Source organism: Actinoplanes sp. ATCC 53533 (assembly GCF_003947245.1).
Genome location: NZ_QHHV01000031.1, coordinates 55,187 through 112,857, shown reverse-complemented (window position 1 = coordinate 112,857; position 57,671 = coordinate 55,187). Strand labels below are relative to the sequence as shown.

Here is a 57,671-nt window from a genome sequence, read left to right as displayed (position 1 = left end):
ACGCTGCGGGTGCTGCCCCGCTTCCCGTCCCGGCGGCTGTTGCCGGAGAAGCTCGCCAAGCTGCGCATCTTCGACGGGGCCGTGGTCACCCGCGGCCGCGGCCAGGGCACCGAGTTCGACGTGCTGCGCGAGTACGTGATCGGCGACGACGTGCGCTCGATCGACTGGCGGGCCAGCGCCCGGACCCACGACGTCGTGGTCCGCACCTGGCGCCCCGAGCGCGACCGCCGGGTGATCTGCGTGCTGGACACCGGCCGCACGTCGGCGGCCCGGATCGGCGACGAGCCCCGGCTGGACGCCGCGATCGACGCGGCGCTGCTGCTGGCGGTGCTGGCCACCAAGGCCGACGACCGGGTCGACCTGCTGGCGCTGGACACCGCCGTACGGGCCAAGGTGACCGGCGGCGGGCACCGGACCAAGCTGCCCCGGCTGATCAGCGCGCTGGCGGCGCTGGAACCGGCCCTGGTGGAGACGGACTTCGGGCTGGCGGCCGGCGACCTGCTGCGCCGCGACCACAAGCGGTCCCTGGTGGTGATCTTCACGGCCCTGGACGCGGCGCCGATCGTCGAGGGCCTGCTGCCGATGCTGTCCCGGCTGACCACCCGGCACCGGGTGGTGCTGGCCAGCGTCCGCGACCCGGAGACGGCGCAGCTGGCCCAGCTCCCGCCGCAGGGCGCGACCGCCGCCGATGTCCACGTGGCCGCGGCCGCCGAGCTGGCGCTGGCCGAGCGGGGCCGGGTGCGCGCGCTGCTGACCCAGCAGGGTGTGCTCGTGGTCGACGAGCTGCGCGACGGCTTCGCCTCCAGGGTCGCCGACGTCTACCTGATGCTCAAGGCTGCGGGCCGGCTGTAGGAACCGCGGGCTTTCGGCAAACTCGCAACCCGTCCGCTATGCGGTGGGCACCGGGGTGACCGAGTGTTCCGGGGCCAGGTCGCCGGTCTCGCCGCGGCGGTGGGCCGCGCCGCCCACCCCCAGTGCGTACGCCATGAAGGCCAGCCAGACCACCGCCCCGATCCCGACCCGCAGCACGGTCGGCAGGCCGGACGGCGTCACGTACGCCTCCAGCAGCCCGGCGACGCCCAGCGTCGCGGCCAGGCCCAGCGCGACCAGCATGCCGCCGCGGGCCCGGGCGGCCAGCGCTTGGCCGCGGGTGCGGTGCGGGCCGGGCGCGATCCAGGCCCAGCCGATCCGCAGGCCGACGCCCGCGCCGACGAAGATGCAGGTGAGTTCCAGCAGGCCGTGCGGCAGGATCAGGCCGAAGAACGTGTCCGCGTGATCGGTGTAGATCATCACGCCGCCGGCCATGCCTAGGGCGAGGAGGTTCTGGCCGAGGATGTAGAGGACCGGCAGGATCAGCACGCCGGAGGCCAGGCACTGGGCCGCGATCAGGGCGTTGTGGGTCCACACGTTCGCCGCGAAATTCTGGGCCTGATACTCGCTGTAGTAGTTCTCGAAGTCTTCCTCGGCGTACTGCCGCATCGCGCGGCCGTCGGCGAATAGGCCGATGATGTCCGGGTTCGCGCTGAAATACCACATCAGCGCCCCGAGCAGGAGCACGCTGACGACCATCACGGTCAGCCACCAGTGCCGGGTGCGATAGAGCTGCGCCGGGAACGACGAGGTGAAGAACCGCAGCACCGGCCGCCATGAGACGCTGCGCCCGCCGGTGATCGCGGCGCGGCCGGCGATGACGAGCTGGGACAGCGAGGCCAGCAGGATCGGGTCCGGCGAGTGACTGCGGACCACCGACAGGTGGGTGGCCGCGCGCTGGTAGAGCAGGACCAGCTCGTCGGCCTCGTCCGGGGACAGCCGCCGGCGGCGGGCCAGCACTTCGAGGCGGTTCCACTCCCCGCGGCGCTCGGCTACGTACGCGTCCAGGTCCACCGGCGCACTGTAGCCAACGCCGATCGGGTTAACTAGCCGTATGACTGTGGCGGTGGCGACGACCGGCGGCAGTGACGAGCCGATCGTCAACGGTGAGGCCGTCGAGGTGGAGGTGCGCCCGGCCCGGGTCGGCTCGCGCGGCCTCGCGCTGATCATCGACATCGCCGTGCAGGCCCTCTTCGTGCTGCTGCTGATGATCTTCATCGGGATCGGCACGTCGATACTGCCGGCCGGGGTCGCCGACGAGGCGTTCGTGCAGGCGGCCTTCACCGTCGCGATCATCGTGGTCTTCATCGTCTATCCCACGGTCGCCGAGACGCTCACCAACGGGCGCAGCCCCGGCAAGCGCGCGATGGGCCTGCGGGTGGTGCGGGTGGACGGCGGCCCGATCCGGCTGCGGCACGCGCTGACCCGCACCCTGGTCGGCACCGCCGTGGAGTGGCCCGGCCTGCTCTTCCCGCCGCTGACCTGGGCGGTCGCGCTGACCACGATGATCTTCTCGGCCCAGGGCCGGCGCCTCGGCGACCAGGCGGCGGGCACCTTCGTCATCCACGAACGCTCCCCGGCGGCGTGGGGCTGGGTGCCGTCGATGCCGCCGCAGCTCGCCGCCTGGGCGGCCGAGCTGGACCTGAGCGGCCTCGACGACCAGCTCGCCCTGGCCGCCCGGCATTACCTGGCCCGGGCCCGCGAGATCCGGCAGCCGCAGAACGGGCGCTTCGCGCACTCCCTCGCCCAGGAGGTCGCGCAGGCGATCGCCCGGCAGCCGCCGCCGGGCACCCCGGACTGGATGTTCCTGAGCGCGGTGCTCGCCGAACGCCGCCGCCGGGCCGGCCAGCGGGTGCACACCACCCGCGCGCTGACCCAGCGGATCTGGCCCGGTTTCGGCCAGCGCCCCTGGGCGCAGCCGGCCGGCACCGACCCGACGTGGGACCCGGCGGGCGCCAACCGGCCGCTGCTCGGCGTCGTCAAGGAGGAGGGCCGCCCGCTTTAGGCAGGGGTGGCTGGGCAGAACTGCGCGTCGAGGATGTCGGTGAAGGCGCCGAGGCCGCTCCAGTCGCCGTTGATCTGGCTGGCGACCAGGTGGCTGCCGTCGCGGGTGTCACCGACCACCGTGGAGCGTGCGCCTATTCCGGCGCGAACTCGGCGAACAGATCGCGACGCCATGCCGCGAACCGGCTCCGGACGTCGTCGAGCGCTCGAGTGGTGATGCCGTACTGGCCGTGACCGCCCAGCGTACTTCCGCATCCGCGGCAGAACGGGCAACCAAAGGATGGCTAGAGCGGCTGCGGTGTGTCGATGCCGAGCAGCTCCAGCCCCTGCCGCAGGGTCCGGCCGGTGAGGTCGCACAGGCCGAGCCGGCTCTCCCGGACGCCGGCCGGCGCCCGCAGCACCGGGCAGTACTGGAAGAACACGCTGAAGGCCTGCCCGAGCCCGTGCAGGTAGCCGGCCAGCCGGTGCGGTTCCAGCGACTCGTCCAGCCCGGTCAGCACCCCGGCGAAGCCGAGCAGTTCCAGCGCCAGGGCGCGTTCGGCGGGCGCGGTGATCCGGACCGGCCCCGGCGCCGTCGCCGACTTTTCGAGGATGGCCTGGGTCCGGGCGTACGCGTACTGCAGGTACGGCCCGGTGTTGCCGGTCAGCGCGAGCATCCGGTCCCAGTCGAACACGTAGTCCGAGGTCCGGTCGCCGGCCAGGTCGGCGTACTTGACCGCGCCGATCCCCACGGCCCGCGCCACCTCGGCGGACGGGGCCAGTGCCGCGGCCCGGGCGACCGCCTCGTCCAGCACCGCCGCCAGCTTCACCGAACCGCCGGACCGAGTGCGGAACATCCTGCCGTCGGTGCCCAGGATCGAGCCGAAGGCGACGTGCTCCGCCCGTACGCCGTCCGGCAGCCAGCCCGCGGCGGCGGCCACCGCGTAGACCATCGCGAAGTGGGTCCGCTGCGGCGCGCCGACGACGTACAGCAGCCGGGTCGCGCCCAGCTCCCCGGTCCGGTAGCGCAGCGCGGCGAGGTCCGTGGCCGCGTACCCGAAACCGCCGTCGCTCTTGCGCACGATCAGCGGCAGCGGATCGCCACCCCGGCCGGTGAAGCCGGGCGGGAACGCGCACAGCGCGCCCTCGCTCTCCCGCAGCAGGCCCTTGTCGATCAGCTCAGCCACGACGGCGGCCAGCTTGTCGTTGTAGAAGCTCTCGCCGAGGAAGTCGCCGGGGCCGAGCGTCACGCCGAGCCGGTCGTAGGTGGCCAGCAGGTGCCGCTGCGACGCCGCGACGAAGTGCCGCCACTGCCGCAGGGTCTGTTCGTCGCCGCTCTGCAGCGCCACCACCCGCAGCCGGGACCGGCTCCGGAACTCCTCGTCGTCGTCGAACCGGGCCCGGGCCGCCTGGTAGAACGCGGTCAGGTCGGTGATCGACGCGGCGTCCGCCGGCCCCAGGTGCTCGATGAGCATGCCGAACGCCGTGCCCCAGTCGCCGAGGTGGTTGGCCCGCACGACGTCGTGGCCCAGCCAGGCCAGCAGCCGGGCCGCGGCGTCGCCGATCACGGTCGAGCGCAAGTGCCCGACTGTCAGCTCCTTGGCGATGTTCGGCGACGAATAGTCGATCACGACCCGTTCGGGGTGCGGCGTGCGCGGCACCCCGAGCCGGGGGTCGGCGGTCAGCTCGTTCGCGCCGGCGGCGAGCACCTCGTCGGTCAGCCGCAGGTTGAGGAAGCCGGGTCCGGAGACCTCGGCGGTGGCGATCCCGGCCAGGTCGGCAACGGCGAGCACACTGGCCGCGATGTCACGCGGGGACCGGCCGAGCGGGCCGGCGAGCGGCAGGGCCGCGCCGGACTGGAAGTCGGCTTGCCGCGAGCGCCGCACCGCAGGATCGACGGTCTCTTGCGCGACCTGGGCGAAGGCGGGCGCGAGCCGGGCGGACAGAAGAGCTTCGAGATTCACGGGGCAACCCATCGATCGGTACGCGGAGACGGGTCGATCGATGCCCGGTGGCACAGCGCCGGCGGGGTCGACCCGCCGGCTGGAGGCACGTGCTAACGCAACCGGAGGGAACTCATCCGGCGTCGCTCGCAGTTGTCGCTGTGCACGGCGGCGATAATACCGGTCGATCCGCGCGCCGGGAGGAGAATATTCCACATGACCTGGGATCCGTCCGCGCCCGGCGTGCTCGCCCTGCCGTCCGGCCGGCTGGTGCGCGGCCGAGGGCTTCGCCGGCCGCAGCCACCCGGCCCTGCCCCGGAGCTCGGGGTGTATCTGCTCGGCGGCGAGCCGCCCCCGGTGGCGTGGGAGAGCCGGTGGCTGCGCTGGCCCGACTTCCGGCTGCCGGCCGACCGGGCGCAGGCCGCCGAGTTGCTCCGCGAGGCGTGGCGGCGCGCCGAGGGCGAGCGGGTCGAGATCGCCTGCGGCGGCGGTCGGGGCCGCACCGGCACCGCGCTGGCCTGCCTGGCGGTGCTCGACGGGGTGCCGCCGGAGGAGGCGGTCGGGTACGTCCGCGCGGGCTACCACCGGGGCGCGGTCGAGACGCCGTGGCAGCGCCGCTACGTGCGGATGTTCCTATGAGGCCGGCAGGGTGGCGCCCTCGAGCAGATCGGTGACGTAGCGGTCGATCCGGTCGGCCAGGCCACCGTCGGTGACCATGAACTGCAGGCCGGCCTCGCCCTCCTCGTCGTCGCTCCCGAGGCTGAGCACCCGGGCCGGGATCGCCTCGCCGAGCGTGCCGAGGTTCTCGATCCGCACCGCGTCGCCGATGCTCAGCCGGGTGCCCGGTGCCAGCTGCACCCGGATGCCGCCCTGGCTGACGTTGATCAGCTCGGTGCTCAGCCGCTCCTTGCCGCGCTGCAGCCACACAGTGCCGGACATCGTCACCCGGTCGTTCTCGCGGCGTTCGAGCTGCGCGGCGAGGCCCGACATCTCCTCGACCCGGCCGATCGTCCGGCCCATCTGGTCGGCCAGCCGGCCCACCACCGTGCCCTGATCGGCCGCGACCGCGCGCAGCGACGTCGCGGCCTCGCCCACGCTGGCGATGCCGCCGACCATCGCGGCGATGGTCTCCGCCATCTGCCCGGTGTCGCGTTCCAGCTCGGCGATCGTCAGGGCGATCTGCTCGGTCGAGACCGACGTGCTGTTCGCCAGCTCCTTGACCTCGTCGGCGACGACGGTGAAGCCCAGCCCCAGCTCGCCCGCCCGGGCGGCCTCGATGGTGGCGTTGAGCGCCAGCAGCCGGGTCTGCCCGGCGATGCCCTTGACCAGGGTGGCCGTCTCGGCGACCCGGCGCAGGCTCTGCTCCAGCGAGGCGATCACGTCCTCGGCGCGGCGGGCGTCGGCCACCACCGCCTCGGTCGCCGCGTCGGTGGCCGAGATCCCGCTGTTGATGGTGTCGGCCGCCTGCCGCACGTCGCCGACCTGGTCGGTGACCCGGCGCAGCTCCTCGGCGATGACGGTGGTCGACTCGTCGATGATGGTCTGGGCCCGGTCCCGCAGCCGGAACTCGGCCTGACGCTGGTGCTGGAAGCTGATCCGCAGTTGCTCCTCGCGGACGGCCTGGGCCCGGGTCAGCTCACCCTCCTGGGTCAGCATGCGGGTGCGGGCGGTGGTCAGCGCCTGGCCGATGTCGCCCAGCTCGTCGCGGCCGGCCGGCAGCAGGTGCGGGTCCAGGTCACCGTCGGCGATGGCCGTGACGCCCCGGACCGCCATGGCGACGTCGTGGCGGGTGCGCCACAGCACCCCGACGGCGAACCAGGCCGCCAGCAGGAAGCCGCCGATGGCGACGGCGAGGACGACGAGCCGTTCCCGGGCGAAACCGTCCACCCGGATCTCGAGCAGGTCATCGAGCACGTCGACGAGCGGGCCGACCGCACCGGCCAGGGCGGTGGCCAGCGGGGCGACGTCGTACGCCTGGGGCTGGTCGAGGTTCTCGGTGAGCTGCCCGGCGAGCGCCGTCGCGGCCTCGGCCGCCGCGGTGAGGGCGGTCAGCCGGCCGGCCAGCCCGTCCATCGCCGTGCTGTCGTCCGCGGTGCTCACGTCGTACTTCAGGTTGTCGGCCGCCGTGGTGAGCTCGCCGGCCCGCACCGCCTGGGTGGCGACGGCGGCGTTCCCGCTGGTCAGATCGGCGGCAGCGATCTTGGCGGCGGACAGCAGGACCTTCGGCAGCTGCACGATCTGGGCGTCCATGACATAGAACGAGTCCAGATCCGGGTCGAGGATCAGGTTCGAGTTGTTGCCCGCGTCGGTGATCAGCCCGGCCAGCGCGGTGGCCAGCGCGAGCCGTTGGGCCGGGGTGGTCCCGGGCTCCGGCACGGACCGCAGCGGCTCCTCGAGCCGCAGCTCGGGATGGGCCTGGACGGCGGACCGGACGGCCGCCAGGTCCGGCTGTTTCCCGGCCACCGTGTCCGCGAGCGCGAGGAGGGCCGGCCGGACCACCTCGAGGCCTTCGCGCTCGGCGGCGCTGAAGGCGATCCGGGCCCGGACCTCGCGGACGTAGCCGGCGGTCGCGAAGATGCCGGGAATCATCAGCACCAGGACCAGGGCGCCCAGGCGCATGCTGGTGCGCATCCGGTCAGCCACGGGCACGACCGGGCGCAGCAATGCCGGTACGGCGGCGTCCCTCGGCATCGCCGCTAGCACCGTTCCGGGTTCGCCGTGCCGGCCTCGGCACCCACCGTCGTCCGCATCCACCGATTGCACCACGCACAAGCCTCGCGCTCAGGCGAAACAGCGCAGCAGGCCCGGGCCGGGTGTGGTGCTACGCCCGGGTGGCCAGCACCTCGACGTACGCCGAGGGGATCTTCGCGGTGCCGTCCGTGGCCACGTTGTACCGCGAGACCAGCTCGACCAGGTCGGCGTGGAGCAGCTTGCCGTGGTCGGTGTCGAGCGCCTCGAAGGCCTTCAGCGTCGGCCCGTAGTGCGCCCGGAAGTAGTCGGCGAAATCGTCCAGGGCCGGGAACCGGAAGACGAACTCGCGCCGGTTGATCCGCAGGTCCCGGATCCGGTCGCCGAACAGCTCCCGCAGCCGCGGCTCGCTGCCCCACTCGGCGGGCGCGCGCACGCCGGGCGGCGGCGGGACCCGGCGGCCGATAGTGCGGAACAGCTCGCCGATGAAGCCGTCCGGCACCCAGTTGGCCAGGGCGATCGTGCCGCCCGGCCGGCACACCCGGGTCAGCTCGGCGGCGGACCGCTCCTGGTCGGGCGCGAACATGACACCGAAGACGGAGAGCACGGCGTCCCACTCGCCGTCGCCGCACGGCAGAGCCTCGGCATCCCCCTCGACGAAGTCGACCCGCAGGTGCTCGGCGGCCGCCCGGGCCCGGCCGCGGTCCAGCAGTTCCGGTACGTAGTCGACGCCGGTGACCGCGCACAGGCACCGCGCCGCCGCGATCGCCGCGTTGCCCGTACCGGTGGCCACGTCGAGGACCCGCGACCCGGCGGTCAGGTCCGCCGCCTGGACAAGATGCTCGGAGGTGGCATGGATGAGGGCCGCGACCGCGCCGTAGTCGCCGCTGGCCCAGGTCTTCTGCTGGCGTGCCTTGATGCCCTCAAGCGCAAGTGAACTCGTCATGCCACCGACGTTAGGAGCGCGGGCCGGCGGGCGCGTGGGGAATTCTCCCTATGTTCAGCGCGGCGTCAGCAGGCCCAGGCGGTGGGCGGCCGCGGCGGCCTGCCCTCGCGACGGTACGCCGAGCTTGCCGAGCACCGCCGACACGTGATGGTCGACCGTCTTGCCCGACAGGGTCAGCCGCGCGGCGATGTCGGCGTTGCTCAGCCCTTCCGCCAGCAGCGTCAGCACCTCCCGCTGCCGGGCGGTGAGCCCGGTCGGGTCGGCCACCGTCGACGGGCGCGGCCCGCGCGGCACCTTCGCACCCCGGTCCCGCAGCTCGGCGCGCAGCCGCCGGGCCGTGCCCACCGCGCCCAGGCCGTCCACGATGCGCAACGCTTCCCCGACTGCTTCCTCGTCGCCGCAGCTGAGCGCCTCGGCGCGGGCGTAGTCGCAGCCCCGGTCGGCCCACTCGGCCGCGGCGCCCCGCCAGTCTCCCTCGATCAGCAGCCGGTGCGGCTTGCCGATCCACTCGGGCAGCGCCGCCGGCTCGCCGGCCCGCCACTGCCAGTAGGCGAGCTGCCCGGCGAACCAGGGATGCCCGGCGCGCAGCGCCAGCGCGTACCCGCGGCGCGCCTCGGCGGCCGCGCGGACCGGATCACCCGCGATCCAGTAGTGCTCGGCCAGCCCGACCGCGACCTGCCCGACGAACTGCAGCTCGTTCGCCTCGTAGGCGGGCTCCGCGGCTTCGTGGAGGATCTCCGCCGCGCCCGCCTCGCCGCAGCGGGACCGCAACCGGCCGAGGGCCACCTGAGCGGTGCCGCGGCACGGACCCGGCCGGGCCGGGCCGGACAGGGCCGCCTCCGCGTCGGCCCGGGCCCCGGCCCAGTCACCGCGGGCCAGCAGCATCGCGGCGCGGTATCCCAGCAGGTGCTGGAGATAGCCGTCCAGGTCGCGGGCCTCGGCGAAGTCGAGCACCCGTTCCAGCACCTCCGCGGCGACCTCGAAGTCGCACCACTCGACCGCCTGGCACGCCTTGTTGGCCAGCGACCGGGTGGCATGGTCGGAGAAACCGGCCGCGGCGGCCATCGCGTGGACGCGTTCCAGCTCCACGCCGCCTCGCTCGAAGTCGTGCTCCATCCGCGTCGAGCCCACGTTGACCCGGGCGTGCAGCTCGGTGTCGAGGTCGCCGAAGTGCCGAGCCAGGTCGATGGCCCGTTCGCCCCACTCGATCGCGGTGCCCTCGCCGGCGAGCATGTGCAGCTGGGAGAGGTTGCTGTAGGCCATCGCGAGCTGCGGGCCGGGCGGGATCGATTCGAGCACCTCGACGGCCCGCTCACCGGCCACCCGGGCCTGCGCGGTGTGACCCCGCCACCAGTTGAGCCGGGAGAGCCAGCGCAGATTCTCGCCGACCCGGACCGTGTCGCCCGCCAGCTCGCGCAGGGACAGCGCCTGCCGCCGCGCCTGCAGCGCCTCCACGATCAGCCCGGCCAGGTAGCCGACGGTGGCGTACGCCTCCAGCAGGGCGGCCCGCTCGGCCGCGGACGCACCGGCGGCGTGCCGCAGCGCCAGCTCATAATGGGCGACGGCCTGCTTGTTGGCACCGACCCCGGCGGCGCGCACCGCGGCGACCGGGGCCCAGCGCAGCACCGCGGGGGCGTCCCCGGCATGGTGGGCGTGGTGCACGAGCCGGGCCGGATCCACCCCGGGCCGGCCGGCGAGCAGGGCGAGCACGTCGGCGTGCAGCGCCGCCCGACGCACCGGCGACAACGCCTCCTCCACCGCCCGCCGCAACAGCTCGTGCCGGAACGCGACCCCGTCGGCGGTGGCGCCGAGCACGCCACCGGCGAGGCACTCCTCGACCCCGGCGCCGCGCGAGGCGAGCAGCGCGGGCTCGGCCTGCGACGGCACGACGGACACGAAACCGGCGGCCTCCCGCGCCTCGGGCGACAGCGCGGCGAGGCGGGACAGCACGAGATCGCGGACGGTAGCGGGCACCCCGGAGTCGGCGGCGGCGAGCACCTCGGTGACCAGCAGCGGGTTACCGCCGGTCACCGCGTACACGGAAGAAGAGGACCGGCCCGCGCGGCGGGCGAGCTCACCGACCGCCGCAGCCGACAGCGACGGGAGCGGCAACCGCCGGACCAGGGCCCGCGGCAGTCCGGCCAGGACACTCCGGAGCTGGTGATCGGGGCCGACCTCGTCATCACGGTACGTGAGGACGAGCAGCACCCGGCACAGCGCGAGCCGCCGCCCCAGAAACGCGACGAGGTCAAGGGTCGCCTCGTCGGCCCAGTGCAGATCCTCCATGACCACCACCGGGCGGCGCCGCTGCCGTGGCCCGTCCAGCGCATCGAGCAGGGCGTCGAAGATCGCGCCTCGCTCCCCTGCGGCCATCCGCTCCCGCAACGCGCCGCCAACCTGCCGGGCGATGTCGTGCAACGGCCCGAGCGCACGCGGGGTGAGCAGCGGGTCGCAGGCACCCCAGAGCACCCACGCCCGGCTCCCGGCGGCGGCAGCGAAGGCGGTGGCCAGGCTGGACTTGCCAGCGCCGGCCTCACCGGAGACGACCGCGATCCGCCCGCCGCCGGCCGTGTCGGCCAGCAGCGCATCAAGATCGGCGAGGGCGTCGCCGCGCTCCAGGAGCTCCATCGCGGCTGAGCCTACTGACGCGCACCCCTGCGGCACTGCCGACAACCGGACAGTTTCCGCAGCTCAATCAATCGACCTCGGCCCATCCGGCGACCGGCTGCGGCAGAGAGTCAGGCGATCTGCCGCAGGTCGTTGCCGTAGTCGAAGATGATCCGCATCCGCGCACCGAGCGCCCGCGCATACCGGCTGAGCGTCGCCACCTCGTTCGCGTCGAGATCGCCGTTCTCGATCTGGCTGACCCGGCCGGGCGTCACGCCCATGAGATCGGCGACCTCGCGCTGAGTGAGACCCAACCGCTTGCGCTCCTCCGCCAGGTGGAAAGCAGAGATCCAGGCTTCCGTCCGCGCACGCTCGGCGACGAGGGCAGCATCGTCGCCGTCATGCAACTCGGCACGAACGTCATCCCAGTCGTGAAACTCCGTCATCACGCCTCCCTCCGCTTGCTCTCCATGGCCAGCCACGCCGCGGAGAACTTTAGCTCGGGCTAAACATTGACGTCCGGCCATCCGCTGCCGCGCGTGGGCAGCATGCTGAGACCGTACGGTCAGCCGAGTCTCCGCTGGCGCGCCGCCTCGTAGAGCGCGACGCTCGCCGCCGAGGCCGCGTTCAGTGAACTGGCCGCCCCGGTGATCGGAATCCGGACCATCTGGTCACAGGCTTCCCGCCAGGCGGCGCTCAGGCCGTGCGTCTCGTTGCCGACCGCCAGCACGGTCGGCCCGCTCAGGTCGTGCTCGGCGATCTCCACCGGGCCGCGTTCGTCGGTGCCGACGACCTGGACGGCCACCCCGTCCGCGCGCAGGTCACCGGCCCAGTCGAGCACCTCGCGGTGGCTCGCCGCCCGCACCACCGGCAGGGCGAAGAGCGAGCCGGTGCTGGCCCGGACCGCCTTGGGGTCGTACGGGTCGGCGGCGTGCCCGGTGACGATCACCCCGGATGCGCCGAAGGCGTCCGCCGAGCGCACCAGCGTGCCGATGTTGCCCGGCGTGGTCGGCCGGTCGAAGACCACCGCCAGCAGGCCGGCGCCGGCCCCGATGCGGGTCAGGTCGTCCGGGGGCATGCCCACCACGGCCAGCAACTCGGGCGTGTCCTCGTCCTTGCCGCCCAGCTCACGCATCAGCTCGGCGGCGACCACGGCCCGCGGCGCGCCGGCGTTGTCGATGACCTCGCGCCCCCACTTGGACAGGCCGGGCCCGTCCGAGGCCAGCAGCACCCGGATCTCCCAGCCGCGTTCCACCGCCAGGGAGATCGGGCGTACGCCCTGGACCAGGAACTCACCGGCGTGCTGCCGCTTGCTCCGGTTGGTCAGCAGGGCCTGCCACTGCTGGAAGGTCGCGTTGCGCGTGCTGATCCGCATCGTCCTGGCCACGGCGAACAGTCTGCTGCAGGCATCCGCTCACATGTCGGGCGGGTAGCTGCTGTAGTCCGGGAAGTTGCCGTACAGGCGCTCGCCGGGCTCGCCCACCGTGACCGCGTGCACCAGCAGGTCGCCGCCGACGAAGGCGCCCTTCCAGGAGGCGCCGCGGCCGCCGAAGCACTCGTCGCGATCGCCGCGGGAGCGCGGCCGGTTGATGCCGACCTTGAAGGCCTGTACGTCCTGGGCCAGCTTGGCCGCCAGTTCCTCGTCGTCCACGGCGAGGCTGGCGACCAGCGCGCCGTTGCTGGCGTTCATCGCCGACAGCAACTCGTCCTCGGTGTCCACCACGATGATCGTGTCGACCGGGCCGAACGGTTCGGCGTGCATGAGCCGCGACCGTCCCGGCGGTGCCAGCAGCGCGGTGGGCGCCACGTACGCGCTGGTGTCCTGGCCTTCCAGGAACCGGCCCGCCGTGCGCGCGCCGCGGTGCAGCGGCACCGCGCCGCCGCGGATCGCCTCGTCGACCTTGCGGCGCAGCTCATCGGCCTTGGCCGCGCTGATCAGCGGCCCGAAGTCGAGCTCGGGCAGCGGGTCACCGGCGGCCTCGACCGCGAGCGGGTGCCCGAACCGGATGCCCTTGACCACCGGCAGGTAGACGTCCAGGAACGCGTCGACCAGGTCCCGCTGCACCACGAAACGCGGGTACGCCGTGCAGCGCTGCTTGCCGTACTCGAAGCCCTTGCGCAGGTGCCCGGCGAGCCGGTCCCACTGGGAGAATTCCCAGATCCCCCAGGCGTTGAGGCCCTCCTGCTCGATGAAGTGCCGCTTGTCGGAGTCGAGCAGCGCGGCAGCGACCTTGCCGCCGTTGGAGCGGCCGCCGACGAACGCGACCGCGCCGATCTCCGGCGCCCGGACCAGCACCTCGGAGAGTTCCTCGCCGCTGCCGGAAAGCAGCGTCACCGGCAGCCCGGCCCGGGCCATCAGGGCGTGCGCCAGCGTCAGGCAGACGGCGCCGCCCTGCGACGGGGTCTTGGCGATGACCGCGTTGCCGGCCAGCAACTGCACCAGTTCCGCGTGCACGAGCACGCTCATCGGGTAGTTCCAGGAGGCGATGTTGCTGACCGGACCGGGCAGCGATTCGCGGCCGGCGACCTGCCGGTCGATCTGCTCGGCGTACCAGCGGACGCCGTCCAGTGCCCGGTCGACGTCGGCGCAGGCCAGCCGCCACGGCTTGCCGATCTCCCAGGCCAGGGTCAGGGCCAGCAGGTCACGGTGCAGGGTCAGGGCCTCGACGGCGGCCGCGACGCGGGCCTTGCGCTCGGCGAGCGGCGTCGCCGACCAGCGCGCATGGGCCGCCGTCGCGGCCCGCACGGCCTCGGCCGCCGTGCCGGCATCGACCTTGGCCAGGTGGGTGAGCAGGGTGCCGTCCACGGGGGTACGCAGCTCGGCCGGCGTGCCGACGTCATGCCACCGGCCGGCGTACAGGTTGCGCAGCCGATCGGCCGTGAGGGCCTCGGGCGCGGCGGCCGCGACCCGGGCGAGGACATCATTCCAGGCTGTTCCAGGGGCGAGGGTCAGGCTCATGCCCCACTGTGCGAAGCGCGCGGCCCTGATCACCATCCGGATGGGCCGTCGGGTGCGGGCCTTCTTACCGGGCACGAAATTTTCTTGGATTTTCTGCCGCCGGCTACCAGCTTCGGGTGGAAAGAACGAGCCGATATCCGTCCGGGTCGGCCACTGTCACGCCCCACCGGTCCCAGTAGTCCCCCTGGGTCACCCGGGTGCCGCCGTGCGCCGCCAGCCGCCGTACCAGATCGTCGTCGACCGGTCCGGCCAGATAGAGCACCAGCAGGTCCTGCTCGGTCGGCGCCGGCGACACCGACAGGTGCGGGCCGCCGACCAGCTCCAGATGCCAGGAGGCCCGGGGCCAGCCGAGCATGACGATGTCGTGCGCGCCCGAGCCCTCGTAGAGCACCTCGAGGCCGAGGCCGTCGACGTAGAAGCGGCGCACGGCGGCGAGGTCACGGCACGGGCGGGCGAGGCGGACGGAAACCAGCGGATCGATCATGGTGGTCACTCTGCGACCTCGACCCGGCTTCAGGTCAAGGGCGCATCCGCTCTCGGCGTACCACCCGCCGGGATGACCGGCGGGCAGCACGCCCCCGGGCTGGCTCAGGCCCCGGGGATCTCGTCGTTCTTCAGCAGGTCACCCTCGTCGATCGCGGTGCTGTCGGGCAGCGCGTGCTCCCGCAGGTGACGGTTGTGCCGCGGCTCCTGCTTGGTCTTCGCGTCGTTGAGCTTGCGGCGCAGGTCGTCGCGCACGTCGTTGAGCGCGGCGTGCAGGTCGTCCTCGGCGGAGGTGGTGACGACCTTCTGCCGGCCGGCGATCCAGCACTCCAGGGTGACCTTCTGGCCGCGGGCCTCGCGGTCCTTGACCGACACCTCGAGCGCGGTCGTGTCGGCGTGGAACGCGGCCAGCCGGGCGTCGAGCGTGCCGAACTGCTCGGCGATCCAGTTCCGGTCGCCCTGGGAGAAGCCGGTGCCGACGCGCAGGCACTCGTCGACGGTGGCGGGATTCGCGACAGCGCTCATCGCCGCACCTCCTGCCGTGGGGCGGACACGGACCGGGTGGTGCACAGACGTACGGTCACCATCTTCGCTGACCCTTCGGCTCGGGAATGTTCCTGATCTTCCTCTACCCCGGGAGAAGGGCCCCGGAAACGGACGGGGCGCTCGAATCACTCGGACGGTCAGCGCCGCGGCGGGGCCCGGCGGATGGAACGGACCTTCTCCGGTACGGGCTCCTCGCCGGTCGCCACGCGCATGCCGTTGAGGTAGCCGTCGGTTTCGCGCTGCTCGCCGTACTCCTCGGTCAGCTCCGCGATGCGTCCCTCGAGCAGCTGCAGCTCCCGCTCGCGGTCGGCGGCGAGCTGCGCCCGCAGCTCGGCGATGAGCTGGTCGAACTGCGGGCCGTCGGGGCCCGGCCCGGCCCGCAGCTGCTCGATCCGGCGCAGGATCTGGTCGCGTGAGAACGCCACCACGACCGCGAGCCAGGCCAGCACGAACAGCCCGGTGATCACCGGGAAGACGGCGAGCGCCGTGAGGTTGGGCGGAGGCGGCGGCATGACGCCGGGGCCGGGCGGCGGGTGCGCCGGCGGCAACCCGACGACCATCGTGACGATGAGCGCGCCGGTCGCGGCCACCGCGGCGACGAGGGAGCCGAGCAGCAGTTTGCTCAGCTGGAGGTGCAGTCCGCCCACGATGGATCCATGATCGGCGCGGGCACGCTCAGTCATGGTCCGAGATTACGGACATCCGCAGCCCGGCGCGACACCCCCGAGTGGTCAGGCTGACCTGCGGCGGCGCAGGACCCTGCGGTACGGATCGAGCATGCGATCGAGCACCACCTCGAGCGCCGCCCGGTCGGCCTCCGGGATCGGGGAATCCGGGGCGAGGATCCGGCCCAGCTCGTGCACGAGCGGATGGGTGACCGGCGGAGCCGGCTGCGCACCGCCGACCCGGTCGGGGTAGGCGGCCACCACGATCTCGTTGATGCCGCGGCCCAGCACGGGAGCGATCCGCTCGATGGACCTGATGGTGGGCCGCTGCTCGCCGCTGAGCCAGCGCAGGACGACGGAGGGGTCGGTGCCGGCGGCCCGGGCGAAGTGGGTGGGTGTCGGGAACCGCGCCGCCTGGATCGCTTCCTTGAGATAGCCGCCGAAGCCGGGCTCCGGCGAGGAAGGCTTCATCCGCAAAGGATAGGCACAATCCCGCCGATCCGCGCCGGCCGCCGCGAGCCACCCCGGCGAGCCGGACAATTGGTTGAAGAGGTGTGCGCTGCTACCGTCATTGGCTAGATAACCAACGGCTCGGGCGTGGAGCGGAAGGTCGTGGCGGCATGACGCAGACGATGGTCCTGATGGGCGTGCTGATGATCTGCGCCGTCTCGGGTGTGCTGCTGAAATGCCGGTCACGCTGGACGCCCGGCCCGGACGAGCCGACCGGCAGCTACACCGCGCCGACGCCGCCGGCGCCCAGCCCACCGCCGGCCACAGTGGCGCCGAGCCTGCCGCGGGCCACGGTCGCGATGCCCGGCAAGCCGTCCCAGCCGCTGCCCGCGCTCTCCGTCGCGCCGCCGAGCCCCACGCCGCCCCCGGCCCCGGTGTCCCCGGTCCGGCGCGGCCGCAACAATGGATTCGCCCGGTTTGCCCCGCGACCGGCCGGCGCCCGCACCGGATCGGCCCTGACCACCCCGAACGGGTGACAACCCGCTGACCGGCAGTGGTCACGACGCCGTGCCGGCCACCCGCCCGGCGCCACGGATGAGCAGGTATCCGATGATCCAGAACTCGCCCACGGACGCGGGCACGGCAAGAACATCGGCGAGCACCCCGGCCCCGGGAACGAGGTAGGCGACGAACGGGCTCAGCACATAGCCGACGCCGCCGCCGATGAGAACCCAGCCCAGCGGCCGGGGCATCCGTCCCGACCGGAGCACACACCAGCCCATCGGGATGAGCCAGAGCCCGAAGAACAGCCCGCCCGCCGTCCACAGGTGACCGCTGACCAGGTACAGAACCTGAACGCTCGCGGCGCCGTCGCCGACCGGGTGCAGCGCGACCTCGGCCGCGGTCGCGAGCAGGGCCGCGCTGCCCAGGATCGCGACCGCGTTGACGAGCCCGAAGGCGGCGATGCTGCCGGCGGCCACCGCGTCGACCTCCCGGAAGAGCCGGTAGAACCAGACCGCGGTGAGCGCCTGGGTCAGCACGATGAGCAGCTCGAAGGCGACCCCGGCGCGGGCGAGCCCCTCGCGCTCGACCAGCCGGGCCAGGGTCGCGGCGGCGTCGCCGGCGACGAAGAGCTGCGAACGGATGAGCAGGAAGCCGAACAGGCCGGTGACGGCGAGGCCGAGATAGAGCAGGCCGGTCGTCCGGGCCAGGTCCTGGCGGGGAATCTTACGTTGTAAGGTAACCATACGATGTAAGGTACAGGCCGAGGTCAAGGAGGACAATGGGAGCCAAGACGTCTCGCGAGCCGCTGAGCCGCGAGCGAACGCTGGCGGCAGCGGTAGCGCTGGCGGACACAGCCGGACTCAAGGCGCTGACGATGCGCCGCCTCGCCGCCGACCTCGGCGTCGAGGCGATGTCGCTCTACTACCACCTGCCCGGCAAGGAAGGCCTGCTCGACGGCCTCGTCGAAACCGTCATCAACGAGATCAACGCCGAGGTCGCGCTCGCCGAGACGAACAACGACTGGCGTACGGGCCTGCGGCGCCGATTCCTGGCCGCCCGCGAAATCATGCTGCGCCACCCGTGGGCCCCCGGGCTGCTCAGCTCCCGCAAGACCATCCCGTTCGGCGTGTACGCCTACTACGACGCGATAGTGGCCACCCTGATCAACGGCGGATTCTCGCACCGGATCGCGCACCGGGCGCTGCACGCGTTCGGCAGCCTGGCCCTGGGATTCGCGCAGGAGATCTTCAGCCCGGCCTCGGCGGGGGGCGACACCGACGTGGACGCCGCGGAGGAAGAGCTGTCCGCGATGGCCGAAGCCCTCCCCCACCTGACGGCGATGATGGCGGCCGAGACCCACGACGCAGCCGACCCCACGCTCGGCTGGTGCGACAGCCAGGTCGAGTTCGAATTCACGATCGACCTCCTCCTGGACGGGATCGCCCGCGCCCAAGACTGAGGCTCGGCGCGGACGGTGACGACGTCGGGATCCTGGGCGATGATGCTGTCGAGGCGGGCCAGTGGCCGTTCAGGATGAGAGTCAGAGGGCCTTCGCGCAGGCGACCTTCTGGCTGAGCGGCTGGCCGAACTGCGCACGACCGACCTTGATGGACACGTCGTTGCCCGGGGGACAGATCGCGGTCGCCACCATGGTCACCTTGTGCGTCGGCTTGAGTTTGCCCTTGCCGTCGCAGCGGGTCTCCTTGACGGCGGCGAGGTTTTCCGTGGTGTGCACGCAGTCCCCGGCCACGATGTCCGGGCCTCCTCCCCCGCCCGGATCCCCCGGGTGGGGTGGCTTGAGGTTGCGGGCGCACACGAAACTCCAGCTCACGTCTCTACCCACAGGCCGGAAGTCGGTGGCGCGCAGGGCGTAGTCCGTCCCGGCCGGGCAGTCCGGTTCGGCCATGGCGCCCGCGATGCCGCCGGGGAGGCTCTCGACCGCGGTCGCCTCGGCGATCGCCACCGGATCGTCGCAGGCGACCTCGCTCCAGCTACCGCCGGTGGCGGCCGACTCAGGCTGCGCCAGGCAGTCCGCGACGTTCAGCCCGTCGTCCGCGGGACTCGGCGTGCGCGTTTCCCGGGGAGTCCCGGAGCACGCCGCCACCGCGAACAGGATGGTGACCGAAACGACGGTCTTTGCCAAGCCGCGCACGCCACTCCTCTCCCACCGCCGGCCGCCGCCACTCCTCGGTCAATCCCGAACCGGCGTCACGCCGACCGTATCGAAGGCGGAGCAGGCGTGGTGGTGGTCGTTCGCACCCCATCCCGCGGACAATTCGAGGAAGCCCGGCCGCGCCCAGGCCTGAAAGCTGCCTCGGGCATGGGACCAGCCATCACTCCAACGGGGCATCGCGTCGTCGCGTACCCCTGGATTAATCTGCCGCGGTGCCCGTGTCTCGCAAGCGGAAGAAGAAGTCGCAGTCCGGTCGGCGGCCCTCGGGCCCGACCCCGAGCAAGGCCTCCCTGGCCGGCGCCTTCGATGACTTGTTCGAACGCCGCCGCAGGCTCAATGAGCACCGCACCGCGCTGGCCGGAGACGCGGCCGGGGCGATGATCGATGCCTTGACCGCCGCCGCTCCCGGGTGGTCCGACGACGACATCGAGGACGACCTGTGCGTCCGCTACGGCGCCGCGATGATCCAGTACGAGGGTGCCGCCGTGGCGGACAGGGTCAACCCGGAGGACATGGTCGGCGCGCTGCTGTCGGCGATCGACGAGAGGCTGCACGCGGCGGCCGGTGCCGACGTCGCGGTTCTTCAGCGGCTGCTGACGATTGTCGCCGGCGTGCTGCCGTTCCCGCTGAGCGAGTCCGCGCGCGACCTGGTCGCCGAGCACGTCGGGGCCCTGGAGGCGAAGCTCGTCGCAGGAGGGCGCGCCGTGACCGGCCCGGTGTTGTGGGCGCGCGATGCTTACGGCGTCCGTTGGGCGGTGGTCGCGCCGTTCGCGTCGGCCGGCGGCCCGGACCGGTGGTATCTGTGGGACGTGGACACCTGCGGCTACGAAGTGGCCACCGTGGACAGCGGCTTCCACCCGTCGGCCGAGTCCGCGCTGGCGGCCTGGCGCGAATCGGTGGGGCAGGCCGCAGCCGGCGTGGCAGCGCTGACACCGCTGGATGACAAGGCGACGCTGGGCGATCTCCTGCGGGGCCAGGTCGAAAGCGCCCGGATCGGCGGGGAGAGCCAGGAGCAGTACGCCGAGTTCCTGCGCGGTCGGCGGCTTGGCGGGACCGTCAAGGACGCCGTTCGCGGGCTGCCCGAGCCGGTTTCCGAACGGCTGACGGCTGACGAGGCCGGGGCTCGGTTCGCCCGGCGACTGCGGGAGCTCGGCTACCCCGACGGACCGGCCGGCGACGGCTCCGGCGGGAGCCCGGCCGGGGCCGACGAACTCGCCGTGGAGATGGCCGAGTCCTGGTCCCCGCAGCATCACCCCACGCTGTATCCGTTCTGCTCGCCGCACAAGGTGGCCCAGATCGTGCTGCACCTGCGGGGCTACTACCAGAACGATTTCGCCGTCGAGATCATCGCGGTGCTGCCGGAGTGGATCCGCTTCCTCGCCGAGCACAACGGCATGGCGGCAGAGCTGACCGAGCGTTGCCTCGCCTACGCCTCCGGTGACCTGCAGTTCCCCGGGATACTCGACGACCGGGGCCAACCGAACCCGATGGCGCGAGTGGTCGAATGAGCGTGGCTGACGAGCTCGCCGATCGGGTGCGCACGCTGCGGGCCAATGGATACCCGCCAAGCTGATCGCCTGGCGGCGACCGGGCGGGGCGGCATCTCGCCGCCCCGCCGCAGTCAACCGGAACTCAGCAGTCGCCCAGGTCCTGCCAGGGACCGTACGCGCCGCCGGGCGCCTGGTTGCGCGTCCACCACTTCGCCTGCCAGAGGTGGCCCTGGTGCTGTACGACCTCGCCGCCGGTGTAGATCCACGACGCCGTCCAGGAGGCGTAGCTGCCGGTCCGGCAACCGACCGGGACGCCCAGCTCCGCCCAGGCGCTCCACGGCGAGGCGCCCGGGATCTGCCCCTGGGTCCACCACTGTGCCTGGAAGACCCGGCCGTCGTGCAGCACCCGGTCACCGGCGACATAGGTCGCGGTCGGCGACCACGCTGCCGGCAGCACCGCGACCGCGTGCGAGGCCGATATCCGCGGCGCCGCGACGGAGGTCGCCGTGATGACTGCCTGGCCGTACGCCACGCCGGTCACCACGCCGCCGGTGGAGACCGTGGCCACCGCCGGGTTCGATGACTGCCAGGTCACCGACTGGTCGGCCGGCTCCGGGTCGACGGTCGCCACCAGGGTCGTCCGTTGCCCGATCGTCACCTGTGCCGAGCCGGCGATGGCGACGGCCTTGGGGATCCAGAAGGGTGTGACCGCGGCGGAGGGCGCCGAGGCCGGCGAACCGGTCAGTTCGTTGTGCGCCACGACGGTGAAGGTGTAGGCCGTGCCGTTCTGCAGTCCGGTGACCTCGCACTCGGTCGCACCCGTGGTTTCGCAGGTGGCGCCGCCCGGCTTGGCCGTCACGGCGTAGCCCGTGATCGGTGTCCCGCCGTCCGACGCCGGTGCCGACCACTTGACGTGGGCGGTGGTGTCGGCGGCGACGGCCGTGACGTTCGCCGGTGCGCCGGGGGCGGTGGTCGCGTCGCCGGTCCGGGCGACGGCGAGCCAGCTGATGACCGGGTCCTGGGTCGTGGCCTTGGCGACCGTGTAGCGGACCGTCGCCGGCGCGTGCAGGGTGAAGGTGACCTTGCCGGTGGCCCGTGGCGTGGCGCCGCTGATCGTCACGTCCGAGCCGGTGACAGTCTCCTGCTCGCCATGGACGTCGGTGAACGTCACCGACTCGGTCATCGGCCGGGTCTGGCCCCACCATTCGTTGAAGCCGGCGGTCAGCTCGTAGACGCCGGGGGCGAGCGGCAGGTTGTACTCGGTCGGCTTGCCGGCGCCCGCCCACAGGCCGGTGGAGTACTTGTCGTTCAGGTCGACCTCCGTCTTGACGGTGGTCCCGTCGGCCAGGTAGCCCCAGACATCGCTCGCGGTGGACACCTGGTCGGCCGTGGCGTTGCGCAGGCCCGCGCCGGCCGCCGACGCCTTGACGGTCTCGTAGGCGGGTGACGTCTGGCCGCCGGCCACGCCGGAGTCGATGAAATAGGCCAGCGGTGCGGTGGGCACGACCTCGTAGCGGACCGCGACGGCCGTCTTGACGCCGTCGATGGTCGCCGTTCCGGTCAGGCTCAGCGTCTCGTAGGCCACGGTCGCCTTCGCCGCGCTCGCCCGGTCCCAGGTCACGGGCACCGCCGCGCCGGCGATGGTGACGGTCGCCGGCAGGGCCGACCCGGCGGGCAGCGAGCCCGCCACACCCAGGTCGACCGTCTTCGCGACGGCCAGCCAGCTGATGACCGGATCTTGCGATCCGGTCTTCGCCACCGTGAAGGTCACGACCGTCGGCGTGGTGACGGTGAACGATACCGTGCCGGTGGCCCGGGTGCTGGCCGCGGTGAGGCTGATCGCGGTGCCGGTCACGGTGGTGCCGCCGATCGTGACCGTCTCCGACATGGGCCGGGTCTGCCCGTACCACTCGGTGAAGCCGGAGGTCAGCACGTACTGACCCGGGTCGAGCGGCAGCCGGTAGCGGACCGTCTTGTTGCTGCCCGCCCAGTACCCGGTCGAGTACTTCTCGCCGGCGTCCGTGCTCCCCTTGATGTTGATGCCGTCGTTGACGTAGCCCCACACGTCGGCCGCGGTCGAGATCTGGTCGGCGGTGCCGTTGCGCAGCCCCGAACCGGCGTCGGCGGCCTTGACCGCTTGGAACTGCGGCGAGCTCTGGCCGGCGGCCAGGCCCCCGTCGATGTAGTAGACCAGCGACGCGGGAACGACCTCGTAGCGGGCGGTGAACGCCTGCTTCTTGCCGTCCACGTAGGCGTCGTTCGTCCAGCCCTCCACCGACACCGTCGCGTAGGCGGTGCGCGCCGCGCTCCGGCTGGCGGCCGTCCAGGTGACCTGGTGCGGCTGGCCGTCGATCGTGACCGCCGCCGGCAGGTCGTCCGTGGTCCGGAGGGCGCCCGCGAGGCCCAGGTCCCGCTTCGTGTCGGTGATGTCCGCGCGCTGCAGGTTGGCGAACGCCGACTCGAGCCGGGCCGCGAGCTGGGCGACCCCGATGGTGTCCAGGCCCGGTCGGCCGGGCAGGGCCGCCGTCGCCTGGGCCCTGGTCGCGGCGAAGACCGCCCAGGACTGCGGCGAGTATTCGCTCTGCACCGGCGTACCGACCGCGGTCAGCGCGGTGCGGATCGGGGTCGTGTCGACGGCGCCGTCCACGTCGCCGGAGGTCGCGGTGAACGCGTCGAGCACGAGCGTGCCCGACCGCAGCACGAAGGTGGCCGTGTGCGCGCCGTCGGGAAGCCCGCGCAGCGTGTAGGTGGCCTGACGCTTGCCGGAGCTGAGGGTCGCCGCGCTCGTGGCGAGCGGCACCCCGTCGACGGAGACGTCCAGCGTGCCGGTGCCGGTGTTGGCGCCGATCACGTCGAGGCCGGTGCCGGTGAAACCCACCGTGACCGACGAACCCGCGGTCGAGCTGGTCGAGGTCGACCGGTGCCAGTCCAGCGCGTCGCCCGCCGCGGCCTTGCGACTCCACGTCCCGGCGTACGCGATCGAGCTGTCCATGTTGTCGACCAGCGAGACCGCGTACGGGGTGAAGCCGTTGACCTTCTCGACCCTCAGGTTGTCGAAGCCGGTCTGGTAGAAGTCGCTGGAGAGGTTGACCCGGCCGGCCAGTTCGGGCGCCGGGTCCACATAGCTGTGCACCGCCGTGCCGTTCACGAACGCGGTGATGGTCGCGCCCTTGGCCTCGACGGCGAGGCTGTAGGCGTTGGCCGCGGTCCGCGTGCCGCTCGCGACGGTCGTGCCGTGCTTGGCGAACGTCCACGCGCCGGCCCGGTTGATCCGGAGGTTGTAGGCGGGGTCGTTGACGCCCATCCCGGTCTGCTGGCGCACGCCCAGGCCGGCGGACCCGCCCGCGGCGTCGGGGAACGAGACGTCGACGCCGGCCTTGTAGTTCTGCCACCGGAAGTCCCCGACGAGCGTGTTCGGGTTGTTCCTGTTCCACGCCCCGGTGTCCTTCATGGACTGGTCCAGATGCTGGACCAGCTTGCCGTCGCTCACCTCCCAGGCCCCGGTCTGGTCGACCAGGTAGCGCGGCTCGTTGCCCCGCGAGGCCAGGTAGGGCTGGCGCTGCCGGCTCGCGCCGTTGCCGACGCCGACCTCGACGGGACCCTCCTGGGCGTAGTCGAAGTCGTCGGCGTACAGGATCGCGTCGTCGGTCTTGTGGTTCTTGCCGGTCGCGTCGGTGTCCAGGACCGTGCGGGGCAGGGACTGCGGCAGCCGCTGCGCCATCGCGGGATCGGCGCTCTTGTCGAGCGTGGTGAAGGTGACGACCGACCGCGGCTTGACCTGGAAGGTGTAGTAGCCGTCGGCGGCGGGCTGCAGCTCCGTGGCCAGGTGCAGGAAGTTGGCGTCGGCGGCCTGCCCGGCGTCGGCCGCCCGGGTCTCCCAGAGCTCCGCCGCCGGGTCCGCGCCGAGGTTCATGTTCCGCGCCTTGACGCGGTACGTCTTGGTCTGGTCGCTGTCGTTGACCGCGATCGTGGAGAAGTCGCGCTTGTCCGGGTCGGCGAGGGTCAGGTAGCTCGCGGCGCCGTTGGTGCCGTCGATGTTCTCGGTGCCGCTGACCCCGCTGTAGCTGGCCTCGGGCACGGTGCGCCAGATGCCCGCGGTGTTCGCCTCGTTCTCCCAGCCGGTCTTGGCGAACTTGGTGAAGTGCCCCATCACGTACATGGCCGCGTCGTAGTGGATGGCACCCGACCACGGGTCACGCGCGCTGAGGAGCTCCTTGTGGCTGTACTGCGCGCCCTCGTAGAACGCGCCGATCGCGGGCTGGAAGATGTAGTGCGTCCGCTTGGACCGGTAGTAGCCCTTGACGCTGCGGTTGGCGAGGTCCAGCGCGCTCTGCAGGCCGCCGATGCCGGTGCTCGCTCCGCCGGGGCCCTCGGTGTTGTTGACCCGGTAGTCGGTGAAGCCGAACGAGCCCACGCCCTCGCTGTACCAGACCTCCTTGTCCCGGCTGGTCGCCAGCTTGGTGTACGGCTCGTAGGTGTTGCTGGTGGTGGCCCCGTCGTAGCGGTCGTCCGTGTTGTAGTGGTATCCGACCGCGTCGACCATCCCGAACAGGTCAGCGTCATTGAGCAGAGCGGGCCCGATGTTCTTGGTCTGGTTCTCGTCCGACGCGACAATCTTGATCTTCTGGTACGCCGCCTCGACCGCCGCCTGCTGGTCCGCGGGAATGCCGTACCGCGGGTTCGCGAAGTCCGTGTCGGCCAGGATCGCGTTCTTGTAGTACTTGATGAATGAGATGTCCGGGTTCGTCGTCTCGTTGGTATCCGGATTGACGTAATCGACCATGTACCCGTACTTCTGGTACGCGTCGAGGATGGTCTCCTTGTACCACTGATACATCTCGTCGCGACCGGTGCCCGCATTCCACGCCGTCTGCACCCAGTACGGCATGGTCCAGCGCAGGATCGAGACCTTCAGCCCCGGATTGACCGTCTTGGCGTCCGCCGCCAGCTGGAATCCCGGCGACCGGGAGGCGTCGGCGAGCTCGGTGGCCGTGCGCATCGTCGCGGCGTCCGAACCCGTGGAGTTGTTGGTGTCCGAGCCCATCTCCATCTTCACGTGGTTGATGAGCGGGTTCGGCCCGCCGAACAGCACGTCGATGAGCTGCCAGTACTGCGCGGGATGCTCGGCCTTGTAGTCCATCAGCAGGTTGCTCGTGCTGTTCGCGCTGATCAGCCCGAATCCCTTGTAGGGCAGGCCGTTCACGTTGTCCTTGTGGACGTTGAGCCCGTCCACCACCACCTCGACCGGGTCCTCGGCGGCGGCAGCGGCCGGCGGCGCCACCAGGCCCCAGCCCAGCACAGCCGTCAGCGCGGCGCAGCCCGCCATCCACCGTCTTGCTCGCAGTCCGTTCATCCGCGTCGCGACTCCTCGGGTCATCAGGTGCGATCTCCGCACCGCGCCGCAGCCTCGAGACGGCGGACCTGGGGCAGAATCTCGTCGGCCAACTCAGATGTCGGCCAGATGACCGACTCGTTACGGAGTAAACCGCTCACAAGAAGACACGTCAATGGTCGATCAGACAGAAACGATCAGAGCTATTCACGTACGGTCGCTTATGGCGCAAATGAACGGAAGCAGCGATCGTTTATGATCGAATGAGATCGCCGTCGGGCCCGTCCGGTCAGTCCAGCACGCGCAGGTCGTGGACGAGTTCGGAGACGGCCACCGCCGGCAGATCACCGAAGGTGCGGTCGCCGCCGCGGGCGAGGGTGACAGCACCGACGGTCTGCGGCGGGGCGGACTCGACGGTGTCGGAGGCGTGCCAGCCGGGGTCGGTCTCCAGCACGGCCCAGACGCCCCCGCCGAGCGGCTTCGCCATCTGGACGACGGCGTCGTACCAGCGGGTCCAGCCGTGCCGCTCCAGCCCACGCAGGACCGGGTAGCTGGTCTTGCGGCCCGCGAACCGATCGAGCGCGCGACCCGGCGCGATCCGGTAGACCGGCCTGTTGAGCTGCGCGAACGGCTGGATCAGCTGGTAGTCGGCGAAGACCTCACCCCACGCGGCGAGCAGGCCCTCGGGGAAGTTCAGCGGATGCGGCACGCTGACGCTCGCGCCCGCCGGCAGCGTCGCGAGCTCGTCGTCCACCGTGGCGAGGGTGCCGTCCTCGGCGACCCGCACGGTGCCGACCAGCGCCCCATCGGTGTGGACGCCCCAGACGAGACGCTGGGCCAGGTGGGTCATCCACGGGTGGGCGGCGAACCGGTCCAGGAAGATCCCGGCCGGGATCCGCCGCTCGGCGCACATCGCCCGCTCCAGCCGCGCCACGTGCAGCGACGCCGAGGCCCGGGCCTCCTTGCGCAGCGCGGCGAGCCGGTCCTTGGCGGCCTTCTGCCGCTGCTTGTCCGCGCCGCGGGCCGGCCTCGGCAGGTCGGCGTGCACCCGGCCGGCCGCGTCCCGGACGACCGGCGCCAGCCGGTGGTCGAAGGCGATCCGGAACGTGCCCGCGTCGGTGTCCACAGTGTCCCCGCCCTCGTCGTCGAGGCCCAGCGACGGCACGAGCCGGTCGGCGAGTTCGTCGGAGGTGAGGCCGCGCAGGTCGGCGATCGCCTCGATGTGCCGCCGGGCCACGCTCTTGAAGACGGGGAACCGGGACCGCTCGGCGAGCAGGCTCAGCTCGATCAGGGCGGCGTCGGTGCCGCGGTGCCGCAGCGCGTCGAGGGCGGCCTGGGCGCGGGCGCTGGCGTTGGCGCCCGCCCACTGTTTCGCGTGCGCGGCCAGCCGCCGGGCGCCGGCGTCGTCGCCGATCAGGCCGACGGCCTGCATGCACCAGCCCTCGGCGGCCGGGGCGCCGGCGGCCGTCCAGCGGTCGAACAGCGCATCCGCGAACGCGGCCCGGGAGCCGGCGGTCCACCGGTCGCGGGCGGCCAGCACCGCCGGGTGCACCTCGTCGGCGTCGCAACTCGCCAGGCGTACCAGAAAATGGTCTTGCTCCTCGGCCGTCGCGACGCCGCCGGCGGCGGTCGTCAGCGGCGGCAGCGGCTCGCCGGTGAGATAGGCGGGGATCTTGGGCCGCTTCGCCTTCGGCGCGTCGAGCGGGTCCTGGTCCAGCAGCGCGACCAGGTCGGCGGCCCGCGCGCCCGCCTGCGCCACGAGCAGCGCCCGGTGCCCCTGCGCGTCGAGGTAGCGCAGCACCCGCCCGGCCGCCGCGTCGCTCGGCTCCGCCACCCACAGCGCGACGACCCCGGCCGCCGCGTGCTCCGGATGCCGCAGCAGCCAGGAGCGGGCCGGCCTACGCAGCTTCTTGCCCGCGAAGGCCCGCACCGTCGGCGCGGCGAGCGCCACGTGCCCGACCGGATGCGCCGCCTCCAGCGCCGCCTCGACGCTCGCCCGGTCCTCGAACGCGGCCAGCAGCGGCGCGACGTGGCTCACCCCGTGCCGGACCAGCAGCAGCTGGATCAGGGACCGCACCCAGTAGTGGTGGGGCGCGAAGCCCAGCGCCATCAGCCGCTCATGTGTCCACCGTGGAGCGAGGGCGAGCGCGGGCAGCGTCGTCGGTATCGCCCAGTGCTCCCGGTGCTCCAGCCAGGCGGTCACCTGAGCGGTGTCGCAGCGCCCGATCGCCACGTCCTCCCACTGCTCGGCGTCCTCGTAGACACCCGCCCGCTCGGCCGCCTCCCGTTCCTCGTCCCGGAAACGGAGCAGCGGCGCGACCGGCACGGCCACCTCCAGCCACGCCGGCTGAGCCGCCTGCGGCGGCTGATAATCACAAGGCGACCCATCGGGTACGCCCGGAGCCTCCTCCTCGACGGCGGTGAACCCGGTCGCCCACGCGTGCCCGGCGTCCCGCTCCGCCCGCAGTGCCGCCCTCGCCGCGTCGTCGTCGAGGTGGGCGAGCAGGCTGCACCAGAGGCCGTTGTAATACGGGTGGTCCTCGTAGGGGTAGGCCGGCCGCATCCGGGCCAGCACCGGCCCGGCCGCCGCACCGGCGATGTCGAGCATGCCGGCCAGGTAGAGCCGCCCGCCGGAGGCACCGAAGAACTCGTGCCGCACCCGCTTGTTGGTGCTCAGGAAGCGTTCCAGCGTGTCGAGATCACCCGTCGCGAGCCCGGAGGCGTGCACGTCGACGTTGCCGAACTCGCCGACCCACCGCATCGCCTCCGCATGCGCGTCCTCTTCCTCGGCGCCGGACTGCGGGCCGAGAGGCAGCAGGTAGCTGACCGCCCAGCAGAGGTCGGCCAGGAGGCTGCCGCTCAGGCCTGCTGCCATCCGGTCCCGCACTTCCAGCAGCACGTCCCGGGTCTGCGCATAGGTCGCGTCGTCGGCGGCGACAAGCAGCTGCCGCAGCCGCCCGAAGACCCCGACACCGACGTAGGGCAGCTCGACGTGGAAGCCGCCGAGGACCCGCCGGCACGCCTCGGGCAGCCCGTGCGAGGCGACGAGGAAGTCGGCAAGCCACTCGTCGACACCCCGGTCGAGGTATTGAAAACGCTCGCGGACCGCCCGGACCAGCGCGTGGTCCTCGGCCTCGGCGCCGATCCGCGCCTCGGGAACGAGCAGGCGCTCGCCGAGGGCCCGGTCGCCGGAGTCCTGCGAGGTCACCAGCCGCCAGACCCGCGACGACTCGTTCGAGGCGACCCGGATCGCCCGGTCCTGCGCCCAGACCGCGTGCCGCAGTCCCGCCCAGGCCTCATCGAACCCGGCCAGCGGCCGGATGTCGGTGGCGATGCCGCCCCGGCGCGGATGCAGCACCGACCGCAGCCAGCCGGTGATGATCACACCGTCCCGGCGGTCATCGGAAGCCACGGTCTCCGGCGTCCATTGCCGGGGCGCGGGCGAGGCGATGGGTGCGGTCCACGACGTCGTCACCGCGCCACCCTAGTCACCGATCACGCTTTGCACCGGTCGAGGGTTGCCCGGCCTCATTAAAGGGATGACCATCGATGCATGAGTGGCGCGTCGGCGCCCTCGCACCAGCACCAACTCGCAGATCGGGAGAGCAGATGACTAGCGCATCTCAGCCCGTAGGGGCTGCCGAATATCCCCTTGGCGTCGGTCGCCCACCCTTGCACGTGGATGACCTACCGACGCCGGAAGAGGTCTTCAAGGTCTCGAAGACGGGGCCCAAGGAGACCATCACGAAGATCATGGGGCCGGCCATGATCGCCCTCGGCCTCTCGATCGGAAGCGGCGAGTGGCTCCTGGGGCCACAGGCCATCGGCAGCCTCGGCTGGACCGGCGTCGGCTTCATCATCACGATTTCGATCATCCTGCAGGCGTTGTACAACATGGAGATCGGCCGGTACGTGCTGGCCACCGGCGAGGTGCCGTCGCTCGGCTTCGGGCGGGTGCCGCCCGGGGCGTACGTCGGCACGATCCTCGCGGTCGGGCTCTTCTACCTGGCGTTCATCACCGGAGGGTGGGCCGCCTCGGCCGGCGCGAGCTTCTTCACCCTGGTCACCGGCGACATTCCCACCGGCGGCGACCTGACCACGACCCGGTGGATCGGCGTCGGCCTGATGGGCGCGGTCTTCGCGATCACGCTGTTCGGGAAGAAGATCTCGCGGACGCTGGAGCTGCTGTTCTGGGTCCTCGTCCTGTTCATCCTCGTGACGCTGTTCCTCGTCGTGCTGATCATCACCCCGCCGTCCGCGTGGCTCGACGGCGTCGTGGGCATGATCCAGCCCGCGCTGCCGCCGAAGGGCACCGAGGCGACGACGATCGGCGCCGTGGCCGGCTTCGCCGCGATGGCCTCCGGCCTCAACTTCGTCTTCATGAACTACTACCGGGACAAGGGCTACGGGATGGGTAGCAAGACCGGATACATCCCGGGGCTGCTCGCGCGCGCCGAAGGACGGCCGGAGATCGCTCCGGTCGGCACCACCTTCCCGGAGACGCCGGAGAACGCGGCCCAGTGGCGGCGCTGGTGGCACTTCCTCAAGCTGGAGATGTGGGCCGTCTTCGTGCCGGGCGCCATCATCGGCATGCTGATGCCCGGCATTCTGGTCAGCCACCTCGCCGAGGAGAGCGGCGTCAAGCCCACGGTGGCGAGCATGCCGACCTTCGTCGCCGACCAGTTGCGGGCGACCGGCGAGAGCAGTCTGTTCTTCGGCTGGGCGCTGTTCATCGGCTTCGTGATCCTGTTCAAGACGCAGATCGTCGTCTTCGAGATGCTCACCCGGAACATGGTCGACGCGCTGTACGGGTCGAGCGCCGGATTCCGCCGGCTCATCGCGGGCGATCCACGGCGCTTCTACTACCCGTTCATGATCGTCCTCGGGATCGTCATCTCCATCATCATCTTCCGCGCGCTGCCCGTCACGCTGGTCCAATGGGCGGCCAACATGTCGAACCTGGCAGCGATGATCTTCCCGTTCGCGCTCATGTACCTGATCAGCAAGCTGCCGCGGCCGGCCCGCGCATCGTGGTGGTCGTACGTCGTGCTGGTCCTGGTCGCGTTGTTCTTCGGCTTCTTCTTCGTCAACTTCGCCATGGACCAGCTCACCGGATCGCCGCTGGTCACTTTCTGACCTCCGCGCCACGGGGACACGGTGCCGCCCAGGCCGACCGCGGTCGGCCTGGGCGGGCACAGGATCACGTAATCTCAGCTCGCCCCAAGACCGGAGAGGCTCAGCGATGACTGTGTACGGCCAGGCCCCGCGAGGCACCCATGCCGCGGTGAAAGTGCTGGTGGGGGTGGCCGTCGTCGTCGTGCTCGTGGCCGTCGTCGTGGTGTGGCGCAGCGCCACGGGCGACGCGGATCCGGCAGCCGGGCCGGCGGCGAATCCGGCCCCGCCGGCCGCGGCGCCGTCGATCACCCCGGCCACGGCGGCCTCCTCCGCGCCCGCCGAGCTCGCCACCGGGTCCTGGCTGGTGTCGCTCAGCGGCGGATCCGGCGACTACCTGACGACCGACGGCGATTTCGCGGCGCTGTCCCCCGGTCAGCGGACCGCCTTCACCGTGGTCAAAGGGCTGGCCGACGCGTCCTGCTTCTCCGTCCGGGCGCCCGGCGGCAAGTACCTGCGCCATTACGACTACCGGCTGCGCTTCGACAAATCGGAGGACGCCGAGCTGTATCGCAAGGACGCGACCTTCTGCCCGCTCGACGACGCCCCGGCCGGGGTCGTGCGCCTGCGCTCGGCCAACTACCCCGATTACGTCGTCCACCGCCGCGGCGGCGAGCTCTACATCGACAAACGGAACGGCTCGGACGCGTTCGAGGCGGACAGCTCCTTCACCCTTGAGAAGGCCTGACCCCGTCCCGGCATCTATCGTCGTGCGGATGAGGGAGTTCGCCGCACGTCCGGTGATCATCGACTGCGATCCGGGGCACGACGACGCGCTGGCTCTGCTGCTGGCCGCGGGCGACCCGCGGCTGCGGCTGCTCGGCGTCACCACCGTCGCCGGCAACCAGACGCTCGAGAAGACGACGAGGAACGCGCTGAGGATTCTCGCCCTGGCCGGCGTCGCCGACGTTCCGGTCGCGGCCGGCTGCGACCGGCCGCTGGTCGGCGACCTCACCGTCGCCGAGGACATCCACGGCTCGTCCGGGCTCGATGGCCCCGACCTCGACATGCCGGTCGCCGAGGTCGCGGACGTGCACGGGGTCGAGCTGATGCGGCGGCTGATCGGGGGCGCGGCCGAGCCGGTCACCCTGGTCGCCACCGGGCCGCTGACCAACGTGGCGCTGCTCCTGCGCCGCCATCCCGAGGTCATGCCGCGCGTGCGCCGCATCGTCTTCATGGGCGGCTCGACCGACCGGGGCAACACGACGCCCTACGGTGAGTTCAACATCGTCACCGACCCGGAAGCGGCCGACATCGTGCTGCGGTCGGGGCTGCCGACCACGATGATCGGGCTGAACGTCACGCACCAGGCCCTGGCGACCACGGAGATCATCGCCGAGTTCCACCGGCTGGGCACCCGGATCGGCACCGTCTGCGCGGACCTGATGACGTTCTTCGCGAGCACATATCACCGGGTGTTCGGCTTCGAGCATCCACCGGTGCACGATCCGATCGCCGTGGCCGCGGTCATCGACCCGTCGATGGTCCGGACCGTCGCGGCCCCGGTCGCCGTCGAGCTGACCGGCACGTACACCCGCGGCGCGACCGTGGTGGACCTCCATCGCCGCACCGCCCGCGCCCCGAACGCGGACGTCGCGGTGGGGTTGGACGTGGACGCCTTCTGGCGACTGCTCATGGCCGCGGTCCGGACGGTGGGCGGAGCGCCCGGCCCGTCGAACGGATTGGGGTAATCTGCGCCCTGTGCAGCCCGCCTCGAAGCTGGAACGCCGGGTGATGACCGCCGCCGAGCAGGCGCTGACGCGCCAGCGTTACGTGAGCCCGCTCGACGTGCTGACCGGGATGGGGTGGGTGCCGCCCGGGCTGGTGACGGACTGGCGGCAGGGCAGGGCACCGCACCTGGAGGCGGTCGCGGCGGTGTCGGCCGACCGGCTCGCCGACGCGATGGAGGTGTTCCATCGCTGGGTGGAAAGCCATGGCCTGATCCCCAGCGAGGTCGAATATCTGGCCGCCACCCGCGACCGGCCGCCGCTGCGCTTCACCGCCGCCGGCGATCCCGGGCTGGAGCTGGCCTACCGCACCCACTGGATGCCGGCGGACCTGCCGGAGCGGCAGCGGGAGCGGCTGACCGCCCGGCAGAGCAAGCCGCCGGACCTGGTGGTGGTGCTGCCGCTGGCGGCGTTCACGTGCGTCAGCTGCGGGCGCACCGACGCCGACATGCTGATGATGGAAGACGCCGGGCCGGTCTGCGTCACCTGCGCGGACCTCGATCACCTGGTGTTCCTGCCGGCCGGCGACCCGGCGCTGACCCGTCGGGCCAAGAAGGCCAGCCAGCTCTCGGCGGTGGTGGTGCGGTTCAGCCGCTCCCGCAAGCGCTACGAGCGGCAGGGCTTGCTGGTCGAGGAGGCCGCGGTCGAGCAGGCCGAGCGGCAGTGCCTGTCCGACGAGGAGGCCCGCGCCCGCCGCCGCGAGCGGGACCGGGAACGGCGAGAGGCTGCGGACGAGTCGTTCCAGCAGGAGCTGGCCGACCAGATCGGCCGGCTGTTCCCCGGCTGCCCGCCGCAACGGGCGGCGGCGATCAGCCGACACACCGGCGCCCGCGGCAGCGGCCGGGTGGGGCGCAGCGCCGCCGGCCGGGCGCTCGATCTGGACGCCGTGACCCGAGCGGTGATCGCCGCGGTGCGGCACGAGGACACCGCCTACGACGACCTGCTGATGGCCGGCGTGCCACGGGAGCAAGCCCGGGAACGGATCCGGAGCGACATCGACCGGGTCCTCGAACGGTGGCGGCGCCCGGCCTGAGCGTCACACCCGCGCCGCCCGGAGCGTCAGACCCGTCGGATGACCACTCCCGGCTTGGTCTCCGCAGCGGCTCCCAACAGCGCGATATCGTTCGGATCACTGGTGAACACGATCGCGCCATATGCCAGCGCGACAGTGACCACCGTGGCGTCGACGACGTCACGGGTGCCGGCCTTGCCGCACAGCACACCGGCCGCCTTCGCCACCTCCAGCCCGGTCGGGACGACCTCACAGCTGCCCAGAAACCTGCCGAGTTGCACCTGCCGACGGGCATCACGCCACGCTTGAGCTACGACGACGGCGGGAACGAGAAGACGACGCCCCTCCTCCACGGCCAGGTGGTGGATCACCCACATCCGCCGGTCATTGCCATCGATGGACAGCAGCACACCCGCGTCGTACACGTACGGGATGCTCACGCCGCCGCCGACGGGGACACTCCGAACGCCTCGGCGTCAGCGCTGGCCATCTCCGCCCGCGCCGCCGCGAGCTCCTCGACCGTGAACGCGCCGTGCTCGGCCTGCCAGTCGGCCACCAGCCGCCGGCCGACCCGTCGCCGCAGTTCGCTTTCCGCCGCGCTCGCGACAAGCCGTGACAGCGGGACCCCGTCCTCCCGGGCCGCCGAGCCGAGCGCCTCGAACAACTCTTCTGGAAGCGTCACCGTGACCTTCTTCACCGCCATACAAGCACCATACATCGATATGGCCGCCACGTCCTGGGCCTGTCCGCACCATCCAGTCGCGGCCGCCGCTCAGGCTGCGTCGTCCGGCTCCTCGCCACCCCGTTCAGTGTGATCCTGACCGGCCGTGCGTACTGTTCACAGACCGGTACGGCCCTGCCGGTGCCGCTGCTGCCCGTCCTTGTGACCCACGTCGAAGATCGCCATCGGCGGGATCACGGCGGATCTGTGCATCTGCTCTTCGTTCCGACGCCGTCGGTCTCAGCGCTGGGACCCGCGCCGAGGATCTTCGGTTTGGCCCAGGCTGGCCGGCGCGGCGGCGCTCAGGAGTGTGGAGTCCGCACCTGCTCGAAGTGGAACTCGCGGATGAAGCAGTCTCGTGGTTGGCCAACCGCGAAGACCACGCAGTCGATGACCGACTGCGCGGTGAGGTCGCTGTCCGCCTGTCGCGGCCCGCTCTGCACGAAATCCGGTGGGTATAGGGAAATCACCCGGATTCCTGCTGGCCGGAGCCGGTGCGACAGGATCTCAGCGAGCCCGGCGTGGGCATGCTTGGCCGCGTAGAACGCGGGATGCGCGCCCGAACGGCGGTGCCCCGTCTCGCCGCAGGTGGAGATCATGTTGACGATGTCGGGTCGCGACGATGCCCGCAGCAGCGGCAACAGATGCTTGGTCAGCAGCACGGTGCCGGTCCCGCCCGCGGCCATCACGCTCTCGATCGTGTCGTCCGGGACGTCTGCCAGGTCGTCGCCTTCGATGTATGCGGCACCATTGTTGATCAGCACATCGAGGTAGCTCGTCCGGTCGGCCACGGCCGCGGCGAACCCACGCACCGAATCCGGTGCGGCGAGATCGCAGTGAAACGCGTCAGCCCGACCTGCCCCCCGCTGGCTGATCGCATCCGCGACCCGCCGGGCCGCCACCACGTCGCGGGCCGAGAGGAAGATCTGGGCGCCGCGTTCGGCGAACGCCTCGGCCAGAAGTCGACCCGTGCCACGTGCCGCGCCCGTGATGGCGACGCGCAAACCATCAAGATCCATGGCCGAAAGTGAAGCACCTGAACTCTGGTTGAGGTCAACAGGAACCTCGGCCAGCCGTGCGCGCAGCTCGGCAGGCAGCAACGGTGCGTACTCGATCTGAGCTGCGTCGCCGTGCCGGCGTCGTCGCCGCTGCGCTACCTCCGGCGGCCGGCCGGCCTCAGGACGCGGGGCGCAGCAGCACCAGCGGAATCTCGCGCTGGGTGCGCTTCTGGTAGTTCGCGTAGTTCTGGTAACTCGCGGTGATCTGGGGCCACATCCGGGCCCGCTCGTCCGGGGTGGCGACGGCGGCGAGCATCGGCGCTCGCGGGCCGCCCGCGACGGCCACCTGAACCCGCGGCTCGTCGCGCAGGTTGAGGAACCACGCCGGGTGCTGGTCGTCCCCGCCGCGCGAGGCGACCACGACATACGCCTCGCCCTCTCGCAGCGGGGAGGTGAGCATGACCGCCCGCTGTGCGCCGCTGCGCCGGCCGACGGTGACCACTTCGAGAACGGGCATGCCGCCGATATCGTTGCCGATCCGCCCGCCGGACACCCGCACGAGCGCCCGGTGGACCGCGTTCATGGTCTTCAAGACAAAGTCAGACGGCATCCCGCCACCCTACGGGTCCACCCGGTCACGGGCGACCGGACCGCGCGGCACTACCGTGCCAGGACACGGCCGAGCGGAGGGGGCGCCGCCATGGATCCACCGAACGTGATCGTCGTCGGCGCCGGCCCGGTCGGTTGCACCGCCGCGCTGCTGCTCGCCGACCGAGGCATCCCGGTGACCTTGATCGAGCGCCACCTCGAGCCGCATCGGCTGCCCCGTGCGGTCCATCTCGACGACGAGGTCGCCCGCACGCTGCACCGGATCGGCGTCAGCGAGGCCTTGCTCGCCCGCTCGCGGCCGGGCCGCGGGCTGCGCCTGCTCGACGCCGACCACCGCGTGATGGCCGAGTTCCGCCGCGAGGCGGAAGTCGCCGACAGCGGCTTCCCGGGCGCCACCATGTTCCACCAACCCGACCTGGAAGCTCTGCTGCTGGACCGCATCCACCGGCATCCGCTCGTCGCATCGCACCGCGGCGTCGAGGTGCACGCGATCGAGGGCGTGCACGCCCCGCTGAGCGCCCCGCCCGTGCGGGTACACACCCGCGCCGTGGCCGACGAGGCCGCCCGCACCTTCGCCGGCAGCCTGGTGCTCGGCTGCGACGGCGCCAACAGCACGGTGCGCCACCTGCTGGGCGTGCGAATGCGGGACCTGCGGTTCGCCGAGCGGTGGCTGATCGTCGACGTGCGAGCCGACCCGCCGCTGGACACCTGGGACGGCGTCGAGCAGGTGTGCGACCCCGCGCGCGCCGCCACGTTCATGCACGTGACCGACGACCGCTACCGCTGGGAGTTTCAGCTGCGCGACGGCGAGGACGAGGCGGACCTCGTCGGTGCTCTCGGCCGGCTCCTCCAGCCCTGGACCCGCCGGGCCGACCTCGACGGGCTGAAGGTCGTGCGGACCGCGGCCTACACGTTCCGCGCCCGGCTGGCCGTCCGCTTGCGCGTGGGCCGGGCCTTCCTGCTGGGCGACGCGGCGCACCTCACCCCGCCGTTCATCGGCCAGGGCCTGGCCGCCGGCATCCGCGACGCCGACAACCTCGCCTGGAAGATCGCCCACGTCCTGACCGGCCACGCCGCGCCCGGCCTGCTGGACACCTACGAGACCGAACGCCGCCCGCACGCCGCAGCGCTCATCCGTAAGGCCAAGCTGGCCGGTTGGGCGATGACCGGCGGGCAGGACGCCGCGGCGACCGTGCGCCGCCTGCTGCTGTCCGCCGCCGTACGCAACGACCGCATCCGCGACCGCTTGGCCTCCACCGCCACTCCGCCGCTACGGGCTGGCGCGCTGCGGCGCGACCGGCGACTGTTCCCCCGGTCGCGGGTGCTGCGCGTCGGCGCCCTCATCCCGAACCCGCTGCTGTGTCTTGCCGACGGTGAAGAGGTGCGCCTCGACGACCTCCTCGGCGGAGCTCCGGCGCTGCTCACCGCGGGCAGCCCCGAACCGGAACTGGTCGCCGCCTGCCGCCGCTACGGCATCACGCCGCTACGGGTCACCGACGCTGCCGCGGCGCCCGGCGAGCCCGAATGGATCACCGCCCGCCTCGCCCCGGGCCGGGCCACCCGACTGCGCGCGCTCACCGGCGATCCGTCACTCGTCGTCCTCGTCCGGCCCGACCGCGTGATCGCCGCGGTAGCCGCCCGATCCCAGCCTCCGGTGCTGCCCTGGACCACTTCCTGACCGGAGGTTCCGTACCGTTGATCGCGGCCTGCCTGGTCCCGCCGCCGGTGCGCGCATGCCACGAGCCCTTCCCGCCACCACTCAACCGGCCATTCGTTACCTGAGCGACGCAAAACCCTGCCCCTGGCCCGAATGCACACGTGGGAACATTCCCGCCGTACTACGATGAAGAACCGGGCATTTAGGGCAAATTGCTTGGAGGACGCTGTGGTCCAGGAACGCGTTTCGCCTCGCGCCGGCGGCCTACCCGCCGGCGCGAGCTACGCCGAGCTCCACGACGCGTTTCTCCGGCACACCCCGTCGGACCTCGCCGACATCCTGCTGCGGCTCGCCACCCAGTTGCGAAGCGGCCGATATCCGGCCGGCCGGCCGTACCGGCACGTCAACGGATTCACCAAGATCGTCATCTCGGAGCAGGCGGCCGCGCGCCTCACGCTGCACTACTGGCCGGCCGCTCCCGGCGCGCCCGACGACATCTCACGGCCGCACGACCATCGCTTCGCCTTCTCCTCGATCCTGCTGGGAGGCTCGCAACGCTTCGTCGAGCTGGCGGAGACCGGCGACTCCGGGGCCGAGCGGTGGCGATCCTTCGAATACCGGCCCTACCTGCGGGGCCGGATCGCCACGGTGACCACCCGGGGCACCGTGGGCCTGCAGCCCTTCCGCACTGTCGACCGGGCTCCCCTCGAGGGCTACTACCGGACGTCGGCCACCGTGGTGCACCAGGCCGTCACCAACCGCGCCGAGGCCTGCGTGACACTGGTGCTGCGCGGCCCGCGAGAGCGCCGCACCTCCAGGGTCTACTACCGCCCCACCGAGCCCTCGCCGCGCGGCGGGCTGCAGTTCGGACGGCGCATCGACCACGACGAGGTGGTCCGCCAGGTTGACCACGCCCACACCCTCGTGACCACCATGTAGGTCACGAACGGAGGTGGCCCGTGGCGTTGTCGACGGACTTCGAGGCCGCGCTGACTTGGGCCGTTCGGCGACACGCGGGGCAGCAACGCCACAACAGCGCCACCCCCTACGTGTCTCACCTCTTGGCGACGTGCGCCATCGTCCTCGAGGAGGGCGGCGACGAACGGCAGGCGATCGCCGCCCTGCTGCATGACGTCCTGGAGGACACCCCGACCAGCCGGGAGGAGCTGCGCCAGCGGTTCGGCCCGGCGGTCTTCCAGATCGTCGACGATTGCACCGACGCCGACCTCGGCGACCGGGCCGGGCAGGACTGGCGGGAACGCAAGCGCGCCCATCTGCGCCGGATGGCCGGTTTCTCCCCCGACTCGCTGCTGGTCATCGCCGCCGACAAGGTCTCCAGCCTGCAAACGCTGGTGGACGATCTCGTACGGTCGGGGCCGGCGCTCTTGAACCACAGCGCCCGGTCGGGGCGCGAGCTGCTCGACAACTACCGCGACATCCACGCCGTGCTGCGGCCGAGGATAGGCGACCGGCCGGTCGTCCACCGGCTGGCGGCCCTCATCCGGGAGCTCGCCGCATCGGCCTCTTGATCTTCCGGCGCGGAACGATCAAGCTAGTGACGGCTGTCACACATTCGCGGACATCGACCAATCCCCGTCGTCGCTCCGCATGCGGCTGGCCGGACGTCAACCGTCCAAACCGGACCGCGGGCACTCCCCGGGCAGCCGCCCGCCCTCAGGCCACCGCAAGGAGCAAATCCGGCATGGCATCCCCCACCCCCACCCCCATCCCCCTCCCCGCCCGCGCGATGAGGACCAGCCGACGCCGCAGGGGCGTCCGCCGGTTCCTGACTGTCGCCGGCAGCGCCCTCGCCCTGGTCCTCGCCGCGGCGACGCCGGCCCTCGCCGCCCCGCCCACCGAGCTGCCCGGCAACGCCGACGTGCTGGAGCGGACGTGGCAGCCGGCCTACGACTACGACACCGACGGCTGCTACCCGACGCCCGCCATCGGCCCCGACGGCACGGTCAACGGCGGGCTCAACCCGACCGGCTCGCTCAGCGGCGAGTGCCACGACACCTCAGACCTGGACAACACCAACGGGTACGCGCGGTCCAAGTGCAACAACGGGTGGTGCGCGATCGCGTACGGCCTCTACTTCGAGAAGGACCAGGCGCTCGCCAACAGCTCCGTCGGCGGTCACCGGCACGACTGGGAGCACGTCGTGGTCTGGGTGCGGAACAACCAGGCCGTCTACGTGGCCACCTCGGCGCACGGCGAATTCACCGTGCACGCGGCGAGCAGCGTCCAGTGGGACGGCACCCATCCCAAGATCGTCTACCACAAGGACGGTGCCAGCACGCACACGTTCCGCCTCGGCAACAGCAGCGACGAGTCGCCGGAGAACGCCTACGGCACCTGGCAGTACCCGACCCTGGTCGGCTGGAACGGCTACCCCAGCACCGCCGTCCGCGACACCCTGAGCAACTACGACTTCGGCAGCGCCATCTTCGGCCTCAAGGACAGCTACTTCGCCACCACCCTGAGCCGGGCCATGCCGTCCGGAATCGCGTTCGACCCGAACTCCTCCGCGCCGAACAACCTGAAGCTGGTCAACCGGGCCACCGGCAAGTGCGCCGACGTGTACGGCTGGTCCACCGCGGACTCCGGCGAGGTGCTGCAGTGGACCTGCACCGGCGGCGACAACCAGCGCTGGCAGGTCGAGCCGCTCGGCGACGGCACCAGCCGGATCCTCAACGCCAACAGCGGCAAGGTCCTCGACGTGGCGGACTGCGGCACCGCCGACGGCACCACCATCGCGCAGTACACCTGGTGGAACAACAACTGCCAGCGTTGGCAGCTGGTCGACACGGACAGCGGCTGGTTCCGGCTGCTGAACCCGAACAGCGGCAAGGTGGCCGACGTCGCCGACTGCGACAGCGCCGACGGCACCGACATCCGGCTGTGGACCTGGCTGAACAACTCCTGTCAGCAGTGGTCGTTGCAGCCCTGACAACCGCCTGCCGCCCGCACCCGGCCGGCGGGATGCTGCACCCGGCGAAAGCCGTCGGGTGCAGCATTCGGTGGTGTCCCCGTTAGGAGATCGCGATGCAGGCCTGCGCCGCGGTGTACTTGTCGGACAGCAGCATGCCGCAGATGAAGGTGTCGGAGGCGACCTTGTCCACCGGCTCGAACGTGGCCGTCGCCGCGCCCGAGCCACAGGCCGCCGTCTTGACCACGGCGAACTCGGCGCCGTCCTGATCGGCGCCCGACACCCGCAGGGTAACGCTGTCGCTGCAGGTCGACGCGGCGGTGAAGGTGACCACGACGTTGTCGATGCTGGTGCTGCTGTTGGCGATCGCGGTGCACAGCTTCCCGACCTTGTCTCCGGCCGGCTTCGCCACGAGGAACACGTCCGCGCACTCGCTGCCGCCGGAGGAGGAGGAACTGCTGGCCGACGGGCTGGCCGAGCCGGTCGCGCTCGCGGATGCCGTCGGGGTCCCGGACGACGGGGCGCTGCCCGAGGCGCTGGGACCGGCCGAGGCGCCGGCATTCGGAATGGACGGTGAGATCGCGGCGAACGATATCGCCACCCCGATGCCGATCGAGGTGAGGAGGACGGTGCCCACGGCCGCTCCGTTGACCAGGGTGCGTCTGCGCATCTGGGTTTCCTTTTCTGGAGGTCTTGCACGAGGCGAGGGGATTCGGAGAATCCATGGCTGGATGCCCGGTTACCGTGGGGGCGCTTCCTCAGATCTCCATAGGAATCACCTATCAACGAGCCATGTGCCGGTGCCGAACATGCCCCCAGCCTGAATGGGTACACAGATTCATGGCTCGCGCACAGCACAGGAATTCCACAGCTGGACGCCCACAATTCCAGCCACCACCAGGGATTCCTACAGTCGGTGCACAGCTGGCGACGCAAAATCGGGCATTCGCCGACGACAATCTAGGCGTTTCCCAAACGTGTCCACATCAGAACCACAGACTTCGTCCCTAGCTTCCCCGGCCATGACCAAACAACACCGGCCGGCGCAGAACGCGGTCCACAGCACCCCGTCCCGGCAACCAGCCATGCCTCTTCCGGTCACACTCTCGTCCGACGTCGCGGGCCGCCCGGTCTCCAGACGGGTCATGCTGCGTGGACTCGGTGCGCTGGCCCTGCTGGGCACGGCCGCCGGGGCCGGCCTGCCGCTGGCGACCAGCGCCCGGGCGGCGGCCGCCACCGGCACCCTCACCATCCCCACGCTGCTCGAATCCACCACGGACTCCACCGGCACGCTGGTGTACACGCTCGCCATGCAGGCCGGCACCACCGAGATCCTGAGCGGCGTCAGCAGCGAAACCGCCGGCTTCAACCAGGCCTTCCTCGGCCCGGCCATCAAGGTCACCAAGGGTGACACCGTCCAGATGGACATCACCAACAACCTCAGCGCGGTGAGCACCGTGCACTGGCACGGCGCGCACATCCCGCCCTCGGTCGACGGCGGACCGCAGAACACCATCGAGGCCGGCGCCACCTTCTCGCCCTCGTTCGAGATCAACCAGGACGCGTGCACGCTCTGGTTCCACCCGCACGCCCTGACCACCACAGCCGAGCAGATCGCCAGCGGCCTGGTCGGCATGCTGATCGTCGACGACGACAGCGCGGGCGCCGCCGCCCTGCCCAACGACTACGGCACGGACCAGTTCCCGCTCATCATCCAGTCGCTGCCGATCAGCTCGGCCGGGGCCATCCTGTCCACGACCGCCGGCCTGCTCGCCCGCACCACGTCGTTCCCGCTGCTGGTCAACGGCTCCAACGTCGGCGTCGACGGGACACCGACGCTCACCGTGGACGCCAGCCGGGTGCGCTTCCACATCCTCAACGCCTCGATCACCGACATCATCACCATCTCGGTCTCCGACGGTTCGAGCTTCACCCAGGTCGCTTCGGACGCCGCACTGCTGTCCGCGCCGCTGTCGGTCACCAGCCTGCAACTGGTCGGCGGCGAACGGGCGGAGATCTGCATCGACGTCACGAGCGCGGCCGCGGTCACCTTGCAGGCGACGGTGACCGCGGGCGGGGCCCGCGGCGGCAGCGGCACCAGCCAGATCGTCACCATCACGTCCACCGCCACCAGCGCGGCGGCCAGCCTGCCCGACTCGCTCGCCACGTTCACCGCGCTGGACGTCAGCAGCCCCGCCGCGACCCGCACCATCGCGCTGTCCAACAGCGGCAACACCATGTATATCAACGGCGTGGCCGGCATCAGCATGACCGCGATGGAAGCCAGCGACATCATGACGACGCTGGGCGCCACCGAGGTATGGACCATCACCAACGCCACCGGGCTGACCCACTCATTCCACCTGCACGACGTGCCGTTCCAGGTGCAGACAATCGACGGAGACAAACCCACCGGCGCGTACGCGGAATGGAAGGACACCATTCTGATCGGGCCCAACAGCACGAACGTGATCGCGATGCAATTCACCGACTACGCGGACAACGACTACTACTACATGCTGCACTGCCACAATGCCATCCACGAGGACGAAGGCATGATGGCCATGCTCATGGTCATGTCCAGCTGACCGGGGCCAGGCGAGCAGCGAAACCACCGCGGATCTTGGGCGGGACGACGTCGCGACGCGATCCGTCCCCGCCCGAGGCCGTCACGGTCCAACCGATTCCGGCAGCTGCTCGCCGACATCGGCGAGGCAGGCCCAGGCACCCGGCACATCAAGGGCGCGCGCGGCGTACGCGAGATCGAGCAGTTCCGCGCCGAGATACCGGTCGTACTTCTCGTGGGCCTTGGCCCGCACGGTGCCGGCCAGCCACACCGGATCGGGGCGAGGGGCGGCGGCGAGAGCGCGCACGATTCGCCCCAGTTCCGCCGGCGTGCAGTCGCTGACGGTGATGCCGAGACCATCCTGCCCGACCCGGCGGCCCTGGCTGGCCAGCACAACCACGAGCGTGTTCATGATCCGGTCACCGCGCCAGGGAAACAGCACGGCGTCCGGCCCCGACGCGAAGATGCGCGAGGTGGCCTGTCCGGAGTCGACGAACGCCGCCCGCGCCTCGGCGAGCATGGTCCGGGCGGCGCCGTCGAGGTAGCGCGGCACCTCGGTCGCGGAGTAGAGCCGGCGCATGGTGCGCCGTACCTCGTCGGCGATCTCACCGCCGCAGCCGGGAAAGACCGGGGGCCGGCCGGCTTCCGCGGCCGTCAGCTCGATCACGCGCTGGGCGACGTCCACGCTGAGCACGCGCCATCGTGCGCCGCTGAAGATGAGCAGGGTTCCGGGCAGGATCGGACGGTCGACGGGCAGCGAGCCAAGCGTGTAGCCGTCCGCGACGAGCCGGTAGTCCTGCGACGTGCGAAAGGCCGCGTAGAAGCTGTAGTGGTTGATGAGCCGGTCGCCCACGCCGCCCGGCAGGAGCTGACCGTCGTTGTCCTGCTGGATCAGGTCGTGCCGGCCCATGTCCCGCAGCAGGGACGCGAAGGTGGCCCGGCCCACCCGGTCGAAGGGGCCGCGCCCGCAGAGCATGTCGAAGAGTTGCCCGGCGGTCGCGCCGCCCTGCTGCGCGGTGATCGACAGGACCTGCTGGATGAGGGTCGAGAGTGGCAGACCCGTCGCGTCCGGTGGCTCGTACCAGCCGGCCAGCAGCAGTTCGACCATCGCGACGCTCTGCACGAGTTCGGGGCGCAGCGCGTCCGTCGCACTGCTGCCGGGGCCGAGCTCCCGCTCCGCGACGTAGATCCGCAGAATCCCCGGCCGGCCGGGCCGACGGCCGGATCGACCGAGGCGCTGGCGCAGGGCGGCCACCGTCGGCGGGGCACCGACCTGGGCGACCGAGTCGACGGATCCGACATCGATGCCCAGTTCCAGCGTGGAGGTGCAGATCGCGGTCACCGGTGTGGCGGGGTCCTTGAGACGTTCCTCGACGTGTTCCCGGATTTCCTTGGACAGGCTGCCGTGGTGGGCGAGGAACTCGGCGCGCGTGCCGGCGAGCGCCGCCCGACGGCTGATCATGTCGGCGTAGGTCTCCACCGCGGCGCGGGAGTTCGCGAAGACCAGGTTGTCGGTGGCGCGCAGCGTCCGGAACAGGTGGTCCGCGATCGCCGCCCGGTCGGCCGGCTCGGCGTCCTTCGGCGTGGCGGCGATCGGGTCGAGGTAGCCGCGGACCTGCAGCCTGATCTCGCCGCCGGGCTCGGCCGAGGTCACCACCGCCGCTTCCGCGCCGTGCCCCGGCCGCAGGAAGTCCGCCGCGGTCGCCAGCTCGCCGAGGGTGGCGGACAGGGCGATTCGCGGCACCCGACGGCCGGCGGCCAGGTCGACGCGGTGCAACAGGGACTGCAGTTGGGCGCCCCGGGCGGTGCCGATGAAGGAATGCAACTCGTCGATGACCACGTACCGCAGGGCGCCGAAGATCCGCCGCACCCGGTCGCCTCGCCGGACGAACATGGCCTCCAGGGATTCGGGGGTGATCAGCAGGAGCCCGGCAGGGGCACGCAGCACCCTCGCCTTGCCCGCCGCCGGGGCGTCGCCGTGCCAGCGATGCACCGGGATCCCCAGGGGCGCACAGAGCTCGAGAATCCGGTCGTACTGGTCATTGATCAGGGCTTTCAGCGGGCTGACGTAGAGCGCCGCGAGGCCTGCAGCGTCCTCGGGCTGCCCGGCTATCGCCGAGCAGATGGGCAACAGCGCCGCCTCGGTCTTCCCGCTCGCCGTGGCGGAGGAGATGATCACATCTCGGGCACCGCCGATGACCACCTCCGCGGCGCGCTCCTGCACGTCGCGCAGCCGGTCCCAGCCCTGGTCGTAGATCCAGCGCCGCAGCTTCTCGTGGTAAAGGCCGAAGGCCTGCGACGGCGACGACACCGGCGGGTCAGAGCCGGAAGGAGCTGAGTTCGTCATCGTCGCCCGGGGTGGGCGTGCCGGGGGTGAGGTCGACCGCGTCGACCAGCTCGGGCCAGGTCAGGTCCGGATGCTGGTCGAGCATGGCCAGCAGGTCGAGAAAGCCGCGAATGGTCTCACGCGGCGTGCGAAAGTACGCGTCCCCGATCCGCGCCGCGCAGTGCCTCATGTATGCGGTGAGCGCCTCATCCGGCACGAGGTAGGCGGCCGGATCGCCGCCCGCGTACACGTGCCGCAGCTTGGTCAACAGCACGAACATGTCCTCGGGGCTGAGGTTACCCAGCCGCAGCACGGGCCCGGAGCGGTCGATCCGGTCGTCGGCGGTGAAGCTGTTCGCGGCCAGCCGCGAGGCGAGCGCGGGATAGGAGAACAGGCCGCGCCGGGTGTCCAGCAGGAACTCGGGTGTCCCGCCGAACAGAAAACCGAGGTGCTGGGCGTCGCCCTGCAGGCTGTCGTTGAGAATGCGCAACACCTGCTCGTAGTTGGCGTTGCGGGCCGCCGAACTCGGCAACTTGTACAGATTGACCATCTCGTCGACGCAGACGAGCAGGCCGCTGAACCCGGCCAGCCGCACGAAGCGTCCCATCAGCTTCAGGTGATCGTAGAAGCTCGCGTCGTCGATGACGGTGCGCACCCCGAGGGCGGCCCGCGCATCGACGCGGCTGGTGAACTCGCCGCGCAGCCACCGCACCGCGTCGGCCCGCAGCCGCTCGTCGCCGCTGTCGTAGCCGCGCCAGTACGCGCCGATCACGGCGGCGAAATCGTAGCCGCCGGTCGACTCGGACAGCGTCGCCAGCCGCGCGGCGATGACGTCGCCCGGAGTGTCACCGGTGGCGTTGGCCTCGTTCAGCGCCATGGTGACGAATCGCTCGACGACGCCGGCCAGGGCGCCGCCCTCCGGCCGCGCCCGGGTGGCGACGTTGTGCATCAGCTCCGCGTAGAGCCCTCGAGCCCGGCCGGAGGCGCCGTGCAGCCGGCGGTCGGGCGACAGGTCGGCATGGACGGTCACCAGCCGCTTCTCCAACGCGATCGACCTGATCAGATGCAGCAGGAAGGTCTTGCCCGAGCCGTACTCCCCGATGACGAAGCGGCACCCGGCGCCGCCGTCGGCGATCCGTTCCACGTCGCGCAGCACGGCCTCGATCTCGGCGGCCCGGCCGACCTGCACGTGATGCTGGCCGACCCGGGGCACGACCCCGGCCCGCAGTGACGCCACGATCGCGTCGCGTTCCCGCGGGCGGATCCGGCCGGCCTGCGCCGGCTTGGTGGAATGCGTCAACGGAGCAACTCCCGCAGTACGTCGTCGTCTACCGCGAGAGTAACGCCATCGGCGATCAGGGGTCCCCCGACGGTGTCGATCGCCGCCTCGTTGAGGACGTCCAGCGCGCCGTCCGGAAGCACGCCGTGCACGCCGGCGAGAGCCGCGAATTCGTCGCGGGTCCAGGACGGCTGCCCGGCCACGGCTCGCAGCAGCGCGCTGTGTGCCGGGTCGAGGCCGGCGACCGGATCCGCGTTCTCGACCGCGACCACCGGCACAGCGTCGTCGGCGTCGTCGCCGGTGTCGTCGGTGTCGTCGGTCTCGAAGATGGTGGCGAGCAACGTCGCCACCGCCGCGCTTTCGTCGATCTTCCTGCTGATGACCGCCTGGTCGAGCCGCATCTCGTCGCGCGCCGACCAGGGCAGGGCGAAGCCGTCGCCGTCCGGGTCGGCGGGCCGGACCACGATCGGTTCGTCGGCATCGTCCGCCGTCCCGGTCACGCTGAAGGCGTGCAGGCGGTGGTACAGGGCAGTGACTTCCAGGCCGAGAATCCGGTAGACGCGGCTCAGGGCCGCGACCGTCACCGGCGGGAACCCCGGGGCGACCGCGGCGGCGACCGAGACCAACCAACTGCCGGCGATCTCCCGCTCCGCGGTGGTCAGCCTGGTGACCTGCCGAGGCAACCGCACGACATCCACCCCGGTGGCGAGCAGCCAGCCCAGCCGCGCGGCGAGCCGGGTCCGCTGGCCGGCGGGTATCCGGCACGCCACCGCGAGGTCGGCGACGGCGCCCAGGGCGCGCACCCACCCGGTGCTGTCCGGCACCACGGGTCCGGCCGTTGCCACGACAACCGCGGCGCACCGGGCGATGGTCGCGGCGGCGATGAACCCCGGAGCCGGGCGATCAGCCTCCGCCACACCACCGACGCGTGCCGGACGCTGCCATACCGGCGTACCGGAGCGGAACAGCACCACCGCCCCGGGGCCGAGCGCCGGAGCTCCGTACCGGATATCGGGCTCGACCCCCACCCCCAGCAACGCGAGGACCTCGATGAAGGCCGCGGCCTCGTCGCGGGCCATGCGGCCCGGCGAGGCAGTCGACCAGAACGCGGCAAACTCCGCCCCGTCGACGACCGCCAGCGGCCGCCCGTCAAAGCGGGCCTCGGTCCACACCCGCAGGGCGCCGAAGCGCCCGCGGTCCGCGTCGAGAAGATCCACGGGCAACAACCTGGCCGCGGCGAGCGACCCCCGGCTCTGCGGAAACCGGGCCACCATCCGACGGTACGGATCCAGCGCGGAGGCGATCCCGTCGACCAGCGCCCCCAGCGCCCGCCCGCTAGGCCCGTCGGCCAGCACGTCGGCCAGGTCCTCGCGGCACACCAGAGTCGTGGTCAGCTCCGGGTTCGCCGGCTCGTACCGGATCCGCAGGCCGGGTGCGTCGTCGCCAGCTACCAGACCTGACCCGAAGGTCTCGTGGTAACGCAGCGTGAACAGGCGGTCGAACTCCTCCGGGCACAGAGTCCGCACACCTCTCGGCGTCAGCAGTGGGTGGTGCCGGGCCCACAGTCCGGCCCAGCCAGCCGGCACCGGCGTGGCCGACGCGGCGAACCTGGCCAGCGCCACCCGCAACGCCACGGGCGCGATCCGATCGTCGGGCGCCGACGCGGCCAGGCCAGGACCGGGCCCCGCCGCAGGCGCGTGGCGCGGTGCGGCCAGCACGCTCACCAGCTCCAGCAGCCGGTCGAGCCGCTCGGAAAGCTCGGGCGTGGCGCGGCCGTACCGCTCGCCCAGGCGACGCACCTCGGCGGCGATGGCCGGCAGTTCGTCGCGCACGGCCGGCTGCCACCCGGGGTCATGCAGCACCCGGCGTTCGAGCCCGTAGCAGAACAGCAGCACCAGTCCGGCAGGCACCTCGGTGCGGCGACCGCCGGCATGCCACCCGAGGTACGCCCCGCGGGCGGCCGGCGAGAGCAGGTCGTACGCCAGCGCCGGGCCGAGATCGTCCACTGCGGGCACCCGCCTGTCCGACGCCACCGGCAACTCTGGGTTGATCAACGCCGGCTCGGTTCGCCCCGTTACACCACAGAGGTACCCGCCTACGTAGATCAAGCCCCCGGGGATAGCATGGCCGGCGACGTCCACCGCCTGGCCGTGCGGCACCCAGCGCCCCTCGATCGAGGTCGGGTAGGACGACTGCACCACGGCCCGACTGTATCCGTCCACCAGCATCGACACCTTCACCGGAATGGGGTTCGCGACACGGTGATTGAGACATCCATCGATGACCTGACCACCGGCACCGCCGAGCCGGATGTCGAGGGGGCACCAGCAGCCCCATCGTTCGAGGCGATGCTGAGCACGGCCGAACGTGACATCGAGGTCGCCCTGCGCGGGGCGAACGCAACGGTCCGCGAGCTGAAGAAGGCGCACGCCGCCGCCCGCACCGGACAGGTCCGCGATCTTCGCAAGGCCCTGGCCGCGGCCGGCACGGCCGCCGCCGCCCTCGCCGCCGCCACCGGGACGCTGAGCGACGGACCCGAGCTCGATGAGCAGGACTATCTCGCCTCCGGTGGGTACGTCAAGGAGCTGCTCGCCGCGGCCGAGTCGGCGGGCCTGACGATCGTGGAGGAGGACAACCTCCTGCTCTGCTACCCGTCGCTGCTGAAGCTGGTGCCCGCGGAGGCCGCCATCGAGATCGACAAGGTCCGTGAGCGCCGGCTGCGCCCATCCGTGCTGGTCGCGGCGCTCGCCCGGGCTCAGGAACGCGACGTGCGCTTCAAGGCGGACGCGTTCCTGGACAGCCTGCGCGCCGCGTACGAGCTGCTGGTGACCGGCGAGGACAAACGGGCGGACGGCGTGGTGCGGCTGCTCGACATCTGGGGCGTCCTGACGATGCTGCCCGGTCAGCGAGCGCAGTACAGCAAGCAGGAATTCGCCCGCGACCTGTATCTGCTCGACCGCAGCGGAGTCACCCACACGGCCCGTAGCGCGCGGACCCTGCGGTGGTCGGCGAGCACCGGCACCAAGGGGGCGGGCACCCTGGTCACAGTCGCGCCCAGCGGCCAGCAGCAACGATACTGGGGAGTGTCCTTCACGGTCGCCGACGCCGCCACCGTCGCAAACGCGGAGCCGGCCGGGACGTGACCGATACCGCCATCGGCGCCGCCGAGTACATCGATTTCGTCGCCCGTGAATACCTCGCCGGTTACATCGACGGCGGCGGCGCAGCCGTCAAACTGCTGGCTGTCGGTGACGACGCGACCCGCGCGCAGCTGACCAACGAGATCCGCGAGCTCGACGACGGGTTCGCGATCGTCGAGGTGAACGCCGCCGACACCCGCATTCACCTGGTCGACCAGCTCTTCACGGCGATCGCCCGGCAGCTGGACTGGGTGGCGCTGGCCTCGGCGGTGGTGCGGTCCGCGCTGGAGCGCACCGCGTTTCCCGCGCCCGACAGCGACGCCGACATCGACCTGGCTGCGGTCGCCCGTCACCACGACGTGGACGCGGCCGAGTTGTACCGCAGCGTGCGCCGGGCACTTGAGCAGATCGTGCTGCGGGACACCGAGCTCAGTCACGAGTTCCGGGTCGCCATGCTGCGGCTCTGCCAGGAACGGCTCGGCCGTGGCGACGTCAGCCTCACCGAGCGCGAAACCGTCATCGGCTGGCTGTGCGGGGAACGCCTGCCCGCGGCGGCGCTGCGCGGGGTGTCGCTGCAGAGCAAGGTGGCTCGGCACAACGCCCGCCCGCTGCTGGTGTCGCTGACCCGGTGGCTACGCATCGCCGGGCGACGCGGCCTGGTCCTGCACCTCGACCTCGACCGGCTCGCCGTCGTCCGACGACCGCCGCCCGGGCTCCGCGACGGCCACTACTACTCGAAGGCCGCGACGCTCGACGCGTACGAGATGCTGCGTCAGCTGATCGACGCGACCGACGAGTTCGACGGGCTCTTCGTGGCGGCCACGCTGCCGGCGCAGCTCGTCCAGGACGATGCGCGCGGGCTGCCGTCCTACACCGCCCTGCAACTGCGGGTCATCGACGAGGTCCGCGACCGGCGGCGGGCCAACCCGTACGCGACCATGGTCCGGATCGGCGGCCGCTCGCAGGAGGGCATCGCATGAAGAGCGCGAATCATGACCCGGCCTCGCGGGTGGCGCGGCGGCGGGCGATCGAAGCACTACGGGCCGGCGTGCCCAGTCGCGACGCCGTCGCGGCACTCGGCAGCGGGCAGTCGGCGATCGAGGACCGGTTCGGTGCGCTCCGCGCGGCCGCCGCGGCCGGCACCGCCGGTGGCCTGCTGCTCGGCGGCGGGTTCGGGGCCGGCAAGAGTCACCTGCTGGAGCACCTGAGCCGGCTCGCGCTCGACGCGGACTGCACGGTCAGCCGGGTCGTCATCAGCAAGGAAACCCCGCTGCACGACCCGGCGAAGGTCTTCCGCGCCGCCGCGGACTCGGCGGTACGGGCCGGGCAGGCCCGCCCGGCGATCATCGAGGCGGCCGCGGCACTGGACGTCGACGGCCGGGCGTACGCCGAGTTGTTGCGGTGGGCGTCGTCGAGCGGTTCCGGGCTCAACGAACGATTCCCCGCCACCCTCGGGTTGTACGCGCACGTCCGCGAGCGGGACGCGGTGTTCGCCGACATGATCCTGCGATTCTGGTCCGGCGACCCGATCGCCGTACCCGAGCTCCGCCGCAGGCTGCGCGAGCAGGGTGAGCAACGGCCCGCCCTGCCACCGGTGACCGCGGCCGAGCTGGGCCGGCAGCGGCTCAGGTTCGCGTCGCGGCTACTGGCCGCCGCGGGTTCGCCCGCTTGGGTGATTCTCTTCGACGAGGTCGAGCTCATCGGACGGTATTCGCTGCAGCAGCGGGCGAAGTCGTACGCGGAACTGGCCCGCTGGATGCGCGGTGAGCACGGTGGAGCGATTCCCGTGGCCGCGGTGTTCGCGATGACCGACGACTTCGAGGCCGCCGTCATCACCGGACGCAACGACCGGGAAGTGTTGCCGGCGAAACTGCGGGCCAAGGACACCCCGGAAGCGACCGCCCTCGCCACGGCGGCCCAGGCCGGCATGCGGATCATCGACCGGGAGACGCACCTGCTCACCCCGCCGGACGACACCGAGCTCAAACACGCGTACGGCCGGGTACGCGAACTGCACGGTGCGGCCTTCGACTGGCAGCCGCCGGAGGTGACCGGGCTGGAGCGCCTCGGCGCCACCCGGATGCGCCAGTACGTGCGGGCCTGGATCAACGAATGGGACCTGGTGCGGCTCGACCCCGGATACCGCCCGGAAACCGAGATGGTCGACCTTCCGAGCGACTACAGCGAAGATCTCGACCTGGAGCGTACGACTGCCGAATAGCCGACGGTCCGGGCACGGCCAGGTGATTGGGATACGGCGCCTCCCGGACGACGGTCAGCGTCCAGACCGCGAGTCGGGCCCGCTCGGCCTTGAGAGGCCGGCGGCCTCAAGAGTCTTGAGGAAGGTCGGTCGGCGGGTGTGCCGCGCCCGGAGTTCCCCCAGGTATGACGTGAACGCGGCCGGGTCGCCGGCCTTCGCGTATGCGTCACGGAGGGTGGGCAGGAGGGCGACGGCCCGGCGATAGCGGTATTTGTCGCCGGAGTTCAGAATGTGCCGTTCGATCATGTCCTGGTACGGGGCCACGACGTCGGCCGGACGGCTGGTGCGGCGTTGTTCCAGCAGTTTGAGCCACTGCTGGTCGCCGAGCGTGCTTCGATGCTCCTGGCCGAGTTGCCAGGCTTCGTCGTCGCGGCCGAGTGACAGGAGCAGGTCGAGCAGTTCGCCGGCGTAGGCCGGTTGCCGAGCGACGCGCTCCGCCAGGATCGCCAGCGCCCACGGCGCCGAGTGGTCGGCCTCGATCGTCGTGCTGGTCGCGACGAGGGCCCGGTAGGCGGTGGCTGTCGGGTGCCGGGCGAACTGGTCCCGGCGGATCTGGACGGCATCGTCGGGTCGGCCGTCGCCGAGGAGCATCTCGACCAGGGTGTCCCTGAGCCGGTCGGTTTGTGGCCCGCCCGGCTGCTCCGCCAGGCCGCGCCTGGCCCAGGTGATCGCTTCCGGGTGGCGGCCGGCGTCGCGCAGGGCGAGAGTGATCCGCTCGTACTGGACGGCGCGGTTGAGGTGTTCGGCGAGAACGGCGACGTATCGGTCGACGTCACCAGACACCTCCGCCAGTTGTTCCCGCAGGTCCCGCACGGCGAACACGGCCGTCCACGACTCCGGGTCAGCAGTACGCGCGTGTGCTTCGACCAGGCGGGCGACTTCGGCGAGGCCGGGCTCGCCGAGCGCTTCGGCAAAGTCGCGCAACACGACCCGAGGCCAGCCAGAGCCGTCGCAGGCGAGCGTGACCAGCCATTTCGCGAGTGCGGCCGGTTTCGGCGGCGCCGCGGTGCAGGCCCGCGCGTACAGGCCCATGATCTCGCGTAGATCGTCCCCGACGATGCCGGACGAGTCGTCCATGTATGCCAGCGCCCGCGTCATCCGGTCGACCGCCTTGCGCAACAGCGGGACAGCCTGTGCCGCGTGGCCGGAGTGGATCAGCCGGTCGCAGGCTTCGGCCACCGCCCGGGCCGTCTGTGAATACTCTCCGCGTCCTCGGTACGGGTGCAGTCGCCGATCCCGCCGCAGCAGGTCCACCAGCATGGCCACGTCGTCTTCGCCGGTCATGCCGCCCTTCTCGATCACTCCGTGCCGGACCTGGCCCGCGTGGCGAACGCCGCCAGTCGCTCGCCGAGCGGGCTCACCCGCGGGCGCGGCGGCCGGACGTAGTAGTCCGGCTTGACCTCGCGCATCAGCTCCTCGCCGTCGCGCTTCCAGTCGAACCGCGGCCGTTTCAGCAGCCGCCGGAACACCACGCTCGCCTGGTCCGGGTCTCGGTCGGCCAACCGGCGCAAGACCATCGGCTCCACGCTGTCATCGTGCAGGTAGGACAACGATTGCTCGCGCCACCGGCGACGCCGGAGCAGGTCCGGGTTTGCGAACGCCTCTTCCACCATGCCGAACTCGGCGTAGAAACCGAGCCCATCCGTCTCATCGTAGATCAGCGCCACCGTGTCCGCATCAATGATGTCCGGCGGCAACTCGACCGACACCCCGCCGGGCAGGCCGTCCGGCTCCGGCCCGAGGATCTCCTCGCGGCAGAACCGGTAGTAGGCGTTGAGCCGGTCCTGTGCCTGCTCCCCGGGCACCACCACCAGATCGGCGCCGAAGAACCGGATGAACCGTTCCCGGTCAGTGCGCTGCTGCTCCCAGGCCCGCGCCAGCTTCGCCGGATTCCGGAACACCGCCTCCGGCGTACGCAGAGACATGTCCAGCGCGAGCTCGTACGCGATGTCGCGCTCGGCCGCCCGCAATACGCTGGTCGGCCCGCTCAACATCCACTCGTCACCGACCGGAACCAGCCGGGCGATGATGCACGAGCGGCGGGGCATCTGCCGGAACACCGCCGGCCCCATGTTGGACCGGACCCGGTAGGTCAACTCGTCGACCAGGCTCTCCACCACCAGGGCCTGCCCGTCCCGTCGCTGCACCTCGAACGGGCCCTGCACCACATCCCGCCAGCCGAGCACCATCTCCCGCTCGGGCTCGGCCAGCTGCGGATGGGCGGCGACGAATTGCTCCACCACCGTCCGGCCGTTGGGCAGCTTGTGTTCCAGCACGAAACTGTCCCAGAGCAGCATCAGCCGCTGTTCGTCGACATCCTCCAGGCCGTTCCCGTACTCAGCCAGGAAGCGGGAGGCGACGCGGTCGTACCGCGGCTGTTGAGAGAACGCCACCAGCTCACCCTTGAGATCACCGGCGCGGCGCAGGAGCGCAGCATCCACCACCATCGGCGCTACTCCAGTCCAGGAGACAATCGGGGCCGGACCACCATAGCGACCGTTGGCAGCGTGCCTGTCAGGCGTTCAGGTGTTGTCCTGGTCCGGCTCGGACTCGGGGTTCGGCTCGGCCTTCGGTTCGCCGACCGGAGGCACCGGTGGGGTGTCGTACTTGCGGCCGCGCTTCTGCAGTCGGGCCTGTGAGCTGGCGGAAAGGTACTTTCCGGCCCGGGATGCCGACCCGGTCTCGGTCTCCCGGGCGAGATAGTCGAGCGTCGCGGCTTCCTCGGCCAGGTCGGCCGCCAGGGCCTCGGGTGCACCGAGCTGGGCTTCGGTGATCTCCTGTTGTGCCTGCCGGATCTCTTCCAGCGCCGCGGCGGAATCGCCGCTGTTGAGCAGCTTGGAGGCGCGCCGCTTCGCCTGCTGAGCGCGCAGGTAGACCAGTTCGGTGCGCACCACCGGATCGGGAATGCGGCCGGCAGCCCGGTCGCCGGGCACCACGTTGACGTGCACCGGCACCGTCACCGTATGTTGGGCCAGCGCCGGCAGCTCCACGTAGGTGAAGGTGAGCGTCGCCACCTCGGTCAGCCCCAACGCGGCGACCGCCGGGACGTCGAAGGTCAGCACGAGCTTGCGGGTCTCCTCGGCGTAGAAGCTGCCGAGCTCGATGAGCAGGCCGTCGTCGACCACATTGGCCGGCAGGTCGTTGACCACCAGTACCTCCCTGACCACGGGGGCGAGCCGCACATGCAGCGACGCGGCCTGGGCGGTTTGCGCGAGCAGCCCCTCGACCTCGCCGGCGATCAGCGCAGCAGCGGTGTCGGGCTCCTCCGCGAAGTGCTCGTTGCCGGAGCCGCCGCGCGCGATCCCCGACATGATTCGCTCGTCGTAACCCAGACCGAAGCCGAGCGTCGAGGTGGTCACCCCGTGGGTGTACGCCTCGGCCGCCACCCGGGCCAGCGTGTCAGGGTCGGTGATACCGACGTTGGCGTGTCCGTCGCTGATGATCAGCACGGTGGCGCCGGCCGCACCGGCTACTCGTCGGGCCTCCTGCAGTCCGCGAAGGTAGCCGCCGGACAGGTCCGTGCCCCCGCGCGTCCGCACACCCGCGATCGCGCGCTTGACCGCCGCCTTGTCGGCCAGCCGCGTCGCGGGCACCGCGACGTCGACCCGGTCGTCGAAGACCACCAAGCCGAAGTGGTCCCGCGGGTCGAGCCGGTCGACCAGACTCGTAAGGGCGGTCTTCGCGCCGCTGAGCCGCCCGCCGCCCATCGAGCCGCTGCGGTCGAGCACAACCTGCAGCGTGCCCGGCACCCGCTCGCCGCCGTCGGCGGACGCCGGCGGCGCATTCAGCTCGATCATCACGGACACCTGGTCGTCCGTCTCGATGGCGATCATCTCGACATCGAGGTGGGCGGTAATGCGCACAGCGGCTACTCCTTCGCCAAGCCCCCGCCAAGTCCGGAAGCCCGCCGAGCGTAGTAACCGCCCACCACCCGGGCTCAACCCTCGTTTACGTCGGCTGCCGGGTCGGCGGGCGGAGTGCGCCAATTCTATGCAACAAAGGTTGCGTGGCAGGCAACACAGGATCTAAGGTCCCGGCATCAGCGGCCCTCCTGAAGGACTTCGCATGACCGGTATACAGCCCGCGATCGAGCGGCCCAGAATCACCGAGGTCGAGCAGCACGGCATCGACACCATCCCGGCATCGGACCGGCATTCCCGGCCCCTGGACCTGTTCCGGATCCAGTTCGGCGGCGCGAACACCTTCGCGACCGTCATCCTCGGCACCTTCCCCGTGCTGCTGGGCCTGTCGCTCTGGCAGGCCGTCGCGGCGGTCGTCGCCGGTGTCGTCGTCGGCGCCGTGTTTCTCATGCCGATGGGCCTGTTCGGCCCGCTGACCGGCACCAACAACGCGGTCAGCTCGGGCGCGCACTTCGGCGTCCGCGGCCGCGTCGTCGGCTCGTTCCTGTCCCTGCTGACCGCCATCGCGTTCTACTCGATCTCGGTCTGGGTCAGCGGCGACGCGGTGGTTGGGGCCCTGGTCCGGCTCGCCGGCGTGCACGACTCCGACCTGCTGCGCGGCATCGTGTACGCGGTGCTCGGCGCGCTTGTCATCGTCGTGGTGATCTACGGCTACGCGTTCATGTTGCTGGTCAACAAGGTCGTGGTGGTCGGCAACACGCTGCTGATCCTGCTCGGCGCGGTCGCCTACAGCGGCAAACTCGACTTCGGTTACGACCCCGGCCCCGCGGCGTACTCGCTCGGCTCCTTCTGGCCCACCTTCGTGCTCTCCGCGCTGATCGTGATGGGCAACCCGGTCTCGTTCGGCGCCTTCCTCGGCGACTGGTCGCGCTACATCCCGGCCGGCACGCCGCCGCGCCGGATCCTCGGTGCCACCTTCGCCGCGCAGCTGATGACGCTGGTGCCGTTCCTGTTCGGGGTCTTCACCGCGACCCTGGTCGCCGGCGAGGCCGACTACATCGTCGCCCTGATCAACGTCTCGCCCGCCTGGTACGCCCTGCCGCTCATCGTGGTCGCCTTCCTCGGCGGCCTCTCCACCGGCATCACCAGCCTGTACGGCACCGGCCTGGACTTCTCCTCGGTCTTCCCACGGCTCAACCGGGTGCGGGCGTCGCTGGTCATCGGCACGCTCGCGTTCGCCTTCATCCTGGTCGGCCGCCTCGCCTTCGACCTGATGGCCAGCGTGAACGCGTTCATCGGCGCGATCGTCATCTGCACCACCCCGTGGATGATCATCATGACCATCGGGTACGTGGTCCGCCGGGCCCACTACCGGGAGAGCGACCTGCAGGTGTTCAACAAGGGCCAGGTCGGCGGCGCCTACTGGTTCCACAAGGGCGTCAACTGGCGCGGCATGGCGGCCTGGATCCCGTCCGCGGTCCTGGGCCTGCTGTTCGCCAACTATCCGCCGCTGATCGAGGGCCCGTTCCGCACCCTCGCCGGCGGGGTGGACATCAGCCTGCTCGTGTCGATCGGCAGCGCCGCCGTCGGCTACCTCGCCCTCATCGTCGCCTTCCCGGAGCCCCGGTACGTCTTCGGGCCGGACGGCCCGCGGGGCGTGCCGAGCGCCGACCTGCCGATGCCGGAGATCGTCGACGACCACACCGCCTCGGAGCACCGGCTCCGCGCCCGCGCCTCCGCCTCGGCCGCCGAATAAGCCCCGTCCGCCGAACAAAG

General features: G+C 71.6%; 47 protein-coding genes (1 of these 47 cut by a window edge). 19 read left to right on the top strand and 28 right to left on the bottom strand.

Annotated features, from left to right (window positions below):
* A protein-coding gene (locus DMB66_RS12635; RefSeq protein WP_199752278.1) for a DUF58 domain-containing protein crosses the window boundary here: on the top strand, positions 1-852 show its 3' portion. It extends 468 nt beyond the left edge of the window; only the last 852 of its 1,320 coding nucleotides appear in the window; its start codon lies beyond the left edge, outside the window; its stop codon occupies positions 850-852.
* A gap of 36 nt (positions 853-888) precedes the next feature.
* On the opposite strand, the gene DMB66_RS12630 is transcribed toward DMB66_RS12635, so the two are convergent.
* Positions 889-1,884, bottom strand: a complete 996-nt coding sequence (locus DMB66_RS12630; protein ID WP_125804245.1) for a stage II sporulation protein M — start codon at positions 1,882-1,884, stop codon at positions 889-891.
* A gap of 40 nt (positions 1,885-1,924) precedes the next feature.
* Here DMB66_RS12630 and DMB66_RS12625 point away from each other — a divergent pair, with 40 nt between their 5' ends.
* Positions 1,925-2,875, top strand: a complete 951-nt coding sequence (locus tag DMB66_RS12625; RefSeq protein WP_125804244.1) for an RDD family protein — start codon at positions 1,925-1,927, stop codon at positions 2,873-2,875.
* On the opposite strand, the gene DMB66_RS65215 is transcribed toward DMB66_RS12625, so the two are convergent.
* Complete coding sequence (locus tag DMB66_RS65215) at positions 2,872-2,994, bottom strand: hypothetical protein (protein WP_255440589.1); 123 nt, start codon at positions 2,992-2,994, stop codon at positions 2,872-2,874. The two genes, DMB66_RS12625 and DMB66_RS65215, sit on opposite strands and share 4 nt — an antisense overlap.
* Positions 2,995-3,158: 164 nt before the next feature.
* The gene (argS, locus tag DMB66_RS12620; protein ID WP_125804243.1) at positions 3,159-4,817 is read right to left on the bottom strand and encodes an arginine--tRNA ligase; all 1,659 of its coding nucleotides are present in this window, start codon (positions 4,815-4,817) and stop codon (positions 3,159-3,161) included.
* Between the two features lie 195 nt (positions 4,818-5,012).
* On the opposite strand from argS, the gene DMB66_RS12615 reads away from it, so the two are divergent.
* Positions 5,013-5,435: a protein-tyrosine phosphatase family protein gene (locus tag DMB66_RS12615; protein WP_125804242.1), complete on the top strand. Its 423-nt coding sequence runs from the start codon at positions 5,013-5,015 to the stop codon at positions 5,433-5,435.
* Here the strand turns inward: DMB66_RS12615 and DMB66_RS12610 are convergent.
* The 10 genes from DMB66_RS12610 to DMB66_RS12565 all read right to left on the bottom strand — a co-directional run bounded on the left by DMB66_RS12610 (position 5,430) and on the right by DMB66_RS12565 (position 16,161).
* Complete coding sequence (locus DMB66_RS12610) at positions 5,430-7,487, bottom strand: methyl-accepting chemotaxis protein (protein WP_125804241.1); 2,058 nt, start codon at positions 7,485-7,487, stop codon at positions 5,430-5,432. The genes DMB66_RS12615 and DMB66_RS12610 overlap by 6 nt on opposite strands.
* 130 nt (positions 7,488-7,617) lie before the next feature.
* Positions 7,618-8,430, bottom strand: coding sequence for a class I SAM-dependent methyltransferase (locus DMB66_RS12605; protein WP_125804240.1), 813 nt, complete (start codon positions 8,428-8,430; stop codon positions 7,618-7,620).
* A 54-nt stretch (positions 8,431-8,484) separates the two neighbouring features.
* Complete coding sequence (locus DMB66_RS12600; protein ID WP_125804239.1) at positions 8,485-11,058, bottom strand: AAA family ATPase; 2,574 nt, start codon at positions 11,056-11,058, stop codon at positions 8,485-8,487.
* A gap of 110 nt (positions 11,059-11,168) precedes the next feature.
* Positions 11,169-11,483: a transcriptional regulator gene (locus tag DMB66_RS12595; protein ID WP_125804238.1), complete on the bottom strand. Its 315-nt coding sequence runs from the start codon at positions 11,481-11,483 to the stop codon at positions 11,169-11,171.
* A 119-nt stretch (positions 11,484-11,602) separates the two neighbouring features.
* Positions 11,603-12,424, bottom strand: a complete 822-nt coding sequence (locus DMB66_RS12590) for a TrmH family RNA methyltransferase (protein WP_125804237.1) — start codon at positions 12,422-12,424, stop codon at positions 11,603-11,605.
* 27 nt (positions 12,425-12,451) lie between these two features.
* Complete coding sequence (locus tag DMB66_RS12585; protein ID WP_125804288.1) at positions 12,452-13,996, bottom strand: aldehyde dehydrogenase family protein; 1,545 nt, start codon at positions 13,994-13,996, stop codon at positions 12,452-12,454.
* 103 nt (positions 13,997-14,099) lie between these two features.
* Positions 14,100-14,480: a VOC family protein gene (locus DMB66_RS12580; protein ID WP_125804236.1), complete on the bottom strand. Its 381-nt coding sequence runs from the start codon at positions 14,478-14,480 to the stop codon at positions 14,100-14,102.
* A gap of 104 nt (positions 14,481-14,584) precedes the next feature.
* Positions 14,585-15,004, bottom strand: coding sequence for an HPF/RaiA family ribosome-associated protein (locus DMB66_RS12575; RefSeq protein WP_125804235.1), 420 nt, complete (start codon positions 15,002-15,004; stop codon positions 14,585-14,587).
* A 158-nt stretch (positions 15,005-15,162) separates the two neighbouring features.
* Positions 15,163-15,708 (bottom strand): hypothetical protein, encoded by a 546-nt coding sequence (locus DMB66_RS12570; RefSeq protein WP_125804234.1) that lies wholly within the window; start codon positions 15,706-15,708, stop codon positions 15,163-15,165.
* A gap of 48 nt (positions 15,709-15,756) precedes the next feature.
* Complete coding sequence (locus DMB66_RS12565; protein WP_125804233.1) at positions 15,757-16,161, bottom strand: helix-turn-helix transcriptional regulator; 405 nt, start codon at positions 16,159-16,161, stop codon at positions 15,757-15,759.
* Positions 16,162-16,310: 149 nt separating this feature from the next.
* Between DMB66_RS12565 and DMB66_RS12560 the strand changes: the two genes are divergently transcribed.
* Positions 16,311-16,676, top strand: a complete 366-nt coding sequence (locus tag DMB66_RS12560) for a hypothetical protein (RefSeq protein ID WP_125804232.1) — start codon at positions 16,311-16,313, stop codon at positions 16,674-16,676.
* A gap of 21 nt (positions 16,677-16,697) precedes the next feature.
* Here the strand turns inward: DMB66_RS12560 and DMB66_RS12555 are convergent, their stop codons facing one another.
* Positions 16,698-17,387 (bottom strand): DUF4386 domain-containing protein, encoded by a 690-nt coding sequence (locus DMB66_RS12555; RefSeq protein WP_125804231.1) that lies wholly within the window; start codon positions 17,385-17,387, stop codon positions 16,698-16,700.
* Positions 17,388-17,422: 35 nt separating this feature from the next.
* Here DMB66_RS12555 and DMB66_RS12550 point away from each other — a divergent pair, with 35 nt between their 5' ends.
* The gene (locus tag DMB66_RS12550) at positions 17,423-18,103 is read left to right on the top strand and encodes a TetR/AcrR family transcriptional regulator (RefSeq protein WP_125804230.1); all 681 of its coding nucleotides are present in this window, start codon (positions 17,423-17,425) and stop codon (positions 18,101-18,103) included.
* A gap of 81 nt (positions 18,104-18,184) precedes the next feature.
* Here the strand turns inward: DMB66_RS12550 and DMB66_RS12545 are convergent, their stop codons facing one another.
* Entirely contained in the window at positions 18,185-18,796 is a 612-nt protein-coding gene (locus DMB66_RS12545) for a hypothetical protein (RefSeq protein ID WP_125804229.1), read from the bottom strand.
* A 233-nt stretch (positions 18,797-19,029) separates the two neighbouring features.
* Between DMB66_RS12545 and DMB66_RS12540 the strand changes: the two genes are divergently transcribed.
* Entirely contained in the window at positions 19,030-20,325 is a 1,296-nt protein-coding gene (locus DMB66_RS12540) for a hypothetical protein (RefSeq protein ID WP_125804228.1), read from the top strand.
* Positions 20,326-20,449: 124 nt separating this feature from the next.
* On the opposite strand, the gene DMB66_RS12535 is transcribed toward DMB66_RS12540, so the two are convergent.
* Entirely contained in the window at positions 20,450-25,660 is a 5,211-nt protein-coding gene (locus DMB66_RS12535) for a carbohydrate-binding protein (protein ID WP_125804227.1), read from the bottom strand.
* 268 nt (positions 25,661-25,928) lie between these two features.
* The gene (locus DMB66_RS12530; RefSeq protein ID WP_125804226.1) at positions 25,929-29,114 is read right to left on the bottom strand and encodes a DUF4132 domain-containing protein; all 3,186 of its coding nucleotides are present in this window, start codon (positions 29,112-29,114) and stop codon (positions 25,929-25,931) included.
* Positions 29,115-29,317: 203 nt separating this feature from the next.
* On the opposite strand from DMB66_RS12530, the gene DMB66_RS12525 reads away from it, so the two are divergent.
* The 4 genes from DMB66_RS12525 (at position 29,318) to DMB66_RS12510 (ending at position 33,571) form a co-directional block, all read left to right on the top strand.
* Positions 29,318-30,775: an Nramp family divalent metal transporter gene (locus DMB66_RS12525; RefSeq protein ID WP_199752277.1), complete on the top strand. Its 1,458-nt coding sequence runs from the start codon at positions 29,318-29,320 to the stop codon at positions 30,773-30,775.
* Positions 30,776-30,881: 106 nt separating this feature from the next.
* Positions 30,882-31,499, top strand: coding sequence for an AbfB domain-containing protein (locus DMB66_RS12520; RefSeq protein ID WP_125804224.1), 618 nt, complete (start codon positions 30,882-30,884; stop codon positions 31,497-31,499).
* 28 nt (positions 31,500-31,527) lie between these two features.
* Positions 31,528-32,502, top strand: coding sequence for a nucleoside hydrolase (locus DMB66_RS12515; RefSeq protein ID WP_233624501.1), 975 nt, complete (start codon positions 31,528-31,530; stop codon positions 32,500-32,502).
* A 10-nt stretch (positions 32,503-32,512) separates the two neighbouring features.
* Positions 32,513-33,571 (top strand): DUF2293 domain-containing protein, encoded by a 1,059-nt coding sequence (locus DMB66_RS12510; RefSeq protein ID WP_199752276.1) that lies wholly within the window; start codon positions 32,513-32,515, stop codon positions 33,569-33,571.
* A gap of 26 nt (positions 33,572-33,597) precedes the next feature.
* Here DMB66_RS12510 and DMB66_RS12505 read toward each other — a convergent pair whose 3' ends face one another.
* From DMB66_RS12505 to DMB66_RS12490, 4 genes are all read right to left on the bottom strand, one after another.
* Positions 33,598-33,990, bottom strand: a complete 393-nt coding sequence (locus DMB66_RS12505) for a PIN domain-containing protein (RefSeq protein ID WP_125804223.1) — start codon at positions 33,988-33,990, stop codon at positions 33,598-33,600.
* Positions 33,987-34,253: a hypothetical protein gene (locus tag DMB66_RS12500; protein WP_125804222.1), complete on the bottom strand. Its 267-nt coding sequence runs from the start codon at positions 34,251-34,253 to the stop codon at positions 33,987-33,989. Before DMB66_RS12500 ends, DMB66_RS12505 begins: the two co-directional genes overlap by 4 nt.
* A 320-nt stretch (positions 34,254-34,573) precedes the next feature.
* Complete coding sequence (locus DMB66_RS12495; protein WP_125804285.1) at positions 34,574-35,290, bottom strand: SDR family oxidoreductase; 717 nt, start codon at positions 35,288-35,290, stop codon at positions 34,574-34,576.
* A gap of 157 nt (positions 35,291-35,447) precedes the next feature.
* Positions 35,448-35,879: a nitroreductase/quinone reductase family protein gene (locus DMB66_RS12490; RefSeq protein WP_125804221.1), complete on the bottom strand. Its 432-nt coding sequence runs from the start codon at positions 35,877-35,879 to the stop codon at positions 35,448-35,450.
* Positions 35,880-35,969: 90 nt separating this feature from the next.
* On the opposite strand from DMB66_RS12490, the gene DMB66_RS12485 reads away from it, so the two are divergent.
* The 4 genes from DMB66_RS12485 (at position 35,970) to DMB66_RS12470 (ending at position 40,485) form a co-directional block, all read left to right on the top strand.
* Positions 35,970-37,556, top strand: a complete 1,587-nt coding sequence (locus tag DMB66_RS12485) for a bifunctional 3-(3-hydroxy-phenyl)propionate/3-hydroxycinnamic acid hydroxylase (protein ID WP_125804220.1) — start codon at positions 35,970-35,972, stop codon at positions 37,554-37,556.
* A gap of 195 nt (positions 37,557-37,751) precedes the next feature.
* Positions 37,752-38,474, top strand: a complete 723-nt coding sequence (locus DMB66_RS12480) for a hypothetical protein (protein WP_125804219.1) — start codon at positions 37,752-37,754, stop codon at positions 38,472-38,474.
* A 20-nt stretch (positions 38,475-38,494) separates the two neighbouring features.
* Positions 38,495-39,064 carry an HD domain-containing protein gene (locus DMB66_RS12475; protein WP_125804218.1) on the top strand — a complete coding sequence of 190 codons (570 nt, stop codon included), beginning with the start codon at positions 38,495-38,497 and terminating at the stop codon, positions 39,062-39,064.
* A gap of 173 nt (positions 39,065-39,237) precedes the next feature.
* Positions 39,238-40,485, top strand: a complete 1,248-nt coding sequence (locus tag DMB66_RS12470) for an NPP1 family protein (RefSeq protein ID WP_125804217.1) — start codon at positions 39,238-39,240, stop codon at positions 40,483-40,485.
* An 82-nt stretch (positions 40,486-40,567) separates the two neighbouring features.
* Here the strand turns inward: DMB66_RS12470 and DMB66_RS12465 are convergent, their stop codons facing one another.
* Positions 40,568-41,134: a hypothetical protein gene (locus DMB66_RS12465; RefSeq protein WP_125804216.1), complete on the bottom strand. Its 567-nt coding sequence runs from the start codon at positions 41,132-41,134 to the stop codon at positions 40,568-40,570.
* Between the two features lie 352 nt (positions 41,135-41,486).
* Here DMB66_RS12465 and DMB66_RS12460 point away from each other — a divergent pair, with 352 nt between their 5' ends.
* Complete coding sequence (locus DMB66_RS12460) at positions 41,487-43,052, top strand: multicopper oxidase family protein (protein WP_158647220.1); 1,566 nt, start codon at positions 41,487-41,489, stop codon at positions 43,050-43,052.
* A gap of 81 nt (positions 43,053-43,133) precedes the next feature.
* On the opposite strand, the gene DMB66_RS12455 is transcribed toward DMB66_RS12460, so the two are convergent.
* From DMB66_RS12455 to DMB66_RS12445, 3 genes are read right to left on the bottom strand one after another with little or no spacing between them, the layout of a single operon-like run.
* Positions 43,134-45,341, bottom strand: a complete 2,208-nt coding sequence (locus DMB66_RS12455; protein ID WP_199752274.1) for a DEAD/DEAH box helicase — start codon at positions 45,339-45,341, stop codon at positions 43,134-43,136.
* A 7-nt stretch (positions 45,342-45,348) separates the two neighbouring features.
* Positions 45,349-46,656 (bottom strand): ATP-binding protein, encoded by a 1,308-nt coding sequence (locus DMB66_RS12450; protein ID WP_199752272.1) that lies wholly within the window; start codon positions 46,654-46,656, stop codon positions 45,349-45,351.
* Complete coding sequence (locus DMB66_RS12445) at positions 46,653-48,863, bottom strand: TerB N-terminal domain-containing protein (protein ID WP_125804214.1); 2,211 nt, start codon at positions 48,861-48,863, stop codon at positions 46,653-46,655. Before DMB66_RS12445 ends, DMB66_RS12450 begins: the two co-directional genes overlap by 4 nt.
* 33 nt (positions 48,864-48,896) lie before the next feature.
* Here DMB66_RS12445 and DMB66_RS12440 point away from each other — a divergent pair, with 33 nt between their 5' ends.
* Genes DMB66_RS12440 through DMB66_RS12430 form a run of 3 tightly spaced genes read left to right on the top strand, consistent with a single transcriptional unit; the run spans position 48,897 to position 51,996 of the window.
* Entirely contained in the window at positions 48,897-49,778 is an 882-nt protein-coding gene (locus DMB66_RS12440; RefSeq protein ID WP_125804213.1) for a hypothetical protein, read from the top strand.
* Entirely contained in the window at positions 49,775-50,755 is a 981-nt protein-coding gene (locus DMB66_RS12435) for a BREX system ATP-binding domain-containing protein (RefSeq protein WP_125804212.1), read from the top strand. Before DMB66_RS12440 ends, DMB66_RS12435 begins: the two co-directional genes overlap by 4 nt.
* Entirely contained in the window at positions 50,752-51,996 is a 1,245-nt protein-coding gene (locus DMB66_RS12430; protein WP_125804211.1) for a BREX system ATP-binding domain-containing protein, read from the top strand. The genes DMB66_RS12435 and DMB66_RS12430 overlap by 4 nt, the downstream gene beginning before the upstream one ends.
* A 54-nt stretch (positions 51,997-52,050) precedes the next feature.
* Here the strand turns inward: DMB66_RS12430 and DMB66_RS12425 are convergent, their stop codons facing one another.
* The 3 genes from DMB66_RS12425 to DMB66_RS12415 all read right to left on the bottom strand — a co-directional run bounded on the left by DMB66_RS12425 (position 52,051) and on the right by DMB66_RS12415 (position 55,898).
* Entirely contained in the window at positions 52,051-53,319 is a 1,269-nt protein-coding gene (locus DMB66_RS12425) for a DUF6880 family protein (protein ID WP_125804210.1), read from the bottom strand.
* Between the two features lie 14 nt (positions 53,320-53,333).
* On the bottom strand, positions 53,334-54,482 hold the full coding sequence (locus DMB66_RS12420; protein ID WP_125804209.1) for a hypothetical protein: 1,149 nt from the start codon (positions 54,480-54,482) through the stop codon (positions 53,334-53,336).
* Between the two features lie 75 nt (positions 54,483-54,557).
* Positions 54,558-55,898 carry a VWA domain-containing protein gene (locus DMB66_RS12415; protein WP_125804208.1) on the bottom strand — a complete coding sequence of 447 codons (1,341 nt, stop codon included), beginning with the start codon at positions 55,896-55,898 and terminating at the stop codon, positions 54,558-54,560.
* 202 nt (positions 55,899-56,100) lie between these two features.
* Here DMB66_RS12415 and DMB66_RS12410 point away from each other — a divergent pair, with 202 nt between their 5' ends.
* Entirely contained in the window at positions 56,101-57,651 is a 1,551-nt protein-coding gene (locus DMB66_RS12410) for a cytosine permease (RefSeq protein WP_125804207.1), read from the top strand.
* The last annotated feature ends 20 nt before the right edge of the window (positions 57,652-57,671 follow it).

Excerpts from the sequence above, each read along its gene's own strand:
- DMB66_RS12625 (WP_125804244.1), top strand. The coding sequence starts at position 1,925 with ATGACTGTGGCGGTGGCGACGACCGGCGGCAGTGACGAGCCGATCGTC.
- DMB66_RS12615 (WP_125804242.1), top strand. The coding sequence starts at position 5,013 with ATGACCTGGGATCCGTCCGCGCCCGGCGTGCTCGCCCTGCCGTCCGGC.
- DMB66_RS12610 (WP_125804241.1), bottom strand. The coding sequence starts at position 7,487 with ATGCCGAGGGACGCCGCCGTACCGGCATTGCTGCGCCCGGTCGTGCCC.
- DMB66_RS12605 (WP_125804240.1), bottom strand. The coding sequence starts at position 8,430 with ATGACGAGTTCACTTGCGCTTGAGGGCATCAAGGCACGCCAGCAGAAG.
- DMB66_RS12600 (WP_125804239.1), bottom strand. The coding sequence starts at position 11,058 with ATGGAGCTCCTGGAGCGCGGCGACGCCCTCGCCGATCTTGATGCGCTG.
- DMB66_RS12595 (WP_125804238.1), bottom strand. The coding sequence starts at position 11,483 with ATGACGGAGTTTCACGACTGGGATGACGTTCGTGCCGAGTTGCATGAC.
- DMB66_RS12585 (WP_125804288.1), bottom strand. The coding sequence starts at position 13,996 with ATGAGCCTGACCCTCGCCCCTGGAACAGCCTGGAATGATGTCCTCGCC.
- DMB66_RS12580 (WP_125804236.1), bottom strand. The coding sequence starts at position 14,480 with ATGATCGATCCGCTGGTTTCCGTCCGCCTCGCCCGCCCGTGCCGTGAC.
- DMB66_RS12575 (WP_125804235.1), bottom strand. The coding sequence starts at position 15,004 with ATGAGCGCTGTCGCGAATCCCGCCACCGTCGACGAGTGCCTGCGCGTC.
- DMB66_RS12570 (WP_125804234.1), bottom strand. The coding sequence starts at position 15,708 with ATGACTGAGCGTGCCCGCGCCGATCATGGATCCATCGTGGGCGGACTG.
- DMB66_RS12565 (WP_125804233.1), bottom strand. The coding sequence starts at position 16,161 with ATGAAGCCTTCCTCGCCGGAGCCCGGCTTCGGCGGCTATCTCAAGGAA.
- DMB66_RS12560 (WP_125804232.1), top strand. The coding sequence starts at position 16,311 with ATGACGCAGACGATGGTCCTGATGGGCGTGCTGATGATCTGCGCCGTC.
- DMB66_RS12555 (WP_125804231.1), bottom strand. The coding sequence starts at position 17,387 with ATGGTTACCTTACAACGTAAGATTCCCCGCCAGGACCTGGCCCGGACG.
- DMB66_RS12550 (WP_125804230.1), top strand. The coding sequence starts at position 17,423 with ATGGGAGCCAAGACGTCTCGCGAGCCGCTGAGCCGCGAGCGAACGCTG.
- DMB66_RS12535 (WP_125804227.1), bottom strand. The coding sequence starts at position 25,660 with ATGAACGGACTGCGAGCAAGACGGTGGATGGCGGGCTGCGCCGCGCTG.
- DMB66_RS12520 (WP_125804224.1), top strand. The coding sequence starts at position 30,882 with ATGACTGTGTACGGCCAGGCCCCGCGAGGCACCCATGCCGCGGTGAAA.
- DMB66_RS12515 (WP_233624501.1), top strand. The coding sequence starts at position 31,528 with ATGAGGGAGTTCGCCGCACGTCCGGTGATCATCGACTGCGATCCGGGG.
- DMB66_RS12500 (WP_125804222.1), bottom strand. The coding sequence starts at position 34,253 with ATGGCGGTGAAGAAGGTCACGGTGACGCTTCCAGAAGAGTTGTTCGAG.
- DMB66_RS12495 (WP_125804285.1), bottom strand. The coding sequence starts at position 35,290 with ATGGATCTTGATGGTTTGCGCGTCGCCATCACGGGCGCGGCACGTGGC.
- DMB66_RS12490 (WP_125804221.1), bottom strand. The coding sequence starts at position 35,879 with ATGCCGTCTGACTTTGTCTTGAAGACCATGAACGCGGTCCACCGGGCG.
- DMB66_RS12485 (WP_125804220.1), top strand. The coding sequence starts at position 35,970 with ATGGATCCACCGAACGTGATCGTCGTCGGCGCCGGCCCGGTCGGTTGC.
- DMB66_RS12470 (WP_125804217.1), top strand. The coding sequence starts at position 39,238 with ATGGCATCCCCCACCCCCACCCCCATCCCCCTCCCCGCCCGCGCGATG.
- DMB66_RS12465 (WP_125804216.1), bottom strand. The coding sequence starts at position 41,134 with ATGCGCAGACGCACCCTGGTCAACGGAGCGGCCGTGGGCACCGTCCTC.
- DMB66_RS12460 (WP_158647220.1), top strand. The coding sequence starts at position 41,487 with ATGACCAAACAACACCGGCCGGCGCAGAACGCGGTCCACAGCACCCCG.
- DMB66_RS12445 (WP_125804214.1), bottom strand. The coding sequence starts at position 48,863 with ATGCTGGTGGACGGATACAGTCGGGCCGTGGTGCAGTCGTCCTACCCG.
- DMB66_RS12430 (WP_125804211.1), top strand. The coding sequence starts at position 50,752 with ATGAAGAGCGCGAATCATGACCCGGCCTCGCGGGTGGCGCGGCGGCGG.
- DMB66_RS12425 (WP_125804210.1), bottom strand. The coding sequence starts at position 53,319 with ATGACCGGCGAAGACGACGTGGCCATGCTGGTGGACCTGCTGCGGCGG.
- DMB66_RS12420 (WP_125804209.1), bottom strand. The coding sequence starts at position 54,482 with ATGGTGGTGGATGCTGCGCTCCTGCGCCGCGCCGGTGATCTCAAGGGT.
- DMB66_RS12410 (WP_125804207.1), top strand. The coding sequence starts at position 56,101 with ATGACCGGTATACAGCCCGCGATCGAGCGGCCCAGAATCACCGAGGTC.